52 protein-coding genes, 2 pseudogenes and 1 CRISPR repeat array (2 of these 55 running past the window's edge) are annotated in these 55,384 nt (G+C 72.7%); of the genes and pseudogenes, 30 read left to right on the forward strand and 24 right to left on the reverse strand.

The features are described from left to right. The 3 genes in view from cas6e to cas2e are tightly spaced (at most 9 nt apart) and all read left to right on the forward strand, a layout consistent with a single transcriptional unit that may run on beyond the window. Window positions 1-723 carry the 3' portion of a type I-E CRISPR-associated protein Cas6/Cse3/CasE gene (gene cas6e, locus ACIP89_RS19755; RefSeq protein WP_401924618.1) on the forward strand. 69 nt of this gene lie to the left of the window's left edge, so only the last 723 of its 792 coding nucleotides appear in the window; the start codon falls outside the window, past its left edge; it ends in the stop codon at window positions 721-723. Window positions 724-732: 9 nt separating this feature from the next. Continuing rightward, complete coding sequence (gene cas1e, locus ACIP89_RS19760) at window positions 733-1,704, forward strand: type I-E CRISPR-associated endonuclease Cas1e (RefSeq protein ID WP_402115913.1); 972 nt, start codon at window positions 733-735, stop codon at window positions 1,702-1,704. Continuing rightward, window positions 1,701-2,051, forward strand: a complete 351-nt coding sequence (cas2e, locus tag ACIP89_RS19765) for a type I-E CRISPR-associated endoribonuclease Cas2e (protein ID WP_402115914.1) — start codon at window positions 1,701-1,703, stop codon at window positions 2,049-2,051. Before cas1e ends, cas2e begins: the two co-directional genes overlap by 4 nt. Window positions 2,052-2,237: 186 nt before the next feature. Further along, window positions 2,238-3,303: a CRISPR direct-repeat array (repeat unit 29 nt; unit sequence CTGCTCCCCGCGCGTGCGGGGATGAACCC). A gap of 152 nt (window positions 3,304-3,455) precedes the next feature. Here the strand turns inward: cas2e and ACIP89_RS19770 are convergent. The 3 genes from ACIP89_RS19770 to ACIP89_RS19780 form a co-directional block, all read right to left on the reverse strand. Beyond that, window positions 3,456-4,895 carry a flotillin family protein gene (locus tag ACIP89_RS19770; RefSeq protein ID WP_402115916.1) on the reverse strand — a complete coding sequence of 480 codons (1,440 nt, stop codon included), beginning with the start codon at window positions 4,893-4,895 and terminating at the stop codon, window positions 3,456-3,458. 75 nt (window positions 4,896-4,970) lie between these two features. Then, entirely contained in the window at window positions 4,971-5,480 is a 510-nt protein-coding gene (locus ACIP89_RS19775) for a hypothetical protein (protein WP_401924614.1), read from the reverse strand. 115 nt (window positions 5,481-5,595) lie between these two features. After that, complete coding sequence (locus ACIP89_RS19780) at window positions 5,596-6,081, reverse strand: peroxiredoxin (RefSeq protein ID WP_401926309.1); 486 nt, start codon at window positions 6,079-6,081, stop codon at window positions 5,596-5,598. A 199-nt stretch (window positions 6,082-6,280) separates the two neighbouring features. Here ACIP89_RS19780 and ACIP89_RS19785 point away from each other — a divergent pair, with 199 nt between their 5' ends. From ACIP89_RS19785 to ACIP89_RS19795, 3 genes are all read left to right on the forward strand, one after another. Next, the gene (locus ACIP89_RS19785) at window positions 6,281-7,012 is read left to right on the forward strand and encodes an alpha/beta hydrolase (RefSeq protein WP_402115918.1); all 732 of its coding nucleotides are present in this window, start codon (window positions 6,281-6,283) and stop codon (window positions 7,010-7,012) included. A gap of 91 nt (window positions 7,013-7,103) precedes the next feature. Further along, window positions 7,104-8,822 carry a SpoIIE family protein phosphatase gene (locus tag ACIP89_RS19790; RefSeq protein ID WP_402115920.1) on the forward strand — a complete coding sequence of 573 codons (1,719 nt, stop codon included), beginning with the start codon at window positions 7,104-7,106 and terminating at the stop codon, window positions 8,820-8,822. Between the two features lie 40 nt (window positions 8,823-8,862). Continuing rightward, window positions 8,863-9,258 carry a hypothetical protein gene (locus tag ACIP89_RS19795; protein ID WP_401924606.1) on the forward strand — a complete coding sequence of 132 codons (396 nt, stop codon included), beginning with the start codon at window positions 8,863-8,865 and terminating at the stop codon, window positions 9,256-9,258. Between the two features lie 223 nt (window positions 9,259-9,481). Here ACIP89_RS19795 and ACIP89_RS19800 read toward each other — a convergent pair whose 3' ends face one another. Both ACIP89_RS19800 and ACIP89_RS19805 read right to left on the reverse strand, forming a co-directional pair. Further along, complete coding sequence (locus tag ACIP89_RS19800; RefSeq protein ID WP_401924604.1) at window positions 9,482-10,330, reverse strand: GNAT family N-acetyltransferase; 849 nt, start codon at window positions 10,328-10,330, stop codon at window positions 9,482-9,484. A 119-nt stretch (window positions 10,331-10,449) separates the two neighbouring features. Next, window positions 10,450-11,844 (reverse strand): hypothetical protein, encoded by a 1,395-nt coding sequence (locus ACIP89_RS19805; RefSeq protein ID WP_401924601.1) that lies wholly within the window; start codon window positions 11,842-11,844, stop codon window positions 10,450-10,452. A 220-nt stretch (window positions 11,845-12,064) separates the two neighbouring features. Here ACIP89_RS19805 and ACIP89_RS19810 point away from each other — a divergent pair, with 220 nt between their 5' ends. Both ACIP89_RS19810 and ACIP89_RS19815 read left to right on the forward strand, forming a co-directional pair. Further along, window positions 12,065-13,357 carry a molybdopterin-dependent oxidoreductase gene (locus ACIP89_RS19810; protein ID WP_402115921.1) on the forward strand — a complete coding sequence of 431 codons (1,293 nt, stop codon included), beginning with the start codon at window positions 12,065-12,067 and terminating at the stop codon, window positions 13,355-13,357. Further along, window positions 13,324-13,863, forward strand: a complete 540-nt coding sequence (locus ACIP89_RS19815; protein ID WP_402115923.1) for a hypothetical protein — start codon at window positions 13,324-13,326, stop codon at window positions 13,861-13,863. Before ACIP89_RS19810 ends, ACIP89_RS19815 begins: the two co-directional genes overlap by 34 nt. A gap of 179 nt (window positions 13,864-14,042) precedes the next feature. Here the strand turns inward: ACIP89_RS19815 and ACIP89_RS19820 are convergent. The 3 genes and pseudogenes from ACIP89_RS19820 to ACIP89_RS19830 all read right to left on the reverse strand — a co-directional run. Continuing rightward, a pseudogene (locus ACIP89_RS19820) lies at window positions 14,043-14,564 on the reverse strand (methyltransferase domain-containing protein); the annotation flags it as partial. Next, entirely contained in the window at window positions 14,561-15,256 is a 696-nt protein-coding gene (locus tag ACIP89_RS19825) for a DUF2064 domain-containing protein (protein WP_402115924.1), read from the reverse strand. The pseudogene ACIP89_RS19820 and the gene ACIP89_RS19825, both read right to left, overlap by 4 nt. After that, window positions 15,253-15,966 (reverse strand): glycosyltransferase family 2 protein, encoded by a 714-nt coding sequence (locus ACIP89_RS19830; protein ID WP_401924594.1) that lies wholly within the window; start codon window positions 15,964-15,966, stop codon window positions 15,253-15,255. The genes ACIP89_RS19825 and ACIP89_RS19830 overlap by 4 nt, the downstream gene beginning before the upstream one ends. 114 nt (window positions 15,967-16,080) lie before the next feature. On the opposite strand from ACIP89_RS19830, the gene ACIP89_RS19835 reads away from it, so the two are divergent. Then, a complete protein-coding gene (locus ACIP89_RS19835) occupies window positions 16,081-17,025 on the forward strand; it encodes a response regulator transcription factor (protein WP_402115926.1) in 945 nt (314 codons plus the stop codon). Beyond that, window positions 17,022-18,128, forward strand: a complete 1,107-nt coding sequence (locus ACIP89_RS19840) for a sensor histidine kinase (RefSeq protein WP_402115927.1) — start codon at window positions 17,022-17,024, stop codon at window positions 18,126-18,128. The genes ACIP89_RS19835 and ACIP89_RS19840 overlap by 4 nt, the downstream gene beginning before the upstream one ends. Window positions 18,129-18,186: 58 nt before the next feature. Here the strand turns inward: ACIP89_RS19840 and ACIP89_RS19845 are convergent, their stop codons facing one another. From ACIP89_RS19845 to ACIP89_RS19865, 5 genes are all read right to left on the reverse strand, one after another. Further along, complete coding sequence (locus tag ACIP89_RS19845) at window positions 18,187-19,269, reverse strand: NAD-dependent epimerase/dehydratase family protein (protein ID WP_402115928.1); 1,083 nt, start codon at window positions 19,267-19,269, stop codon at window positions 18,187-18,189. A gap of 119 nt (window positions 19,270-19,388) precedes the next feature. Next, complete coding sequence (locus ACIP89_RS19850) at window positions 19,389-20,015, reverse strand: hypothetical protein (protein ID WP_401924585.1); 627 nt, start codon at window positions 20,013-20,015, stop codon at window positions 19,389-19,391. Beyond that, the gene (locus ACIP89_RS19855; protein WP_402115930.1) at window positions 20,012-21,376 is read right to left on the reverse strand and encodes an MAB_1171c family putative transporter; all 1,365 of its coding nucleotides are present in this window, start codon (window positions 21,374-21,376) and stop codon (window positions 20,012-20,014) included. The genes ACIP89_RS19850 and ACIP89_RS19855 overlap by 4 nt, the downstream gene beginning before the upstream one ends. A gap of 60 nt (window positions 21,377-21,436) precedes the next feature. Next, the gene (locus ACIP89_RS19860) at window positions 21,437-21,997 is read right to left on the reverse strand and encodes a toxin (RefSeq protein ID WP_401924580.1); all 561 of its coding nucleotides are present in this window, start codon (window positions 21,995-21,997) and stop codon (window positions 21,437-21,439) included. Between the two features lie 5 nt (window positions 21,998-22,002). After that, window positions 22,003-22,452, reverse strand: a complete 450-nt coding sequence (locus ACIP89_RS19865) for a hypothetical protein (protein WP_401924578.1) — start codon at window positions 22,450-22,452, stop codon at window positions 22,003-22,005. 626 nt (window positions 22,453-23,078) lie between these two features. Between ACIP89_RS19865 and ACIP89_RS19870 the strand changes: the two genes are divergently transcribed. Next, a complete protein-coding gene (locus tag ACIP89_RS19870) occupies window positions 23,079-23,402 on the forward strand; it encodes a MerR family transcriptional regulator (RefSeq protein ID WP_401924575.1) in 324 nt (107 codons plus the stop codon). Between the two features lie 38 nt (window positions 23,403-23,440). Here ACIP89_RS19870 and ACIP89_RS19875 read toward each other — a convergent pair whose 3' ends face one another. Further along, window positions 23,441-24,409: a LacI family DNA-binding transcriptional regulator gene (locus tag ACIP89_RS19875; RefSeq protein WP_402116157.1), complete on the reverse strand. Its 969-nt coding sequence runs from the start codon at window positions 24,407-24,409 to the stop codon at window positions 23,441-23,443. On the opposite strand from ACIP89_RS19875, the pseudogene ACIP89_RS19880 reads away from it, so the two are divergent. The 4 genes and pseudogenes from ACIP89_RS19880 to ACIP89_RS19895 all read left to right on the forward strand — a co-directional run. Continuing rightward, window positions 24,323-25,455: pseudogene (locus ACIP89_RS19880) on the forward strand (glycosyl hydrolase-related protein); the annotation flags it as partial. The gene ACIP89_RS19875 and the pseudogene ACIP89_RS19880 overlap by 87 nt on opposite strands. Before the next feature lie 359 nt (window positions 25,456-25,814). Beyond that, a complete protein-coding gene (locus tag ACIP89_RS19885) occupies window positions 25,815-26,018 on the forward strand; it encodes a cold-shock protein (RefSeq protein WP_015609674.1) in 204 nt (67 codons plus the stop codon). A gap of 429 nt (window positions 26,019-26,447) precedes the next feature. After that, window positions 26,448-28,022, forward strand: coding sequence for a DEAD/DEAH box helicase (locus ACIP89_RS19890; RefSeq protein WP_401924573.1), 1,575 nt, complete (start codon window positions 26,448-26,450; stop codon window positions 28,020-28,022). Between the two features lie 51 nt (window positions 28,023-28,073). Then, on the forward strand, window positions 28,074-28,385 hold the full coding sequence (locus ACIP89_RS19895) for an SCO5918 family protein (RefSeq protein WP_024492023.1): 312 nt from the start codon (window positions 28,074-28,076) through the stop codon (window positions 28,383-28,385). Window positions 28,386-28,462: 77 nt separating this feature from the next. Here the strand turns inward: ACIP89_RS19895 and crcB (ACIP89_RS19900) are convergent, their stop codons facing one another. Genes crcB (ACIP89_RS19900) through crcB (ACIP89_RS19910) form a run of 3 tightly spaced genes read right to left on the reverse strand, consistent with a single transcriptional unit; the run spans window position 28,463 to window position 29,597 of the window. Continuing rightward, window positions 28,463-28,837, reverse strand: a complete 375-nt coding sequence (crcB, locus tag ACIP89_RS19900; RefSeq protein WP_402115932.1) for a fluoride efflux transporter CrcB — start codon at window positions 28,835-28,837, stop codon at window positions 28,463-28,465. After that, window positions 28,834-29,184 (reverse strand): DUF190 domain-containing protein, encoded by a 351-nt coding sequence (locus tag ACIP89_RS19905; protein ID WP_402115934.1) that lies wholly within the window; start codon window positions 29,182-29,184, stop codon window positions 28,834-28,836. The genes crcB (ACIP89_RS19900) and ACIP89_RS19905 overlap by 4 nt, the downstream gene beginning before the upstream one ends. After that, entirely contained in the window at window positions 29,181-29,597 is a 417-nt protein-coding gene (gene crcB, locus ACIP89_RS19910; protein ID WP_401924567.1) for a fluoride efflux transporter CrcB, read from the reverse strand. The genes ACIP89_RS19905 and crcB (ACIP89_RS19910) overlap by 4 nt, the downstream gene beginning before the upstream one ends. Window positions 29,598-29,882: 285 nt before the next feature. Between crcB (ACIP89_RS19910) and ACIP89_RS19915 the strand changes: the two genes are divergently transcribed. The 6 genes from ACIP89_RS19915 to ACIP89_RS19940 all read left to right on the forward strand — a co-directional run bounded on the left by ACIP89_RS19915 (window position 29,883) and on the right by ACIP89_RS19940 (window position 35,805). Next, window positions 29,883-30,623, forward strand: a complete 741-nt coding sequence (locus ACIP89_RS19915; RefSeq protein ID WP_401924565.1) for a peptidoglycan recognition protein — start codon at window positions 29,883-29,885, stop codon at window positions 30,621-30,623. Between the two features lie 120 nt (window positions 30,624-30,743). Beyond that, window positions 30,744-32,957 carry an MMPL family transporter gene (locus ACIP89_RS19920; protein WP_402115936.1) on the forward strand — a complete coding sequence of 738 codons (2,214 nt, stop codon included), beginning with the start codon at window positions 30,744-30,746 and terminating at the stop codon, window positions 32,955-32,957. A gap of 5 nt (window positions 32,958-32,962) precedes the next feature. Beyond that, window positions 32,963-34,153: a sensor histidine kinase gene (locus ACIP89_RS19925; protein WP_402115937.1), complete on the forward strand. Its 1,191-nt coding sequence runs from the start codon at window positions 32,963-32,965 to the stop codon at window positions 34,151-34,153. Window positions 34,154-34,223: 70 nt separating this feature from the next. Next, window positions 34,224-34,880: a response regulator gene (locus tag ACIP89_RS19930; protein WP_401924558.1), complete on the forward strand. Its 657-nt coding sequence runs from the start codon at window positions 34,224-34,226 to the stop codon at window positions 34,878-34,880. A 107-nt stretch (window positions 34,881-34,987) separates the two neighbouring features. Next, window positions 34,988-35,572 (forward strand): DUF2975 domain-containing protein, encoded by a 585-nt coding sequence (locus ACIP89_RS19935; RefSeq protein ID WP_401924556.1) that lies wholly within the window; start codon window positions 34,988-34,990, stop codon window positions 35,570-35,572. Beyond that, a complete protein-coding gene (locus ACIP89_RS19940; protein WP_401924554.1) occupies window positions 35,572-35,805 on the forward strand; it encodes a helix-turn-helix domain-containing protein in 234 nt (77 codons plus the stop codon). The genes ACIP89_RS19935 and ACIP89_RS19940 overlap by 1 nt, the downstream gene beginning before the upstream one ends. Here ACIP89_RS19940 and ACIP89_RS19945 read toward each other — a convergent pair. The 3 genes from ACIP89_RS19945 to ACIP89_RS19955 all read right to left on the reverse strand — a co-directional run bounded on the left by ACIP89_RS19945 (window position 35,777) and on the right by ACIP89_RS19955 (window position 40,101). Then, window positions 35,777-37,105, reverse strand: coding sequence for an ammonium transporter (locus ACIP89_RS19945; RefSeq protein WP_401926351.1), 1,329 nt, complete (start codon window positions 37,103-37,105; stop codon window positions 35,777-35,779). The genes ACIP89_RS19940 and ACIP89_RS19945 overlap by 29 nt on opposite strands. Before the next feature lie 173 nt (window positions 37,106-37,278). Continuing rightward, window positions 37,279-38,829 carry a hypothetical protein gene (locus tag ACIP89_RS19950; RefSeq protein ID WP_401925176.1) on the reverse strand — a complete coding sequence of 517 codons (1,551 nt, stop codon included), beginning with the start codon at window positions 38,827-38,829 and terminating at the stop codon, window positions 37,279-37,281. Window positions 38,830-38,982: 153 nt separating this feature from the next. Continuing rightward, window positions 38,983-40,101, reverse strand: coding sequence for an NADH:flavin oxidoreductase (locus tag ACIP89_RS19955; protein WP_402115939.1), 1,119 nt, complete (start codon window positions 40,099-40,101; stop codon window positions 38,983-38,985). Between the two features lie 213 nt (window positions 40,102-40,314). On the opposite strand from ACIP89_RS19955, the gene ACIP89_RS19960 reads away from it, so the two are divergent. The 6 genes from ACIP89_RS19960 (at window position 40,315) to ACIP89_RS19985 (ending at window position 47,687) form a co-directional block, all read left to right on the forward strand. Continuing rightward, complete coding sequence (locus tag ACIP89_RS19960) at window positions 40,315-41,358, forward strand: NAD-dependent epimerase/dehydratase family protein (protein ID WP_402115940.1); 1,044 nt, start codon at window positions 40,315-40,317, stop codon at window positions 41,356-41,358. 587 nt (window positions 41,359-41,945) lie between these two features. Beyond that, complete coding sequence (locus ACIP89_RS19965; protein WP_402115942.1) at window positions 41,946-42,950, forward strand: aKG-HExxH-type peptide beta-hydroxylase; 1,005 nt, start codon at window positions 41,946-41,948, stop codon at window positions 42,948-42,950. Beyond that, on the forward strand, window positions 42,947-44,077 hold the full coding sequence (locus tag ACIP89_RS19970) for a YcaO-like family protein (protein ID WP_402115944.1): 1,131 nt from the start codon (window positions 42,947-42,949) through the stop codon (window positions 44,075-44,077). Before ACIP89_RS19965 ends, ACIP89_RS19970 begins: the two co-directional genes overlap by 4 nt. A gap of 13 nt (window positions 44,078-44,090) precedes the next feature. Continuing rightward, the gene (locus tag ACIP89_RS19975) at window positions 44,091-44,843 is read left to right on the forward strand and encodes a class I SAM-dependent DNA methyltransferase (RefSeq protein WP_401924541.1); all 753 of its coding nucleotides are present in this window, start codon (window positions 44,091-44,093) and stop codon (window positions 44,841-44,843) included. Between the two features lie 113 nt (window positions 44,844-44,956). After that, window positions 44,957-46,204 (forward strand): cytochrome P450, encoded by a 1,248-nt coding sequence (locus ACIP89_RS19980; RefSeq protein ID WP_402115946.1) that lies wholly within the window; start codon window positions 44,957-44,959, stop codon window positions 46,202-46,204. A 271-nt stretch (window positions 46,205-46,475) separates the two neighbouring features. After that, on the forward strand, window positions 46,476-47,687 hold the full coding sequence (locus ACIP89_RS19985; protein ID WP_401924536.1) for a S8 family peptidase: 1,212 nt from the start codon (window positions 46,476-46,478) through the stop codon (window positions 47,685-47,687). A 110-nt stretch (window positions 47,688-47,797) separates the two neighbouring features. Here the strand turns inward: ACIP89_RS19985 and ACIP89_RS19990 are convergent, their stop codons facing one another. From ACIP89_RS19990 to ACIP89_RS20005, 4 genes are read right to left on the reverse strand one after another with little or no spacing between them, the layout of a single operon-like run. Further along, window positions 47,798-49,063 carry a Gfo/Idh/MocA family protein gene (locus ACIP89_RS19990; RefSeq protein WP_401924534.1) on the reverse strand — a complete coding sequence of 422 codons (1,266 nt, stop codon included), beginning with the start codon at window positions 49,061-49,063 and terminating at the stop codon, window positions 47,798-47,800. Window positions 49,064-49,076: 13 nt separating this feature from the next. Next, entirely contained in the window at window positions 49,077-49,883 is an 807-nt protein-coding gene (locus ACIP89_RS19995; protein ID WP_401924531.1) for a carbohydrate ABC transporter permease, read from the reverse strand. A 1-nt stretch (window position 49,884) separates the two neighbouring features. Then, the gene (locus ACIP89_RS20000; RefSeq protein WP_401924529.1) at window positions 49,885-50,829 is read right to left on the reverse strand and encodes a carbohydrate ABC transporter permease; all 945 of its coding nucleotides are present in this window, start codon (window positions 50,827-50,829) and stop codon (window positions 49,885-49,887) included. Next, window positions 50,822-52,123: an ABC transporter substrate-binding protein gene (locus ACIP89_RS20005; RefSeq protein ID WP_402115947.1), complete on the reverse strand. Its 1,302-nt coding sequence runs from the start codon at window positions 52,121-52,123 to the stop codon at window positions 50,822-50,824. Before ACIP89_RS20005 ends, ACIP89_RS20000 begins: the two co-directional genes overlap by 8 nt. A 159-nt stretch (window positions 52,124-52,282) precedes the next feature. Here ACIP89_RS20005 and ACIP89_RS20010 point away from each other — a divergent pair, with 159 nt between their 5' ends. From ACIP89_RS20010 to ACIP89_RS20020, 3 genes are all read left to right on the forward strand, one after another. Beyond that, the gene (locus ACIP89_RS20010; RefSeq protein ID WP_401924524.1) at window positions 52,283-53,431 is read left to right on the forward strand and encodes an ROK family protein; all 1,149 of its coding nucleotides are present in this window, start codon (window positions 52,283-52,285) and stop codon (window positions 53,429-53,431) included. Window positions 53,432-53,566: 135 nt separating this feature from the next. After that, window positions 53,567-54,847, forward strand: coding sequence for a family 16 glycosylhydrolase (locus tag ACIP89_RS20015; RefSeq protein WP_402115949.1), 1,281 nt, complete (start codon window positions 53,567-53,569; stop codon window positions 54,845-54,847). A gap of 100 nt (window positions 54,848-54,947) precedes the next feature. Then, window positions 54,948-55,384, forward strand: partial view of a hypothetical protein gene (locus tag ACIP89_RS20020; protein ID WP_401924520.1) — the 5' portion only. Its footprint extends 235 nt past the window's final position; the window shows 437 of its 672 coding nt (coding positions 1-437); the start codon lies at window positions 54,948-54,950; its stop codon lies beyond the right edge, outside the window.

The following is a 55,384-nucleotide window of genomic DNA, read 5'->3' on the forward strand; positions in this document are numbered from 1 at the left end:
ATGCTGCACGCGGCGGTTATGTCCTCCTTCCCCGAGGCACCCCCCACACCCGACGGGGGACCGCGGGTGCTCTGGCGGATCGACTACAACTCGGCGGCCGAGGTACTGCTGTACGTCACCAGTCCGGCCAAGCCGGACCTGACCCACCTGGTGGAGCAGGCGGGCTGGCCGACGGCGGAACCCCAGGGCTGGTCGACGTACGACTACGCCGCCTTCCTGTCCGGACTGTCCGCCGACAGTGTCTGGGAGTTCCGGCTCACGGCCAACCCGGTCCACAGCATCCGCCGCAAAGAGGGCGAGCCGACGAAACGCACTGCGCACCGGACGCCCCGCTACCAGATCGAGTGGCTGCTCAAGCAGCAGGACCGCGGCGGCTTCACCATCGTGGAGAAAGCGCCGGAGGACCGTCGCCTGGAGCGAGGGGACGAGTACGAACTGGTGGTAGGCGGGGCCCGGGGGCTGTCATTCAGCAAGAACAGTGCCTCGTCCGGTAGGAACAGTCCTTCGTCCAGCAAGAGCAGCGCCTCTTCCCGTAAAGACGGTTCCGCCAGTAGGGGCAGCTCCGCGACGGCGGGCGGCAACGCCGTACGGATCGCCGCCGTTACCTACCAGGGCCGGCTACGGGTGACCGACCCCGAGGCTTTCCGCTTGAGGCTGGCGTCCGGACTGGGCAAGGCGAAGGCCTACGGCTGCGGGCTGATGACCCTTGCTCCCGTGGTGTGAGGACGGACCATGACCTCTCCGTCGCTGGGAGCTCGCAAGCTCTCGTCACCGCGCGAACTGAGCAGGGTGGGGGACCGGCTGTCCTTCGTCTATCTGGAGCGGTGCGTCGTACACCGTGACGCGCACGCCATCACCGCAGAGGACGCGGAGGGTACGAGGCACATCCCGTCCGCGACCATCGGAACCCTCCTCCTCGGCCCCGGAACCCGCATCACCCACCAGGCCATGAGCGTCCTGGGCGAATGCGGAGCGGGGGTGGTCTGGGTCGGTGAACACGGAGTCCGCTTCTACGCGGGCGGGCGGGCCCTCACCCGCTCCTCCGCCCTGGTGCAGGCTCAAGCCACGGCGTGGGCGAACCAACGCCGACGCCTGGCGGTCGCCCGCGCCATGTACCGGCTGCGCTTCCCGGACGAGGACCCGGCCCGCCTGACCCGTCACGAGCTGCTCGGGCGCGAGGGGACGCGTGTCAAAGCCTGCTACCGCAAGGAGGCCGCCCGCACCGGCGTCCCCTGGCACGGCCGTCACTACACTCCGGGCGACTTCGCATCCGGCGACGCACCCAACCAGGCGATTACCGCGGCGGCCCAGTGCATGTACGGCATCGCCCACGCCGTCGTGGCCGCTCTCGGATGCGCTCCGGGCCTCGGGTTCGTCCACTCTGGCCACGAACTGTCCTTCGTGCTGGACATGGCCGACCTCTACAAGACAGAAATCGGCATCCCGGTCGCGTTCGACGCCGCTGCCGAGGGCCCTGAAGACATCGGCTCCCGAACCCGACGCGCCCTGCGGGACGCCGCGAACCGTACGGGCCTGATGGACCGCGTGGTCACCGACATCCAGGAACTCCTCGGAGCCGGGGGCGGGTCTCGATCCGGTGCAGATGCAGCCGACGAGGACGCGCGGGATCGGGTGATGCTCCAGTCGGACCACGGAACGGAGCTCAGTGCTGGGAGGAATTACGAGGAGGGCATTATCTGGTGACGGTCATTGTCCTCACCAACTGTCCGGCGGCCCTGCGCGGCTTTCTCACACGCTGGCTCCTGGAGATCTCCCCGGGCGTCTTCATCGGCGGCCCCTCCACGCGCGTGCGCCAGACACTGTGGGCGGAGGTCAGGCAGTACTCGGGCCAAGGGCGGGCCCTTCTCGCGTACAGCGACAACAGCGAGCAGGGGTACGCGTTCGAAACCCACGACCACAAGTGGCATCCGGTGGACCACGAGGGCCTGACACTGATCCTCCGCCCGAAGGACAGACCGCCGCCTGCTCTGTCACCACCCGCCAAGGGCTGGAGCAAGGCGGCGAAGCGGCGGCGGTTCGGGGGGCGCTGAGAGCGGCGAGCGTCTGCTTCGCTGAGGTTTCCCGAACCGCGTCACATCGACATCCCCGCTGTCCGTTGCCCGTCAATGACCGGAGCGGTGGCGGCCCCGGAGGATAACGAGAGAGGTGAAATGTCCGAGTTGCTGAAGCTGCTTGAATTCGGCCAGTCCGCCGGATAGACGCGCAGGTCAGGGAGTCTGCTCCCCGCGCGTGCGGGGATGAACCCAGCTTCATGCTCGCGTCGATCTTGTCGGACGACTGCTCCCCGCGCGTGCGGGGATGAACCCCGAGTCATGATGATCCGGAAGCGAGAAGCATTCTGCTCCCCGCGCGTGCGGGGATGAACCCGGTCTCGACGTACGACACCGTCATCGACGTGGCTGCTCCCCGCGCGTGCGGGGATGAACCCCTCACCAAGGCGGTTGCCGTCGCCCTTTCCGACTGCTCCCCGCGCGTGCGGGGATGAACCCTGTCATGTCTCAGGACCGCCCGGCCGTGTGTGCTGCTCCCCGCGCGTGCGGGGATGAACCCGGGGAGGCGTCCATGACCACCGCATTACCTCTCTGCTCCCCGCGCGTGCGGGGATGAACCCATCGTGATGGTGTGCTGGACCGGCGCGGGCAGCTGCTCCCCGCGCGTGCGGGGATGAACCCGCTTCCGGGGTCCAGTTCTTGTAGCCGTGACGCTGATCCCCGCGCGTGCGGGGATGAACCCTCCGATCATGACCAACGCGCTTGTCTGCTTCTCTGCTCCCCGCGCGTGCGGGGATGAACCCCCGTACATCCGGGCCGCATGGAATCAACCCGGCTGCTCCCCGCGCGTGCGGGGATGAACCCGCAAGTTCCGCTCGAAAGGAACAGCCGCCAGTCTGCTCCCCGCGCGTGCGGGGATGAACCCTTCCCGGCGGTCCCGACCACGCCGTTGCTGTGCTGCTCCCCGCGCGTGCGGGGATGAACCCGTGATGTTCGTGTTCCGTGACGCGTCCGGCTCCTGCTCGCCGCGCGTGCGGGGATGAACCCACGTCCCCGTCATCTTCTCCCCCGTTCTCAGGCTGCTCCCCGCGCGTGCGGGGATGAACCGGCCGAGGAGAAGCGCGCGACCGCCTCTGGTGACTGCTTCCCGCGCGTGCGGGGATGAACCCGAGCCGACGTCCTGGATGGCCCACTGGGCGTCCTGCTCCCCGCGCGTGCGGGGATGAACCCCTGTGCCTCTGCCCGGTTGATCGGCACGCGCTCTGCTCCCCGCGCGTGCGGGGATGAACCCGCTCCTGCGCCGTCGCCTCCGTACGAGCATGGCCCCACCGCCCCCAGTCGCCCCCGCGGCCCCCGGACCAACGCGCGTGCCCGGGCGGTTGGGGGGAACCGGCCGGGCACGCGAGGGTGTTGCTGTCGTGGGTGCTGCTGTCGGGGTGGACGTCAGTCCGTGACCTCGATCTTGTCGTTCTTCGGGGTGGACGGTTCCGGCTGGGCCGGGACCGCGGGCTTCGGGGTGGTGCCCTTGAGGTTCTGCAGGAGGGCGGCGAGGTCGACGCCCGTGGTGGAGCTGAGGAGTTCCATGCCCTGGGCGACGTTGTCCGTGACGGTGCGCGAGAGCTGGCTCGCGCCGTCCGTCGAGATCACGGTCAGCTTGTCGATGGCGCTCAGCGGCTCGGACGCCTTGGCGACGACCTGCGGGAGCACCTCGACGAGCATCTGGAGCACGGCCGCGTCGCCGTACTGGGCGAAGGCGTCCGCCTTCTTCCGCATGGCCTCGGCCTCGGCCGAACCCCGCGCGGCGATGGCGGCACCCTGGGCCTCGCCCTCGATGCGTACGGCGTCGGCGAGGGCCGAGCGGTGCAGCTTCTCGCCCTCACCGGTCAGGCGGGAGCGCTCGGCGTCCGCCTCGGCCTCCTTGACCTGGGCGATGCGGCGGGCCTCCGCCTCCTGCTCGGCCTGGTAGCGGGCGGCGTCGGCGGGCTTGCGGACCTTGGTGTCGAGCTCGCGGTCGGTCAGGGCGGCCTGGCGCTCGGCGACCTTCTCCTGCTCCTGGAGGATCTCCTGGCGGCGGGCGGCCTCCGCGAGGGGACCGGCGGCGTTGGCCTTCGCGGCGGCGGCCTCCGTCTCGACCTTGATCTCGGCCTGCTTGAGGTAGTACGTCCGCTCGGCGATGGCGATTTCCTCGGCGGCCTTCAGCCGGGCCTGCTCGGAGGCGCGGCGGGCGATCGCCTCCGCGATGTCCGCCTCCTGCTTGGCGCGGGCGGCCTCGGGGCGGCCGAGGTCCTCCAGGTAGGAGCCCTCCGTGGTGATGTCCTGGATCTGGAAGGCGTCCAGGATCAGGCCCTGGCCGGAGAGGCTGGCCTCGGCCTCCTCCGCCACCTGGCCGGCGAACGCGGCCCGGTCGCGGATGATGTCCTCGACCGACATCCGGCCGACGATGGCGCGCAGCGCGCCGGAGAGCACTTCCTGGGTGAAGCCGACGATGCCGTTCTGCTGCTGCAGGAAGCGCTGGGCGGCGGCCCGGATGGCGTCCTCGCTGCCGCCGACCTTGACGATCGCGACGCCTTCCAGGTGGGACTTCACACCGCGCAGCGTGACGGCTCCGCGCACGGCGACGGGGATGTGCCGGCTGGAGAGGTCCAGGGTGAACTTCTGCTGGACGAACGGGACGACGAAGACGCCGCCGCCGACGACGACCTTCTGGCCGCTGTTGTCGATGCTGGCCCGCCCGGTCACCGGGTCGACGGACTTCTTGCCGCGGCGGCCGGTGATGATGAACGCCTCACTGGGCCCGGCGACCTTGTAGCGGGTGATGACCACGAGGGCCAGCAGGACGAGGAGTACGACGACTCCGACGATGGCGATCAGTACTGGACTCATGAGGTGTCCCCCTCTGCCTCCCGACGGGGACGGCAGTTCTGTTGCGAGCGGTGATGGATCGGCCGGCTTGCCGGCTCAGCGTTCGACGGGGCGGACCGAGACCGAGGTGGTCGAGAGCGTGGCCTCGACCCAGATCTCGGTGCCGCGTTCGACCGGCGCCGTGCTCTTCGCCGACAGCTTCACGACGTGCCCTCCCAGCCGCAGCAGCACCTCGCCGTAGCCGTTGGCCGGAATGGCCGTGACCACGGACCCGGACGAGCCGATGAGATCGTCGTCGCGCGGTGTGGCGTTGGTCTGGTCCCGCATCAGGGCCTGGCTGAACTTCCAGGTGAGCCAGGCGGCGATCAGACCGGCCACCGCACCGGCCCCCACGGCGGCGAACGTGCCGGCGCCGGTCGTGCCGAGCACGATGGCGCCGCCGAAGCCGAGCATCGAGACGAAACCGGCGATCACCGGAAGGGAGAGCAGCCCGTCGAAGAGGCCGTCCAGCACACCCCCGAAGAGGCCTTCGAGGATTCCGTCGAAGATCAGGGACAGCGCGAGCAGCACGACTCCCGCAATGCCGAGACCGAGAAACAAGGTCACGTGATCACCCCTCCCGGTCTGTGGAATCCGCGGAATCCCCCGAACATTTCCGTCGAACTGGCTGGATGGTCCCATACATACCGGATCGGGGACACTGCCGGGTTCCGGCAGTCTTCTACGGGGTCTGGATGCCGGAGAGGTGGCCCGCCAGGGTGTCCATCGACTGGAACGTGGCACCGAGGAGCGCTACGTGCTTCCAGCGCAGCACCCCCTCCGCGTCGATGAGGAACACCGCCCGGCGTACGCCGATGCCGGGGGCCGCCACCCCGAAGGTCCGGGCGAGTTCACGGCCGGTGTCCGCCAGCAGCGGCATCCGCAGGCCGTGGGCGCGGGCGAAGGACTCGTGGCTGTCCACATCCTGTGGACTGATTCCCCAGACCTGCGCGTCGAGCCCCTCGAAGGTCTCCATCCCGGAGGAGTACGAGCACAGCTGCTTCGTGCACACTGCCGTGTTGTCGCCGGGGTAGAAGGCGAGGACCACGGCCCGGCCGCGGGCGGCGGAGAGTGTGTAGTCGCGGCGTTCGAACGTATCGCCGTCGAGTGCGCCTCCCGGGAGGGTGAAGTCCGGGACGGTACTACCGAGTTGTGGTGACGAGCCCATGGTGTGTGTCCTTTGTTCCGCGCCGCTGTTCCGCGCCGTTGATTCCGTGTCGCTGTTCCGCGCCGCTGGTTCCGCATGCTGTTCCGCGCCGCTGGTTCCGCGTTGCTGTTCCGCGCCGCTTGCTTCCCGTTGCGACGGTGCCGTCCGTGCTCGTACAGCATGCTCGTTACGGCTCCACCCATCCGCACCGGAGGTACGCATGACACGACGACAACCGCCGACCGCGGCGGTACTCCTGCTGCACGGCGGACGGGAGGACGGCCTCGGGGCGCCGCCGCCCGGACCGTTCAACCTGCCCGCGCTGCGGATGCGCCCCTTCGCGCACGCACTGCGGCGGGCGCTGCCGGGGGACGTCCTGGTGCGCGCCGTCCGGTACGGGCACCGGGGGTGGAACGGGGCGCGGGCCGATCCGCTGCACGATGCCGTGCGCGCCCTGGACGAGCTGCGGCGTGCGGCGGGGGACGTTCCGGTGGTGCTGGTGGGGCACTCGATGGGCGGCCGCGCCGCGCTGCACGCCGCCGGGCATCCACTCGTACGGGGCGTGGTCGGGCTCGCCCCGTGGTGCCCGGACGGCGATCCGGTCGAGCAGCTCGCCGGGCGGGACATCGTCCTCGTGCACAGCCCCCCGGACCGGGTCACCAGTGCGGCGGCCTCCCGCACGCTCACCGGGCGGGCCCGCCGGGCCGGGGCCCGGAGCTGTCTGGTCACCGTGCCCGGCAGCGATCACCCGATGCTCCGCCGGGCCCCCGTCTGGCACCGGCTGACCACCGCCCTGGTCACCGGGCTGCTGGACCGGGCCCCGCTTCCGGAGCCGGTCGCACGGGCCCTGCGGCTGCCGCCGGGGTCATCGGCCGAGGACGGGACGGTGGAGCTCGACCGGCTGCTCCCCGGCTCTTCACGGTCGGCCGCGCGCTCGGGGACCGCCCGCTGATCAGCCGTCTGCGGATGCGGGGCCGGGGCGGGCGGCCGACCATGGAGGGCCGGGCAGTCGGGCGGCCCGCGCCCTGTCCCAGGAGGTTGCCTTGCAGGCCGATGAGTACGCCGGCGGTCCGCCGCCGCTCGACACCATGGCGCTCGCGGCCCTGATCGGTGGAACCACGGCCGGGGTGGGGGTGCTCGACACCGAGCTGCGCTACCTCTACGTGAACCCGGCCCTCGAACGGCTCAACGGCATCCCGGCCGCCGAGCACCTGGGCCGTACGGTCGCCGAGGTGCTGCCCGAGGTCGATGCCCGGGAGGACCTGATGCTGGCGGTGCTCTCCGACGGGCGGTCCCGCGAGATCACCTCCAGCGGCCGGACCCCCGCCGGACCGGGCGGCGCCCGGCGCTACTGGCACGGCGCGTACCACCGGCTGGAGGTGGACGGCCGGGTGGTGGGCGTCGCGGGCATCCTGATGGAGGTCCTGGCCTCCGACGAGGAGCGGCGCCAGCTGGCCCAGGCCCAGCGCCATCTGCGTCTCCTGGACACCGCGAACACCCGCATCGGCACCACGCTCGACATGGACACCACCTGCGCCGAGCTGGTCGACCTGGTGGTGCCGGGGCTCGCGGATCTCGCCACGGTCGAGGTGTTCCCGCGGGACGTCGCCCCGCCGGTGCGCCCCGCGCCGCCCGGGGTGACCCGGTTGCGGCGGGCGGCGATGACGGCGGTGCCGGGGCTGCGCGAGCGGGTCGCGCCGTTCGGGGTGGCCGGGGACTACATCGACTACCAGGAGGACGCGGCGGTGACGCGCTGCCTGGCCGCCAACCAGCCGGTCGTCGAGAACCTCACCGGAGACGAGCAGCTGGGCCGCCTGGCGCCCTCCCCCGAACGGGTCGCCGTCTACCGGGCCCTCGGGATGCACTCGGCGGTCATCGTGCCGGTCTCCGTGCGCGGCGGGCCCATCGGCGTCCTCGGCCTGGTCAGGGCGGGGGACTCACCGCCCTTCACGGAGCAGGACGTGGTGGTGGCCCGGGAGCTCGCCGGACGGGCCGCCGTCGACCTGGACCACGCGCGCCGGTTCACCCACGAGCACACCATCGCCCTGGAGCTCCAGCGCTCCCTGCTCTCCGAACCTCGCCAGCCGCATCCGCACATCGAGGTCGCCACCCGTTATCTGCCGGCCGACCGGAGCGTGCTGGTCGGCGGCGACTGGTTCGACATCATCCCGCTGCGCGACGGCCGCCACCTCAAGGCGATGGGCGATGTGATGGGCCACGGCGTGGAGGCGGCCGTCGCGATGAGCCACTACCGCTCGCTGCTGCGGCTGCTCGCGGACGAGGAGCTGCCGCCGCACCGCATCCTGCGGCAGCTGGACCGGATGGTGGAGCGGTCGGGGCTCGACCGGGCGGCGACCTGTCTGCTCGCGGTCGTCGACCGGTCCGGCGGGAAGTGCCTGGTGTCGAGTGCGGGCCATCTGCCGCCGGTCTTCATCGACCCCGGGACCGCGGGCACCCAGCTGGGCGACGTACCGGCGGGGCCCCCGCTCGGCACCGGGTTCGGCGGCTACCGGACGACGGAGGTGCGGTGCGCGCCGGGAACGGTGCTGTTCATGTACACCGACGGCCTGGTGGAGCGGCGCGGGGAGGACATCGACGTGTCCGTCGGCCGGCTCAAGGATCTGCGGCTGCCGGCGAGCGGCGGCCTGGAGGAGCTGCTGGACGAGGTGCTCGACCGCTTCGGTCCGGGCGCGGAGGACGACATCGCGGTGATGGCCTCGCGGGCCCGCTTCGCCCCCGGCGGCGGGGGCGAAGCCGGCTGATCAGGCGGCACTGTCAGTGGCGGCTGCGAGGATCGGTGGCATGAAGCCGCTCCTCCTCGCCGACATCGAGGCCGCCGTCCGCAGCAGCTGGGGCGCCGACACCACCACTCCCGCGCACCGGCCGCACTGGACCTCCGGCAACCCCGCCCGGGACCAGTGCGGGGTGACCGCCCTGGTCCTGCACGACCTGCTGGGCGGTGACCTGATACGCGGTGAGGTCCGGGTCGACGGGGTGCGCACGGACTACCACTGGTGGAACCGGCTGGGCCCGGGGACGGAGATCGACCTGACCCGTGAGCAGTTCGCGCCGGAGGAGGTCGTCACCGGCGGCACGGTGGTGCCCAGGCCACCGGAGATCGGCCGGCTGCGCGAGGAGTACGAGCTGCTCCGGGACCGGGTCCTGGAGCTGCTGCACGGGCGCGGGCAGCGGATCTGACGCAAGACGTGGTCGCGGTAGTGGATCTGACGCACGCGTGGTCGCGGTAGTGGACCTGACGCACGCGTGGTCGCGGTAGTGGACCTGACGCACGTACGGTCGCCGGTTGCGGATCTGACGCCCGCACGCACGGGCGCGGGCAGTGGACCAAGATCCGTTCGGTCCGCTCGACGATCTGACGCCCGCACCGCACGGGCGCGGGCGGCGGATCCGACGCGGCGGGTCAGCCCAGTTCGAGGCTGGTGATGCCGAACAGGCCGGAGTGGTCGACCTCGGGCGACGCGCCGGTGTACATGCGGGCCGTCTCGAACGACGGGGTGAGCCCGAGCTGTTCCGCGAGCCGTACCGCAGCCGGATTGACGTCGGGTACGTCCACGGCGACCGGGGCGGACGGGTCGGTCGCCGCCAGCGCGCTCACCAGGGCGGCGGCCGTCTCCGGCGTGGCCGCGTACAGCGGGCCGATGCGGGAGGACGTACGGCAGGCACGCATCACCGCGAGCCCCCGCACCTCTCCCTCGTGCAGCGCGACCAGCGCGGTGCGGCCGGGGGCGGTGGTCCAGGCCGCCAGGAAGCCGTCGCGCTCCGCCGGGAAGAACCGGCGGTCGTACGCGGTGACCTGGCCGAAGGGCAGGGTGCGGGCGTCGGCCAGGGTGACGCCGGGCGGCGGCGCGATGCCGACCGGCGCCAGCCCCTCGTACCGCATGTTCGTCCAGACGGGGCGGAAGCCGGACCTGCGGTAGTTGGCCTGCTGCTCCACCACCCCGTCGAGGCCGGTGTTCCGCCCGTCCAGCCGGGCGGTCCCGGTGGCCCAGAGCCGGCTGCCGTAGCCCTGGCCGCGCAGCTCGGGGCGGGTGAGGTAGAAGCCGAGGAAGCCGTGGTCGCCGCCGTAGCGGATCACGGAGACACAGGAGACGGGCGCACCGTCGAGCCTGCCGATCAGGAATCCGCAGGGATCGGCGGCGAAGAAGGCCTGACCGTCGGTCAGGCCCGGGTTCCAGCCCTCTGCATGGGCCCAGTCCGCCATCATCCTGATGTCGTCCGCGCTTGCTGTGGTGATCTCGAATGTCGGCACGGGACAAGCCATACCCGGGCGCCGGCGGTTCAACGACCGACCGCCCCCTTCACCACCCGTCGTTCCTCCTGCCCCAGCCGTTCGCGCCCGCCGATTACACGTTTTCCCTCTCCCCCCGTTCACCATCCCGTCCAGAGCAGGTGGTTGACGAGCAGGGCGACGGCCGCCTGGGCGGTCAGCCAGCCGCGGCGGCCGCGTGCGGGCAGCAGCGCGGCCGCGGGCAGCAGCCAGAGCATGAAGGGCTGCCAGATCCGCTCGGTCTCCGCCTTGCTCATCCCGGACAGGTCGGCGGCCAGCAGCATGAGGAACGCCGCGAGCACGACGAGGACCAGCCGCTGCGGCGCGGCCGTGGTCCCCGTCCGCAGCGTGTTCAGGGCCCCGGGCGCGGCCGTCGCGGTCCGGCGCAGTCCGGCGACCGTCGCGGGTCCGACGGCGATCGCGGTGCAGGCGAGGTTGGCCCAGACCCAGTACCAGTACGGGCGGAACCCGCCCGCCGCCTGGTAGTAGCGCTCGACCAGCAGGTGGTACGCCTCCCACCAGTTGAAGCCCGCCAGGGTGAAGGCGGCCGGCACGACCAGCGCCCCCAGGACGAAGAGCGGAACCGGCCGGGCCGTCCGGGCGAGCAGGAGCACGGTGAGCAGCGGCAGCGCGATGAGCGCCAGGCCGTAACTGAGGTAGCAGGTCAGTCCGTACAGCAGCCCCGAACCGAGTGCGGCGGTCGCGGGGCTGCGGGCCTTCCCGGTCGCGGCCAGGGCCAGCAGGGCGACGGACCAGGCGGCGACTGCGGCGAAGTAGCCGTCCGCGGAGGTGCCCGCCCAGACCGCGACGGGCGCCAGGACGAGGAAGGGCGCGGCGCGGCGGGCGGTGCGCTCGTCGGCCAGGGCCCGGACGGCGACCAGCGCGGCGACGGCGGCGGTGGTGCCGGTGACGATGCACCAGACCCCGGCCCAGCCGCCCCCGCCGAGCCCCACACGGTCCAGCAGGACGAAGGTGAGGGTGGCGCCCGGCGGGTGTCCGGCGACATGGGCGGGCCAGTTGCCGGGCGGGCCGATCAGGATGTGGTCGTTGAAGCCGCGCAGGGCCGCGCCGATGTCGTCGAAACGGCCGATGACCCTGAGGTACTCGTGCTTGGTGGTGAGGCGTTCCGCGATGCCGCGCCCCCAGCCGTCGATCAGCGCCAGCGAGAACACCCAGGCGAGCGAGGCGCCCCAGCAGCTCAGCAGCAGGTTCCGCCAGCGCAGCCGGGCGGCGAGGACGGGACCGTACGCCACCACGGCCACGGCGACGGCGGGGGCGGCCGCGGTGCCGGGGCCGGTGTGCGGGTACCAGGACGCGAGCAGCGGTGGCCAGTGGACGTACAGGACGCGGGCGTAGTCCTCGATGTTCCGGCCGACGAGCGCGGCGGCGGCGACCAGCAGCACGGCCGCGCCCACGGCGGCCAGGTCGGCGCGGCCGCCGCTGCGGCGGCCGCTCTCCGGTTCGGTGCGCTGTTCCGCGCGTTCCTCGGTCTTCACCCAGGCACGGTATGCACGCCGGGACGGCGCGGCCGGCTGCTGACGGGGCGCGTCACCGAACCGTCAGATTCCCGCACCCGGCCGGACCCGCAGACCCGCGGACCCGGCCCCCGGACCCCGCCGGACTCGCGGGGAGGGGGCGACTGGTCCGGACGACGTCAGCGTTTCGTCAGGAGTCGCACGGGCCATGCCGCCGCACCCCGGGCATAGCGTCGGGGCCATGGGCGACCGACGTCGGCTCCGACGCTTCAGACTTCCTTCCGGGGGCGCCTCCGGACTTCTCGAACGGACCCCCTCCGCTCCCGGGTTCTGGCGCAGTCCGGTGCGCGGGGTCCGGTTCACCGCGGTGCTCGGGCTGGTGCTGCTCGGTGGGATCACGCTGCTGTTCGTGACCGGACTGCTGTCGTACGCCGCGTACAACCCGGACCTGAACCCGGTCAACGACAAGACCCCGGACAAGGGACTGCTCGGCTTCTACCTGTTCGACTGGCCGACTGATCCGCACTGGCTGTACCGGCTGACGCAGGGGCTCCACGTCACGGCCGGCATCGTGCTCGTCCCGGTACTGCTGGCCAAGCTGTGGTCGGTCGTCCCGAAGCTCTTCGCACTGCCGCCGGCCCGCTCGGCGGGGCAGGCGCTGGAGCGGCTCTCGCTGCTGCTCCTGGTGGGCGGGGCGCTGTTCGAGTTCGTCACCGGACTGCTCAACATCCAGCTGGAGTACCTGTTCCCCGGCTCGTTCTACCCGCTGCACTTCTACGGGGCGTGGGTGTTCTTCGCCGCGTTCCTCGCCCATGCCGGACTGCGGACGCCGCGGGCCGTACGGGTGCTGAGGTCGGGCGCGCTCAGCGGGAACGTGCCGGGGGACGCGCTCGCCGCCCCGGCTCCGGACGCGCCGACACTGTCCCGGCGCGGGGCGCTGGCGATGGTGGGCGCCGGTTCGCTGGTCCTGCTGATCACCTCGGCCGGGCGGAGCTTCGACGGGCCGCTGCGGCGCATCGCGCTGCTCACCCCGCACGGCGCCGCCGAACCCGGCCCGGGGCCCGGCAGCTTCCAGATCAACAAGACCGCCGCCGCTGTCGGGATCACCGCGGCCGATACGGGGGAGGGCTGGTGGCTGACCGTCAGCGGTCCGGCCGGTGACCTCCGGTTCACCCGGGAACAGCTGCTGGCCATGAACCAGTACGGTGCGGCGCTCCCGATCGCCTGCGTGGAGGGCTGGTCCACCTCGGACCAGTGGTGGCGGGGGGTGCGGCTGAGAGACCTCGCGGAGCTCGCCGGGTACCCGCACAACCCGCCGGGGGCGCTGGTGGAGTCGGTGCAGCGCAGCGGGGCGTTCCGCCGGGCGGCGCTCCGCGACAACCAGGTGCGCGACCCCCGCTCCTTGCTGGCTCTCCAGGTCAACGGCGAGGACCTGTCGCCCGACCACGGATATCCGGCACGGATCATCGTCCCGGCCGCGCCCGGAGTGCTCAACACCAAATGGGTGTCCCGGCTGACCTTCGGAGAGCTGTGAGGAGAGCTGTGAAGAGAGTCGTGAACGGGCTGGAGCTGCTCGGCCACGTGCGGCGGCGGTACGGGGAGGGCCCGCTGCACCTCCTGCTGACGGCCGCCTCCTTCGCACTGACGGGATACGCGGGGGTGCGGCTGCTGGCCGGGGACGCGTGGGGCGTCGTCGTCTGGTTCGCGGGCGCGGCCCTCGTGCACGATCTGGTGCTGGTCCCGCTGTACGCGGCGGCGGACCGGTTGCTGCTGCGCGCGCTCGGCCCGCGCCCCGGCCTGGTCAACTTCGTCCGGGTGCCGGTCTTCCTGTCCGGCCTGCTCCTGCTGATGTGGTGGCCGCTGATCACCCGGCACACGAGGCGCTACGAACCGGCGACCGGGCTCTCCCCCGGTGTGTTCCTGGGGAACTGGCTGCTGATCACGGCCGCGCTCTGTGCGCTGTCGGCGCTGTGGCTGGCCGTCAGGACCTTCCGGCTGCGGCGCAGCGCGACGAAGGTGCGGCCGTCCGCCTCCCACTGATCGGCCGTGTGCCAGCTGAGGAGCCCGGCGTACCGCAGCAGCGCTGGTGTGCCGAGCCGGGCCCACGGGAAGGGCGCGGCGGGCCCGTCCCGGCCGGTCCGCCCGTCGTCCAGCTGGACCCGGACCCGCTCGTCGATGTCCTGCGGCGCGGTCTCCGCGATGAGCAGCCCGCCCGGGGCCAGCACGGCCGCCGTCCGGTGCAGGAGCCTGCGCGGGTCGCCGCCGATACCGATGTTGCCGTCGACGAGCAGGACGGTGCCCCAGCGGCCCTCGCCCGGCAGCGGTTCGAAGACCGAGCGGTGGAGCGCGGACCCGCCGAGCCGCAGGGTACGGGCCACCGCCGCCTCGCTCACGTCGATGCCGAGGGCGCGGTGGCCGCGCGCCGCGAGCGCCGCGACCAGCCGGCCGGGCCCGCACCCGATGTCCAGGACGGGGCCCTCGCAGCGGTGCAGCGCCGACAGGTCCGCGGCGTCCGCGCCCGCGCACCAGCGCTCCACGTCCAGCGGCAGCAGCCAGCCGTCCGTACGGCGCAGGAAGAGCGGACCGTGGCCGTTGCGCAGGGCGTTGGCGTACGGGTCGGTACTCCAGGAGGTGGCGTCCGGGCGCGGCGGGCGGGCTGTCTCGTGCTGCGGGACCGTTCCGTGCCGGAGGGCCGTTTCGTGCTGGGCGGCCGTTTCGTGCCGGGGGACCGTCTGGCTCATCGGGCCACCGCCCCGCTCAGTGCGGCGAGTACAGCGGCGAACCGGCCGTGCGGAGCCCGTGCGGCGACGGACACGGCGTCGGCCGCCGTGTCCACGTCCCGCAGCCGGGGCAGATCGCGCACCGTCAGTCCGGCGTCGACCAGCCGGCGGCGCTGCACCGCGCCGGTCTCCGGCACGGACATCGGCACCCCGCGCAGCAGCTCCGGGTCCGGCTCGGCCAGCCCCAGCGCCCAGAAGCCGCCGTCCTCCGCCGGGCCGAACCAGGCGTCGCAGCCGTCCCAGGAACCGGGGGCGAGCGCGGGCGCCAGGTCGGCGGGGGTGAGCTGCGGGGTGTCCATGCCGATGAGGAGGGTGGGCCCGGTGCGGCCCGCGAACGCGGCGGCGAGCCGGGCGTCGAGACCGCCCGCGCACTGGCTCACCACCTCGATGCCCGGGGGCAGCCAGGGCCCCGGCGCCCCGTCCAGGACGAGCACCCGCCGCGCCGCGGGCAGCGCGAGGACGGTGTGCAGGGTGTCCGTGAGCGAGGCCTCGGCCAGCCGGGCGGCCTCCTGCGGGGTGAAGGGCGGCGTGAGCCGGGTCTTGACCCGGCCGGGCAGCGGCTCCTTGGCGATGACCAGCAGGGTCACCGCACCGGCGGTCGCGGTGCCGCGCTCGGCTCCCGTCCCCGCGCCGGTACACGCGGCCGGGGTCACCGGGACGCCCCCACCGGGACGGGGGCCTCGCCCAGTACGGCGCGCATGTCGCGTACCGCGTGCCAGGTGCCCCGCCAGGTGCCGGTGACCTTCGATTTCCCGGTGCGCGAGAGGTACGGGACATCCGTCTCCGCGACCCGGAGCCCGGCGTCCGCCGCCCGCACCACCATCTGCAACGGGTACCCGCTGCGCCGGTCGGTGAGGCCGAGCGCCAGCAGGTCCGTCCGGCGCGCCGCCCGCATCGGGCCCAGGTCGTGCAGCCGGAGTCCGGTACGTCTGCGCAGCAGCCGGGAGAGCGCCAGGTTGCCCGCACGGGCGTGCAGCGGCCAGGCGCCGAGCCGGTCCGGGCGGCGCCGGCCGAGCAGCAGATCGCTCTCGCCGTCCGCGATCCGGCGGACGAAGCCGGGGAGCAGTCCCGGGTCCAGGGAGCCGTCGCAGTCGCAGAAGCAGACGTACTCCGCCTCGGCGGCGAGCAGCCCGGCGTGGCAGGCGGAGCCGAAGCCGCGGCGCGGTTCGTGCACCACCGTCGCGCCGAGCGAACTGGCCAGTTCGGCCGAGCCGTCGGTGGAGCCGTTGTCGACGACGATCGCGCGCCAGCCGCGCGGGATCGCACCGAGCACCGCGGGCAGGGCGGCGGCCTCGTCCAGACAGGGCAGCACGATGTCGGCGCGGGGGGCGGAGTTATCGGAGGAGTCGGTCACTCGGCTCACCCTACGGAGAGGAAACCGACAATTCGGGCCAGCGATTCTTACGAAACGTGGACATCGACCGTGTGGCGGTGTCCACGCGTCCGGCGCGCGTCGAGCGGGTGCCAGGGTGGAGCCATGCAGCCCGCCCCGCCGGCCCGCCCGGCGCCCGAGGGCCGGGGAACCACGAGCGAGGCCCTCGGCCCCGGTCCCGCGTCCGGTTTCGGTCCCGGTCCCGCGTCCGGCCCCGTACCCGCGTCCGCGCACCGTCCCGCCCCCGTCCCCGCACCCGTGCACGGTCCCGCCCCTGTCCCCGCACCCGACCCCGCCTCGGCCCCTGGTCCCGCCCCCGCACCCGCACCCGGCCATGTCCTCGTCGTGGACGACGATCCGACCGTCTCCGAGGTCGTCGCCGGATACCTGTCCGGCGCCGGCTACGAGGTGGCGCGTGCGGCGGACGGTCCGGCGGCGTTGGAGTGCTTCGCCCGCCGCCGCCCCGACCTGGTGGTGCTGGACCTGATGCTGCCCGGCATGGACGGCTTCGAGGTCTGCCGCCGGATGCGGGCGCACGGGCGGGTGCCCGTCATCATGCTGACCGCGCGCGGCGACGAGGACGACCGGATCCTCGGCCTGGAGACCGGGGCGGACGACTACGTCACCAAGCCGTTCAGCCCCCGCGAACTCGTCCTGCGCGTCGACTCCGTACTGCGCCGCGCCCATGCGGCCCCGGTACCCGCCGGGCGGTCCGCGCCGCTCCGGGGCGCGGGCCTGGTCCTCGACCCGGTGGCCAGGAGCGCCTCCCGGGAGGGCGGGGTGCTGGCGCTCACCCTGCGCGAGTTCGACCTGCTCGCCTTCCTGCTGCGCCACCCGGGCCGGGTCTTCACCCGGGAGGAGCTGATGAGCGAGGTGTGGGGCTGGGACTTCGGCGACCTGTCGACGGTGACGGTCCACGTACGCCGGCTGCGCGGCAAGATCGAGACGGACCCGGCCCGCCCAGGGCTGATCCGTACGGTCTGGGGTGTGGGCTACCGGCTGGACCTGCCGCCGGGGGAAGCCCTCGCCGGGCCGGGGGAGCCGGCATGACCGACATACTCCTCATCGCGCTGTTCGCGTTCCTGGGCGCCGCCGCGGCCGGGCTGCTCGGCGCGCTCGTCCTGCGGTTCTTCCGGCACCGCTCGCTCGTCGTCTCGCTGACCGTCGTCGCCGCCGTCGCCGTGACCGCGATGCTCGCCGGGACGCTGGCCGTCGCCTGGGCGATGTTCCTGTCGCCGCACGACCTGTCCGTGGTGACGACCGTCGTCGCGATGGCCGCCGTCGTCTCGCTCGCCACCGCGGTACTGCTCGGCCGCTGGGTGGCGGCGCGCAGCCGCGATCTGACCCTCGCCGCCCGGTCCTTCGGGGACGGCGGGACCTTCGCGGCCCCCGCGACCCCGGCCACCGCCGAACTCGCCTCCCTCACCCGGGAACTGGCCGCCACCTGCGCCAAGCTCGACAGTTCACGGGAGCGCGAGCGCGCCCTGGAGACCTCGCGGCGCGAGCTCGTCGCCTGGATCTCGCACGATCTGCGTACCCCGCTCGCCGGGCTGCGGGCCATGTCGGAGGCGCTGGAGGACGGCATGGCCGTCGACTCGCGGCGCTATCTGCGGCAGATACGCACCGAGGTGGAGCGGATGAACGACATGGTCGGCGACCTTTTCGAGCTCTCCCGCATCCACGCCGGCTCGCTCACCCTGAGCCCCACCCGGATCTCGGTGTACGACCTGGTGGGCGACGCGCTCGCCGGTGCGCACCCGCTGGCCCGCGAGCACGGCGTACGGCTGGTCGGAGACCGGATCGAGGCGGTGCCGGTGGAGGTCGACGGCAAGGAGATGAGCCGGGTCCTGGGCAACCTCCTGATCAACGCGATCCGCCGCACCCCCGCCGACGGCACCGTCGCGGTGGCCGCCCAGCGCACGGGCGGCGGCGTGGTCCTGTCGGTGACCGACGGCTGCGGCGGCATCCCGGAAGAGGACCTGGCCAGGGTCTTCGACACCGGATGGCGCGGCAGCCACGCCCGTACCCCTCCGGCGGGCGCGGGCCTCGGGCTCGCCATCGTGCGCGGCATCGTCGAGGCGCACGCAGGCCGGGCCGAGGTCCGCAACGTCACCGGCGGCTGCTGCTTCGAGGTCACCCTGCCGGTGGCGTGAGCGGGCGGGGGCAGGCCACCTCGCCGGCGGCGCGGCCGGACCCGTGCGGTGGGCCGGGTCAGCGGGCCGGGCTCGCGGCCATGTCCCGCTGCGGGGCCGCCGCGAACTCCGCCATCCCCTCCGCGAAGCCCATCGCGGGCTTCCAGCCCAGCTCCTCGCGGAGCCGCCGGGAGTCGGCGGTGACATGGCGTACGTCCCCGAGCCGGTACTCACCGGTGATCCGCGGGGCCGGACCGCCGTGGGCGGAGGCCAGGGCCGCGGCCATCTCACCGATGGTGTGCGGCTCCCCGCTCCCGGTGTTGTACGCGGCGAAGCTGCCCGCCCGCAGTCCGGCGACGGCCTCCAGGGCCACCGCGTTGGCGGCCGCCACGTCCCGCACATGGACGAAGTCCCGCCGCTGGGCGCCGTCCTCGAAGACCTGCGGCGACTCGCCCCGGGCCAGCGACGAGCGGAAGAACGAGGCGACTCCGGCGTACGGGGTGTCGCGCGGCATCCCCGGCCCGTACACGTTGTGGTAGCGCAGCGACACGGCCCGGCCGCCCGTGGCGCGTGCCCAGGAGGCGGCGAGGTGTTCCTGGGCGAGCTTGGTCGTCGCGTACACGTTGCGCGGGTCCACGGGCGCGTCCTCGCCGACGAGACCCGGGGTCAGTTCCGTACCGCAGGAGGGGCAGAGCGGTTCGAACCGGCCCTCGGCCAGATCGGCCTCCGCCCTCGGCCCCGGCCGCACCGGACCGTGGCGCGGGCACTCGTAGCGGCCCTCGCCGTAGACGACCATCGATCCCGCGAGCACCAGGTCCCGCACCCCGGCGGCGGCCGCGGCGGCGAGCAGTACGGCGGTGCCGAGGTCGTTGCAGCCGACGTACAGCGGGGCGTCCGCGAAGTCCTTGCCCAGGCCGACCATCGCCGCCTGGTGGCACACGGCGTCGATGCCGCGCAGCGCGCGGTCCACGGCCTCGCGGTCGCGCACGTCCGCCACGATGATCCCGCTGCCGCCCGGCCGGTCCGCCGCTGTGCCGTGTGCGGAGCCGTGTGCCGAGGGGAGCAGGGCGTCGAGCACCACCGCCTCGTGCCCGGCCGAGGTGAGGGTCCGGACGATCTCCGACCCGATGAACCCGGCTCCGCCGGTGACCAGTACGCGCATGACGGCCACGCTAGGGCGCCGCCGCCCGCGGCCGCGGTTTCGCGGTCGGCACGTCACCGGGACGTAAGAACCGGACCCGTTCGGCGGGACGTCATCCGGTCACCCGGCGGGCGCTCGGCTCAGCCGAAGAGGAACGCGCCCGCCGTGGCCGCGCCCAGCGCGGTTCCGGCGGTCACCTGGCCGACCGTGTGGTACCCGAGCGCGACCCGCGACCAGCAGACGGCGGCCGTCATCAGGTACCCGAACAGCCACCACGGCGAGTGGACCACGGCGAGCAGGGCGACGACGGCCGAGGCGACCGAGGCGTCCACCGAGATCTTCCAGACCGTGTTGACGGCCAGCAGGACGACCGTCATCGCCCAGAGCCCGAGCATCGCCGTCAGGATGCCGGAGGGGGCGCCGCCGAGCACCATGACCGCCGAACCGACGCCGATGGAGCCGAGGATGACGAAGAAGATCGGGGCCCGCTTGGTGCGGTCGACGACATGGCGGTCGCCCCAGGTGCCGCGTCCGCGCTCCCACTCGATGTAGCCGGCCGGGACGATCCCGGCGCACAGCGCGCCGAGCAGTCCCCACAGCAGTCCCGTCCACTCGCCCGCCGCCGCGAACCCGGTCGCGAGCATCCCGGCGAGCAGGAGGTTACGTGGCTGGAAGACATCGGTGACCGTACGCGCGGTGGAGGCCGTACGGGCGGCCTCCGGGCTGCCGGCCGCTCCCGACGGGCTGTCGGTGTCGGTGGTGCTCATGCTGTCTGCTCCTTGGCTGCTGCTGCTCCGGACGGCTGCGGTGCTCCCGAGGAATCCGCCGGGCCGGAGGAATCCGATGCCTCGGAGGAATCCGCCGGGCCGGAGGGCTCCGCTCCGGCGGACTCCAGGATCTGCCGGGCCTGTTCCGCCGTGACCGTGCGGTACGCGGCGGCGACCCGGACCAGCCAGGCGACCTCGCCGTCCTGGTCGGTCGCGTGCCGGTTGCCGACGGCCGCCGCGTCCCCGGGGGCCGCGCCGGCGCCGTGGGCCGCGAGCGCCGCCTTGATCCAGTACGCCTCGGTGAGCGGGCCCGTCCGCTCCGGGCCGGTGGTGGTGGCCTCCGCGGTCTCGCCCGCGGCCTCCCGGGCGGCATCGAGCAGGGTGCCGGGGGCGTAGTGGCGGAGCTTCTCCACCGCGTCGGCGATGTCCGCCGCCCAGCGGTCGATCCGCAGGTCCGCCGGGGTGCCGAACCGGGTCAGCTCGCGGACCAGGGACGCCGGGGGGTCGAAGGGCTGGTCGGGGAAGGCCGTCATCAGCTCGTACCAGAGCGCGTGCAGCCGCACCTGGGCGCGCCAGAGCTTCGCGCGGCGGCGGACGTTGCCCAGGGCGGGGACGGAGGCGCCCACCGCGAAGAACGCGAACAGCACCACCTGCGAGGCCTCGGTGATCTCGTCGAAGCGCAGCGCGAACGCCTCGCTCGGCTCGTCGATCACGCTCACCCAGAGGAACAGCGTCCGGCTGACGGTGTAGCCGACCCCGATGAACATCGCGAACGTCATCATGCCGAGGCCGATCCGCAGCAGCCTCAGCCCGGCGCCGGCGGTGGCGAGCGCCCACTGGTAGGCGCAGACGGCGGAGGCGGTGCCGAGGTAGAGGTAGAACACGCTCATGTAGAGCGTCGCGCCCCACTGCCCGGCGTGGTCGGCGACGAACCGGTCCGAGGGGACGGAACGGTCGACGACGGTGAAGAAGAGCACCGTCAGCAGCACCAGCGTGGCGACGGACGCCTTGGCGGCGACCTGCTGGATCAGCCGGGCGAACCGTACGTGCCGGGGGATGTCCCCCTCGTCGGCGTACTGCCCATAGATGGCGACGATGTAGCTGAGGATGGCCAGGATCGCGATGGTCGCCGTGTAGTGCTTGATCAGCACCGAGAGGTCGGTGACGGAGCTGTCGTTGAGCCCGATGCGCACGACCCGGGTCTTGGTCCACAGGGCGGCGGCGAATCCCGCGTAGCAGCCCCACAGGGCCCGGCGCCGTCTGTCCGCCTCGTCGCCCCGCAGGGCGGCCGGCATGCGCCACAGGGCGACGGCTGTCATCAGGCCGGCTATCAGGTAGCCGGCGAGGTCGAGCGGGGTCACGGCGGGAGTCCTCGGGGTGGGGGGAAGTGAGTCGGCTGCGGAACGGACCTCGCTCCGGTGCTACGTGCGGCGGAACAGTCCCCGGCGGCGGTGGGCGACCGGGAGGGAGAGCGAGTCGGCGAGCCGCCCCACCATGTCATCGCTCGTCACGTCCCTGGCCAGTCGGGGGATGAGCGAGGCACCGAATTCGGCCATGCGTTCGTCGTGGGTGTCGTACGCCGCGCGTGCCTGTACGGCGTCCGGGGACCGCAGCGCTTCGGCGCCGACGACCCGGGAGATCAGCGAGGTGTCGAAGACGGGCAGCAGCCGCTGGAGCTGCTCGGCGTCCAGCGAGGTGCCGTGGTCGAACCACTCGTGGCACAGCTCGTGCAGGATGACGTGCTGGGTCTGGTACGCGGTGGGGCGCCGCCGGTAGAGCACGAAGCTGGTCCCGCCGGACTTGAGCCGCAGCCCGCAGACGCCGTTGACGCGCGCCAGCCGGTCGGGCATCTCGTGCAGCACGATGCTGCGGCCGCCGGCCGCCTCCATGTTCGCGACCAGCCCCTCGACCGTGAAGGGGGCGGGCAGGGGAAGCCCGGCGAGGCCGGCCTCGCACTCCTTCCGCAGTTCGCGCAGGGACATGGCGGCTAGGACCCTTCGGGTCCGCCGTCGGCCGGGCGCTGCCGGTTCTTCGCGTCCTCCAGCAGGGACAGCGCGAACCGCAGCAGTTCCGGGGGCAGTCCGTCCTCGTCCAGGCCCCGGCCGGCCACCCCGCTGATGTCGCCGGTGCGCCGCTTGGCCAGGAACTGGAGACCGTCCACGACGTCGTCGACGACCTCGGACTCCTCCTTGAAGAAGCGCCAGTCCACGCCGAAGCCGAGGCCGAGGGCCTTGAGGATGTCCTCAGAGGGCTGGGTGACCTTGCCGGCCAGGATGTTGGAGAAGTAGCTGTGCGAGAGCGACCCGCCGCGCTCCCTGACCAGGTCCGCGAAGAACCGTCCCGAGATCTTCCGGCCGGGGAAGGTCTTCTCGACCATGTACTCGACCTTCTGCCGCAACGTCCGCAGCTCCGGCGCGCGTTCTTCTCCGCTGTCCATCCGGCCCCCCACGTGTCCGGGCCCCGCCCGGTTTCTGTCCGGTGCCGCGCGGTGTCCGATTCGGTCAACGGGCTCGTACTGTAACCAACCCCGGTCCGCCGTCCCCAGTGCGGGGAGCCGTGAGCGCGTTCCGAACGTGGACGTAGTGGCACATCCCGTGCCGGGGTACAGGAGCAGGGTTGCGCAAATACTCTACGTCACTGTTAACTCGAAAAAACACGGGCAGGGGACCACGAGGGGAGCCCCTTGCCCGTGAAGTTCGGTGACGGCGCGTGCGGTGGGCCGGTGTCTTCCGCGGTGATCCGGTGCCTTCCGTGACGGGTGGGGCACACAGGGTCTCGGCCACCGCTCTCGCGCACAGGGGTGTAGCCCTTCACGACGGGGGATGCGTGAAGGGCTACACGTGCATTATGGCCCGACGGCAGGCAGTCATCAACTGACCGGCCGGTCAGTGTTCTTGACGGACCCGGCGGCCGGGCCCCGCGGAGGCCGTCCCGGGGCGGCCCGCTCAGATAACTTCCCCCGTCCGGCCAGGGAAATCTGTCGCGGCTATGATAGAGACGATGGCTCGCACAACGAGAGTTTCCCCTCCGGTCAACGAAGTCGGCGACACGCGGCAGGTGCCCATGCCCCCCGAAACCCCTGCGCATCCCGCCGACCGTCTCGACGACGACGACTACCCCGCCTACACCATGGGCCGTGCCGCGGAGATGATCGGCGCCACCCCCGGATTCCTCCGCGCCATCGGTGAGGCCAGGCTGATCACCCCCCTGCGCTCCGAGGGCGGCCACCGCCGCTACTCCCGCTACCAGCTCCGCATCGCCGCCCGCGCCCGGGAGCTCGTCGACGGGGGCACACCGGTCGAGGCCGCCTGCCGCATCGTGATCCTGGAGGACCAGCTCGAAGAGGCGCTCCGGCTCAACGAGGAACTGCGCCGGCCAACGCCGTAGGCCGCCCGGCCCCTGCCCTCCCCTCCCGGCCCCTCCCCTCAGCCGCCGTTCACCGCCGCCGTGCTGCCCCGTTCGATGAGCCGGGGCAGCGGCACCCGGATGGTGTGCGCCGTGCCGCCGTCGAGCAGCGCGGTCAGCTCTCGCGCCGCGAGCCGGCCGAACGCGACCGTGTCCCTGGACAGCGCGGTCAGCCACGGTGCCGTCAGCCGGCACAGCGCGGAGTCCTCCCACGACACCACGGAGACATCGGCCGGGACCCGGAAGCCCAGACCCGCCGTGACCGCCACCCCGGCCGCGGCCATCACGTCGTTGTCGTAGACGATCGCGGTCGGCGGGGTGCCGACCTCCAGCACCCGGCGGGTCACGGCCGCGCCCTCGGTGTCGGAGTAGTCCGTGGTCACCGAGTGGGCCTCGGTCCGTCCGCGCCGGTCGGCCTCGATGCGCAGGGACCGGATGCGCCGGTCGGTGTGCGCCAGTGAGGGCAGTCCGGCGATCTGCACGATGCGCCGGTGGCCCAGCTCGTGCAGCCGCCCGACCACGGCCGCCATCGCCCCCGCGTCGTCGGCGCGGATCTGCGAGAGGCCCGGGTCGGGGCCGGTGTCGCTGCCGGGGAGGGCGCCGATGACGTCGCCGGGCAGGCCCAGTTCGTCCAGCAGGCCGACGCGCGGGTCGTCGGTGCGCGGGTCCACGACGAGCACCCCGTCGACCCGCTGCTCCGCCCACCAGCGCCGGTAGACCGCGCACTCGGCCGCCACGTCCTCCACCACCTGGAAGAGCAGCCCGAGCCGGCGCTCCGCCAGCACCTCCTGGATGCCGGAGATCAGCTGGAGGAAGAAGGAGTCCACGCCCAGGTTCGCCGCCGGACGGGCCACCACGAGGCCCACGGTGGCCGAGCCCTCGCCGGACAGCGCGCGGGCGGCGGTGCTCGGGTGCCAGCCCAACTGCTCGGCCACGCGCCGGATCCGGTCCCGGGTGACGGCCGAGCGATGGCCCGTCAGTTCGTGCACGGCAAGCGGTTCTTCCTCGACGAGTCCGGCATCGAGAACGACGAGGCGTGGCTGCCCGACACCTTCGGCTTCGCGGCCGGACTGCCGCAGATCATCAAGGCCGCGGGCTCCAAGTGGCTGCTCACCCAGAAGATCTCCTGGAGCCAGACCAACACGTTCCCGCACCACACCTTCCGGTGGGAGGGCATCGACGGCACCCGGATCTTCACGCACTTCCCGCCCGTCGACACCTACAACTGCTCCATGAAGGGCAGCGAGATCGCCCACGCCGCGAAGAACTTCAAGGACAAGGGCGTGGCGCGGCACTCGCTCGCGCCGACCGGCTGGGGCGACGGGGGCGGCACCACCACCCGCGAGATGATCGCCAAGGCGGCCCGGCTGTCCAGCCTCGAAGGGTCCGCGACGGTCACCTGGGAGACCCCCGCCGACTTCTTCACCAAGGCCGAGGCGGAGTACCCCGACGCACCGGCGTGGGTCGGCGAGCTCTACCTGGAGCTGCACCGCGCCACCCTGACCAGCCAGGCGAAGACGAAGCAGGGCAACCGCCGCAGCGAGCACCTGCTGTCCGCGACGCGGACGCGGGCACGACCACCACCGTGCGGGTGTCGCTGCTGCGCGCCCCGCGCTTCCCCGCCCCGGAGACCGACCAGGGCGTGCACCGCTTCCGGCACGCGCTCGCGCCGGGCGCGGCGATCGGTGACGCGGTCCGGGAGGGCTTCCGGATCAACCTGCCGGAGCGCCGGATCGCCGGGGACCGCGAGGTGGCCCCGCTGGTGGCCGTCGACAACGACGCGGTGGTGGTCAGCGCGGTCAAGCTGGCGGACGACGCGAGCGGCGACCTGGTCGTCCGGCTCTACGAGTCGACGGGCGGCCGCGCCAGGGTCCGTCTCACCACCGGATTCGACGCCGTGGGCCTCGCGGTGACCGACCTGCTGGAGCGGCGGCTGGACACCGCCGGCGCGGCGCGGCCCGAGCTCCGTGACGGGGGTGTCCAGCTGTCCTTGCGCCCGTTCGAGCTGATCACGCTGAGGCTCGCCCGCGGCTGATTTCCGGACCGGTACGGCGGCGGACCTGTCCGTCGCCGTACCGGGCGGTGAAGCACTGACCCGTTCGGCGGCGAATATCTACAGCGGCAAGCACAGAATTTTACGCAATGCGCGATGAGGGTTTATGACACGCCGGGTGGAGTGTAATTACTTGCCGCGCCCGGTCGCATTCATTGTGCTACTGTAGATCTCAGTTGCAGTTGTGGTTCCCAAAGACTCCAAGTGCTCTCCTCAGCTAAATGGGCTGGGTGGGTGCACTTTTGTATTTCCGGTTCATTATCCGGATGGGGTAATCATCGCGGCGACGCGGGACTGGCACAGTGCGAGTCCCCGGGCTCTGCCCCAGAAGGAGATAAAACATGGCTACTGGCACCGTCAAGTGGTTCAACGCGGAAAAGGGCTTCGGCTTCATCGAGCAGGATGGTGGCGGCGCTGACGTCTTCGCCCACTACTCGAACATCGCCGCCTCCGGCTTCCGTGAGCTGCAGGAGGGCCAGAAGGTGAACTTCGACGTCACGCAGGGCCAGAAGGGCCCGCAGGCGGAGAACATCACCCCCGCGTGAACCTGATTGCTCCGGCGCTCACGCGCTGAGATGCTTTCGCGCAGCTGGGGCCCGCACCTTGGGGTGCGGGCCCCAGCTCGTTGCTTTCCCGGGTCCACCCCCGAGCGATGCCGTGCCGGTGTACGACCGCCACGAGCCGCCGGGCAGGCGCCCGGACCACGATCTTCACCGTGCGGCGGACGATCCGCCATGGCTCCCGGACCGGAACACCGGCCCGCCGGGGCCCCGTGACACGACCTGCGGGACCGCACAGCGGCCCGTTCGTTCCCGTCATTGCGAAGCACCGGACCCGGTTCGGCCGGGCCCGTATCGGCTCAAGACCGGCTGCCGGGCTTCGTCCACGTATGCCAACGGCCCGTTCTTGCGATTCTTGTGCCGCTCGTCGCGCAATGAATTCCTCGATACGCGCCATATCGAGGGAGGGTTCCTATGAACCGCGACCGCACATCTCGTTCCAATGACCGCTTTTCCCGCGCTTCCGGCGGTTCACGCTCGGGCGGCGGCTTCCGCTCGCAGGCCCCGAGCCGCCAGGGCGGCCAGGGCCGCTTCGGCGCCCCGGCCCAGCGCTCTGGTGGCGGCGGTGGCTACGGCCGCAGGCCCGCCGCCAAGCAAGGCGAGTTCGCCCTGCCGACGACCATCACCCCGGCGCTGCCGGCCGTGGAGGCCTTCGCCGATCTGGACATGCCCGCGCAGCTGCTGACGGCGCTCGGCGCCGAGGGCGTCACGGTGCCGTTCCCGATCCAGGCGGCCACGCTGCCGAACTCGCTGGCCGGCCGTGACGTACTGGGCCGGGGCCGTACCGGCTCCGGCAAGACGCTCGCCTTCGGTCTGGCCCTGCTGGCCCGTATCGAAGGGCGTCGCGCCGACGCCAAGCGCCCGCTGGCCCTGGTGCTCGTCCCCACCCGGGAACTGGCCCAGCAGGTCACCGACGCGCTCACCCCGTACGCCCGCTCGCTCAAGCTGCGGATGGCCACCGTCGTCGGCGGGATGTCGATCGGCCGGCAGTCCGCGGCGCTGCGCGGCGGCTCCGAGGTCGTCGTCGCCACTCCGGGCCGGCTGAAGGACCTGATCGAGCGCGGCGACTGCTCGCTGGACCGGGTCTCCATCACCGTCCTGGACGAGGCCGACCAGATGGCCGACATGGGCTTCATGCCGCAGGTCACCGAGTTGCTCGACCAGGTGCAGGCGGGGGGCCAGCGGATGCTGTTCTCGGCCACCCTGGACCGCAACGTGGACCTGCTGGTGCGCCGCTACCTGCACGACCCGGTCGTCCACTCGGTCGACCCGGCCGCCGGTGCCGTCACCACGATGGAGCACCACGTGCTCTACGTGCACGGCGCCGACAAGTACGCCACCACGACGGAGATCGCCGCCCGCGACGGCCGCGTGATCATGTTCCTGGACACCAAGCACGCGGTGGACAAGCTCACCGACCACCTGCTCAACAGCGGGGTCCGGGCGGCGGCGCTGCACGGCGGGAAGTCGCAGCCGCAGCGCACCCGCACGCTGACCCGGTTCAAGACCGGGCACGTCACGGTGCTGGTCGCCACCAACGTCGCGGCCCGCGGCATCCACGTGGACAACCTCGACCTGGTCGTCAACGTCGACCCGCCGAGCGACCACAAGGACTACCTGCACCGGGGCGGCCGCACCGCCCGCGCCGGGGAGTCCGGCAGTGTCGTCACGCTGGTGCTGCCCAACCAGCGCCGCGAGATGACGCGCCTGATGGCCGACGCCGGGATCACCCCGCAGATCGCCCAGGTCCGCTCCGGCGAGGCCGAGCTCAGCCGGATCACCGGTGCGCAGACGCCCTCCGGAGTGCCCGTCGTCATCACCTCGCCGGTCTCCGAGCGCCCCAAGGGCGGGTCCTCGTCCCGGGGCCGCCGCAGCCGTCCGGCCCAGGCCCGGCGCACCTCGTCGTCCTCGGCGTCGGGTTCCCCGTCGTCGTCCCAGCCGCGGAGCGGCGGTGCGCAGCGCCGGCCCTCCGGCAACCGTGCCGCCTGACCGATTCCCGCGTTCCCGTCCGGTTCCGCTCCCCGACCCCGTTGAGGCACTATGCGCTGCGTCATCGCCCGCTTCCCCTTCGACCTCTTCAAGCATGAGGTCGAGGCATCGATGAAGGGCATCAAGCCCGAACCCGTCACCGGGGATTCGGTGATCATCAGCCGTCGGGTCTATCCGGTCAAGCAGGTGGGTGAAGTGATCACCCGGCAGGACCGCCGTGACTTCTCGGCCGGAGAGGTGACCAGGGCGCTGGGGCGTCTCGGCTTCACCTGCCGGTCCGTGCCGGCGCCTTCCGCTCCGGTGGAGCTCAGCCCCATGGAGGCCGCTTCGGCCGCGCTGGGGACCCCTGGACAGGACGCCTGAACCCACACCCGTACCACTGCCTGGGCCCGGCCCCCGAGAGGGAGCCGGGCCCAGGTGCGTCGCGCGTGCGCCGGAGGTCAGCTCCAGAGCGCCTCGGAGAGGGTCACGCCGACGAACACCGCGCCGAGACCGGCCACCACGCTCGCGACCACGTTGACCGCCGCGTAGAACCGCGCGCCGTCCTCCGCCAGCCGCAGCGTCTCGTAGCTGAAGGTCGAGTACGTGGTCAGCGCCCCGCAGAGCCCGGTCCCGAGCAGCAGCTGGACGTGCGAGGACGCGGCGCCCGCCGTCACCGCGCCGGTCAGCAGCCCCAGCACCAGACAGCCCGTGACGTTCACCGTGAACGTCCCCCAGGGGAAGACGGTGTCGTGCCGGGACTGCACCGCCCGGTCGGTCAGATACCGCAGCGGGGCGCCGACCGCCGCGCCGGCGATCACCAGCAGCCAGTTCACCGGGGCTCCGCCGCCGCGCCGTGCCGCACCAGCTCGCAGGCGTCCAGGACGACCGGGCTGTCGCCGGTCAGCTCCTCGATCAGCGGCAGGAACGCGCGCACCTTCTCCTCCGCGTCCACGATCACCACCGCCACCGGCAGGTCCTCGCTCAGCGAGAGCAGCCGCTGGGTGTGGATCATCGAGGAGGCGCCGAACCCCTCGATGCCCCGGAACACGCTGGCGCCCGCCAGTCCCGCCGCGTGCGCCCGGTGCACGATCTCGGCGTAGACCGGCCGGTGGTGCCAGCCGTCGGACTCCCCGACCAGGACGGTCAGCCGCAGGGCGCGCTCGGTCCTCGATGTCGTCATGTCTGCCTCCACGCCAGCACGCGGCGGGTCAGCCACACCGCGCTCCACACCGCCGCGAGGGCCGCGAGCAGTGTCAGTCCCAGATACGCCAGTCCGCTGCGGGCCCGGCCGCCGTCGACGAGGCGCTGGATGTCCACGGCGTAGGTGGAGAAGGTGGTGAACCCGCCCAGCACCCCCGTACCGAAGAACGGCCGCACCAGCCGGTGCGCCGCCCAGACCTCGCTGATCACCACCATGAACACGCCGATCACCGCGCAGCCGATGACGTTGACCACGAGGGTCGTCCAGGGGAACCCGTCCGCCCCGGTGGGCCAGAGCAGCGACGCCCCGTAACGGGCGCAGGCGCCGGCCGCGCCGCCGAGCGCGACCACGGCGACGACCGGGAGCTGCGGGTTCAGGGTTCTGGTGGGCACACGTCTCCTACCTGCCGGGGCGCCCGCCGGACGCGGGCGCGCTCGTCGCCAAGTAGGGACCGTTGGCGGCGCGCTCACGGGCGCGGCGCGGTTCGGGTACGGCGGGCCCCACCGCCGCGCGGCGGCCGTTCCCGGCGCCGCTTTCCCCCAGAATATCGCGCGGTCCGGGCGGCGGCGTGCCGGGCGGTTCACCCGATCGGCCCGTACCGGCGGGGGCGTGCCGGGCGGTTCACCCGATCGGCCACCGCATCTGCGGGCGGCGCCGGAAGACCGCAGGGTGGTCCCATGTGGCCCAATCGAGTCGCGCTGGGCGCCGCGGTCCTCCCGCTCACCCTGCTGGTGCTGCGGGACGCCCCGGTGCGGATCGCGCTGCCCACGTCGGCCGCCGCCCACGAGCGGCCGCGCCCGGTGCCGTACCGGGTGCCGCAGCCGGCGATCGTCAGCCGGACGGCCTGGCACGCGGACGAGCACATCGTCAGGGAGCCCGCGGTCTACACGGGCCCGGTGCGGGCGGTCTTCGTCCACCACACCGGGGAGTCCAACGACTACGACTGCGCGGATGTGCCCCGGATGCTGCGGGCGGTGGAGGAGTCCCACATCAAGGGCAACGGCTGGGACGACATCGGCTACAACTTCCTCGTCGACCGGTGCGGCACGATCTACGAGGGCCGGGCGGGCGGCATCCGGCGCTCGGTGCGCGGCGCGCACACCACGGGCTTCAACGCCGACAGCGTGGGCATAGCGGTGCTGGGCAACTACGGCAGGGGGGCCACGGTGCCGCCGGTCCTGGTGCGGGCGCTGGCGAAGGTGGCCGCGTGGAAGCTGGCGCCGGGCGTCGATCCGCGCGGCAGGGTGCGGCTGGTCTCGACGAACGACGCGAGCAGGTTCCCGAAGGGCACGGCCGCCGTCCTGAACGTCATATCCGGCCACCGCGACGTGTACCAGACGACCTGTCCGGGCGAGGCGCTGTACGGCGAACTGCCCGCGATCCGGGCGGCGGCCGCGGCCCTGCGCAAGGGGCGGTGAGGGGCGGGCCCCGGTACCGGCGCGGGGGCGGCCAGGGGGCGTTGTCCACCGACCGGTGGACAACGGGTTCCACCGGCCGGGGCTGCCGGGCGAAGGGCCTCGCGGACGAGCATCTACCGCATGAGAATACGACCCGTACGCATGGCCCGCTGGAGTGCGCGGCACCCGTGGAAAGCGATCGTCGGCTGGTTCGTCTTCGTGGTGCTGTGCCTCGGCGCGGGCATCGCCGCGGGCAGTAACCCGGCCACCACCAAGGACTTCTGGGTCGGTGAGGCCGGCCACGCCGAGTCGATGGCCACCGGCGCCGGACTCCAGCGCCGGCCCACCGAGCACGTCCTGATCCGGTCCGGTTCCGGCCCCCTGGACAGCGCTGAGGCCACCGCCGCCGCCCGCGACGTCACCGCCCGGATGACCGCGCTCCCCGAGGTGGCCGAGGTCGCTCCGCCGGTCCGCTCGAAGGACGGCACGGCACTCCGGGTGACCGTGGTGATGAAGGGCGCCGAACTCGACGCCAAGAACAACGTCGCCCCGCTCCTCGACGCGACCGGGAAGGCGGCCGCCGCCCACCCGGGGCTGATCGTGGAGGAGTCCGGTTCCCCCGCCATCTCCCAGGGCGTCAACGACCAGCGCGGCAAGGACCTCTCGCTCTCCGAACGCCTCACCCTGCCGGTCACGCTCGTCATCCTGCTGATCGTGTTCGGCTCGGTCGTCATGGCGGGCGTGCCGCTGCTGCTGGCGCTCTCCTCGATCGCCGCCACGATGGGCCTCGCCATGCTGGCCTCGCACCTGATGCCCGACCCCGGCGTCGGCACCAACATGATCCTGCTCATCGGACTCGCGGTCGGCGTCGACTACACGCTCTTCTACCTCAAGCGCGAACGCGAGGAACGGGCCCGCGCGCAGGGCCGGCTGAGCCCCGAGGCGCTGGTGGAGCTCGCGGCGGCGACGGCGGGCCGCGCCATCGTGGTCTCCGGCCTGGCCGTGATCGTCTCCACCGCCACCCTCTACCTCGCCACCGACGTCATCTTCTCCTCGCTGGCGACCGGCACCATCCTGGTCGTCGCCGTCGCCGTGCTCAGCTCCCTCACCGTGCTGCCCGCCCTGCTGGTGAAGCTCGGCCACCGCGCCGAACGGCGTGCGGCCAGGAAGGCCGCCCGGCGCGCCGAGCGCGGCACACCCGCCGTGCCGAAGCGGGCGAAGCCCGAGAACGGCCGGTTGTTCGGCGCCCTCCTGCGCCCCGCCCGGCGGCACCCGGCGATCACCCTGTGTGTGTCCGTGCTGGTCATGCTCGCCGTCGCGGCGCCCGCGCTGGGGCTCAAGCTCATCGACCCGGGCAAGGACACCTTCTCCCGCGACATCCCCGCCATGCGGGTCTACGACCGGATCACCGCCGAGTTCCCCGAACTCCTGGTCAAGCACGAGGTGGTGACCCGCTCGGCCGCCGACAGGGCGCCCGAGGCCAGGAAGGCGCTGCTGGAGCTGGGGCGGCGGGCCCAGGCGGACCCGCTCTTCGCGCGCGACGCCGAGCCCGTACTGCGGACCTCGGGCGACGGCCGGGTCAGCGTGCTGGAGCTCCAGGTTCCCCACCCGGCGCCCTCCGACGGGGCGATCGCGTCACTGCACCACCTCCGCGACCAGTACATCCCGTCCACCGTAGGCGAGTTGGCGGGCGTGGACACGGCCGTGAGCGGTGATGTGTCGCGCGGCCAGGACTATGTGCACCACGAGCGGAACAAGCTGCCGCTCGTCCTCGGCTTCCTGCTGCTGCTGACCTTCGCGATGACGGCGGTGGCCTTCCGCTCCGCGGTCATCGGCCTGATCGGCGTCGTACTGAACCTGCTCTCCGCGGCGGCCGCGCTCGGCGCGCTCGTGCTGGTCTTCCAGGGCACCTGGGCGGAGAACCTGCTGGACTTCGACTCCCTCGGCGCGATCGCCTCCCGGGTGCCGCTCTTCCTCTTCGTGATCCTCTTCGGCCTGTCGATGGACTACCAGGTCTTCGTCGTCAGCCGGATCAAGGAGGCCATGGAGCACGGGATGACGGCCCGCGAGGCGGTGCTCGACGGCATCGAGCGGTCCGCGAAGGTGGTCACGAGCGCGGCCCTGGTCATGGTCACGGTGTTCGCCGCCTTCGTCTTCCTGCACCTCACCGAGATGAAGCAGATGGGCTTCTGCCTCGCGGTGGCGGTCCTGCTGGACGCCGTCGTCATCCGGCTGATGATCCTGCCCTCCGCACTGCTGCTCCTGGGCGACCGCGCCTGGCGCCCGCTGCGCCCTTCACGGCGGCGTACGCGGAACATCGAACCTGCCGCTCCTTCCGTCCCGCACGTAATCTGACCGCCATGCTTCAACGGCCGCGGCGCGGCGATCCGGTCTGGATCTGGGTGCTCCACGGGTGGGAGGCGCTGTCCTGGGCGCTGGCCGCCCTGGTCATCCTGATCACCCTGCTGGGCGGCACGCCCCCGGGACGGAAGCTCGGGCTGCTCGCGCTGATGGCCGGACTCGCCCTCTGCTACGCGCTGGTGCGGCTGCGCCCCGGCAACCCGGTGCTCGGCCCGCACGGATATCTGGGTGTGCTGATCGTGGTGCTGGGCGGCGTCTCGTACCTCGGGGACGGCTTCGGGGTGTTCTACACCGTGATGCTCACGCAGTTCATCGTCTTCGCGGACGGCCCGAGGGGCGCGATCCTCCTCACGGGGCTCGGCGCCGGGGCGATCACGGTCGGCGGCAGTCTGCGGGAGGGCGGTGAGGGCGGGGTGTTCCTCACCAACACGGTCTCCTCCCTCGCTGTCTGGGCCGTCGCCGTCCTGATGGCGGTCCTGACTCCGCGGGCACTGGCGCAGCGCGACGAACGGGCGGCGCTGCGGGCGGAGTTGAAGAGCACCCAGGTCGAACTGGCCGAGGTGTACCAGCGCCAGGGCGCCGCGGAGGAACGGGAACGCCTCGCCCGGGAGATCCACGACACCCTCGCCCAGGGCTTCGCCTCCATCATCGTGCTGGCGGAGGCGGCCAGATCCCAGCTGGCGGTGGACACCGAGCGCAGCGCCCAGCAGCTCCAGTCCATCGAGCAGACGGCCCGGGAGAACCTGGCGGAGGCCCGGGTGCTGGTCGGTGCCGCCCCCAGCAGCGGGGTGGCGGCCGGCTCCGTCGCCACGACGCTCCGCCGCACCCTGGACCGCTTCACCGAGGACACCGGCCTCACGGTCACGGCGGAGCTGGCGGACATCGAGTGCGACCGGCCGACCCGGATCGCGCTGCTGCGGTGCACCCAGGAGTCGCTGGCCAACATACGCAAGCACGCCGCCGCCTCGACCGTGGGCGTCGTCCTGGCCCGGCAGCCCGAAGGCGCGGAGCTGGAGATCACCGACGACGGACGCGGGTTCGTCGTCGAGGACTCCCACGGCTTCGGTCTCGACGGCATGCGACGGCGCCTCGCGGAGTTCGGCGGCGGCCTCACCGTCACCAGCTCGGTCGGTGACGGCACCCGCATCCTCGTCACGATCCCGCTGAGCGACGACCCCGCTGAACCATGATCCCGCTGAACGACAGGCCCAGGTTCGACCTGGCACACGATCCCTCTGAACGACAGGCCCCAGGTGCGACATGACATCAGCTCCCTCGGCAGCCGCCGCCCCGCTGCGCATCATCCTTGCCGACGACCACACCGTGATGCGCGCCGGTCTGGTCGCCCTGCTGGGTTCCGAGCCCACCGTCGAGATCGTCGGTGAGGCGGGCGACGGCCGGGAGGCCGTCCGGCTCGTCGAGCGGCTCCGGCCGGACGTGGCCCTGCTCGACCTGCGCATGCCGGTCCTGGACGGGGTGGGCGCCACCACGGAGATCCTCGCGGGCCCCGCGTCCACCCGCGTCCTGATCCTGACCACGTACGAGACCGACGCGGACATCGAGCGCGGCGTGGAGGCGGGCGCGACCGGCTACCTGCTCAAGGACGCCACCCGGGAACAGCTCGTCGACGCCATCCACGCGGCCTCCCGCGGCGAGACGGTGCTGGCCCCCCGGGTCGCCCAGCGGCTGGTGGCCAAGATGCGCCGGCCGGTGCCCGTCACGCTGACCGCCCGCGAGGCCGAGGTGCTGGACGCGGTCGCGGACGGACTGTCCAACGGGGAGATCGGCCGGCGGCTGTTCATCGGGGAGGCCACGGTGAAGACCCACCTGCTGCGGATCTTCGCCAAGCTCGACGTCAACGACCGTACGCGTGCGGTGGTCGTCGCGATGAACGGCGGTCTGCTGCCCCGCCGTTAGCGGTTCCCGCAGAGGTCCGGCCGGGCTCGCGTCCGGCCGTGCACTTGTCGTTTATCGATATGCTGCCCTAGGGTGAGCATATCGATATTCGATGGATGGGGGACGTGATGAACAGTCGGCTCACGAGCGTGCTGGCCTCGGTGACCTTCGGGCTCTCCGTGCTCAGCGGGGTGGCCTTCCTCGGCACCGGCGCCACGCACATGCTCGACGACGGAGCGGTTTGCGTGGAGACGGGCTTCTGGGCCAATGCCCAGCTGGCGCCGGGGCTGCCGGTCGCGAAGGGCGTGGAGGTGACGAGCAGCCTCACGCGCCTCTGCCAGAACAGCCCCTCCGCGGGGCAGCGCGCGGCGGATCTCGGGAGCGAGCTGCCCTGGCTGCTGTTCGGCGCGATCGCGCTGCTGCTCTTCTCCCGGCTGCTGAAGAGCGTGCTGGAGCAGGGGCCGTTCACCGAGCCGGTGGCCCGGCGGCTGACCGCTCTCGGCTGGGTCGTCGCCGTGGGCACTCCGGTCGCCGGGCTCGTCGTCGGGTGGTCGCAGTCCTGGCTCGCGGGGTCCATGGCGCCGGTGGCGGGTTCCGGTCCCGAGGTCTCCGGACCGATGGTCCTCGTGCTCGCCGGTCTCACGGGTGTGATCCTTGGGAAGATCATGCGCGAAGGTGTGCGCATGCGGGAGGACCTCGAAGGGACCGTCTGATGCCCGAGGACGAAATCCACTCGATCCGCGTCCATCTCGACCGGCTGCTGGCCGAGCGGGGTATGACGCTGACCGAACTGTCCGCGCAGGTGGGGATCACCGTCGTCAACCTGTCCGTGCTCAAGAACGGCCGGGCCAAGGCCATCCGCTTCTCCACCCTGTCGAGGATCTGCGAGGTCCTCGGCTGCCAGCCGGGGGACCTGATCACTCACGAGCCCGCCGAGCGGGCCTAGTACCGGTCGCCGGGCGGACCTCGGTGGCGAGCGCCGTGCCCTGGCCGAGGGCGCCGTGGTCGTAGGCGCTCTCGGCGTGCAGCGTCTGGTCGAGACCGGTGAGCTCCTCCTCGGCGGAGGCCCGCAGACCCATCAGCCGGTCGACCGCGCTGCCGATCCCGTACGTCATGAGGAAGGTGTACGCCGCCACGGCGAGGACGGCGACGGACTGCCGGCCGAGCTGGGCCGCGCCGCCCCCGTAGAACAGCCCCTCCGGGCCGCCGGTCATCGTGGTGGTCGCGAACAGGCCGATGAGCAGGGTGCCGATGACGCCGCCGACGAAGTGCACGCCGACCACGTCCAGCGAGTCGTCGTAGTCCAGGCGGAACTTCCACCCGACGGCGTACGAGCAGACGACCCCCGCCGTGAGCCCGACCGCCGCGCCGCCCACGATGCCGACCGTGCCGCAGGCGGGGGTGATCGCCACCAGTCCGGCGACCGCGCCCGAGGCGGCGCCGAAGGTGGTGGGGTGGCCGTCGCGCTTCTGCTCGACGAAGAGCCAGCCGAGCAGTCCGGTGCAGCCGGCGACGAGCGTGTTGAGCATCGAGGCCGCCGCCAGTCCGTTGGCGCCCAGGGCCGAGCCGCCGTTGAAGCCGAGCCAGCCGAACCAGAGCAGTCCGGCGCCCAGCATCACCATGGGCAGGTTGTGCGGGCGCATCGCGTCCTTCTTGAACCCGATGCGCGGACCGATCACCAGGGCCAGCGCCAGCCCGGACGCCCCGGACGCGATCTCCACCACCAGCCCGCCGGCGAAGTCCAGCGCGCCCAGCGAGTCCTTGATCCAGCCGCCGGGTCCCCACACCCAGTGGGCGACGGGTGCGTATACGAACAGCGTCCACACCGGTACGAGGACCAGCCAGGCGGCGAACCGCGTACGGTCCGCGATCGCGCCGCTGATCAGGGCGGCCGTGACGATCGCGAACGTCAGCTGGAAGGTGGTGAACAGCAGGGTGGGGACGCTGCCGGTGAGCGTGCCGGGGCCGATGCCGGCCATGCCCAGGTGGCCGAGCCCGCCGACGAGGCCGCCGAACGCGTCGCCGTCGAAGGCCAGCGAGTAGCCCGCGAGCAGCCAGACGACCGTGACCAGCGCGATCGACACGAAGCTCATCATCAGCATGTTCAGGACGCTCTTCGTGCGGACCATGCCGCCGTAGAACAGCGCCAGACCCGGAGTCATCAGCAGAACGAGCGCGGTGGCGGCCAGCAGCCAGGCGGTGTCGCCTGTGTCGAGGCCTGCCGCGGCCAGGGTCACGGGGGTCACTCGGGGTCCCTCCTCGGTACGGCGTGCGGTTCGGTCGACGGTCGGGCGACAGAGAGCTGTCGGAGAGCGTGACCGGCGCGCGTTTCGTAACGAGGACCCGGATGTTTCCGCGATATTTCATTGCGGGGTGGTTGCCGGAATCTCACCGCCCCGGATACGGCGGGGGACCCGGTTCAGCAGCCGCCGCGGGACCGCAGGCCGTAGCCGGAGTCCAGCCGGTAGGTGCCGGCCCTGGGCACGGTCAGCTCCGTCCAGTCGCCGTTCTGCCGCAGGCAGCCGCCGGCGCCGTGCCCGCCGACCTCGCGCGCCCGCAGCCACGGCGAGTACGCGAGCCGTACGGTCAACGAGCCCGGCTCCGGCACCCGGACCACCAGATCGGCCTCGCCGCCGCCCACCACGGAGGCCGGTGCCGGCACCAGGGGGACCGAGTCGCGCACCCGGTAGACGGTCCAGCCGTCGTCCCGCCACACCCGCCGCAGCCAGGGCAGCCCGCCGCGCACCAGGGCCGCCTCCGCCTCCGCGGGGCCGTCGGGCTTCCCGTGGTGCAGCACGACGTACCCCACGGCCCAGCGGTCCAGCCAGGCACGGTAGGTGGCCGGGGACAGCGTCCCGTCGTAGAAGAGGCGCCCCCGCTCCACGTCGAGCTGCCGGTTCCAGCCGCGCGCCATGTTCACGTGGCGGGCCAGCACGGTCGCCTCGCGGTGGTTGCGGGCGGGGACGACCTCGACCCGGGTCCGGTCGGCGCCGAGCCGGCGCAGCTCTTCGACGACGCCGTCCGTGCGGGCCGCCCAGGCGGGCACGTCGTTGGAGACCCGGAGATCGTCCAGGGTCTTCTGCGCCAGCCAGTTGGCGGACAGCCCGAGGGCCACGGCGATCACGACCGTGCGCGTCCAGTCCCGCTCCCGGACGAGCTCCAGGAGCGCCGCGAGGAGTACCGGGACGGCGGCGAGACCGAGGAGCCGCTCCACGTTCGTCCCGATCGGGGAGGCGATCAGGAAGACCAGGACGACGCCGACGGCGTACACCACCGCGCCGTAGCGCGGGACGCGCCACCGCCGGCCGAGCGGCGCCGCGAGGGCCAGCGCGGCGCAGACCACCAGCGGCATCCACAGCCGGCCCCGGCTCATGGGCTGCTCGCCCCCGCCGGGGAAGAGCAGCGCGACCGCGCCCACGACCACGAAGAACGGCACGATCAGGACGACGCCCTTGCGCCACTGCCGGTCCAGCAGGTACGCCGCCCCCGCCACCACGAGGAACAGCCCCGCCACCGGACTGGCCATCGCCGCCAGCGCCCCGGCCGCGAGCGGGATCACGGTCCGGTGCGCGTACAGGCAGGCGAGGAGCCCGAGCGCGACGCCGAGCGCGAACGTGGTACGCCCGGAGGCGACGTTGCACCACAGGGCCAGCGAGGCGAGCACCGCCGGGGCGAGCGGCCGGCGCACCCCGGTGCGGACGAACAGCAGGGCGACGATCCACGATCCGGCGATCCCCGCGGCCACCGAGACCGTGCGGACCCCGAGGAAGGCCATCAGGTAGGAGGAGAAGACGCTGTACCCGGCGGTGTGGATCCCGCCGTACCAGGAGAGGTTGTACGCGGAGCCCGGGTGCCGGGCGGTAAATCCCGACCAGGCGAGCTGCGCGGCCAGATCGCCGCCGCCGGTGGCCAGGACGGCCGCCCACCACGCGTACAGCGGCGCCACGACGGCGACCGCGACGAGCGGCACGAGATGGCGCCGCCACCAGGGCGGGGCGGCCGGTTCACCGCCCCGGTCCGCCCGCAGCCGCTCACCGACGACACGTGTACCCGCTCGCACTTCCCCGCTGACACCCACCCGGGCAACCCTAAGGGCTGTCCCGGGCGGGGGGCCGGCTGTCGGTCAGCGCAGGGTCCGCAGCATCGCCGCGTCGAACGGCGTGATGTCCGCGGTGCGGCCGGCGAGGGTCTTCGCGGCCCACTCGGGGTCCCCGATCAGCCCGCGGCCGACGGCGACCATGTCGAACTCGTCGCGCTCCATCCGGTCGAGCAGCTGCCCGATGCCGGTGACCGTGGGGCTGCTGCCCTGGAAGGCGCCGAAGAAGTCGCCGTCCAGGCCGACCGAGCCGACCGTGATCGTCGGCCTGCCGCTGATCTTCTTCACCCATCCGGCGAGGTTCAGGTCGGAGTCCTCGAACTCCGGCAGCCAGTAGCGGCGGGTGGAGGCGTGGAAGACGTCGACCCCGGCCTCGGTCAACGGCGCGAGCAGGGCGTCCAGTTCCGCGGGCGTCTGCGCGAGCTTCGCCTCGTAGGCGTCCGCCTTCCACTGGGACATGCGGAAGACGATCGGGAAGGCGTCGGACACGGCCGCGCGGCAGGCCGCCACGATCTCCGCCGCGAACCGGGTCCGCGCGACGAGGTCGCCGCCGTAGCCGTCGGTGCGGTGGTTGCTGCCGGACCAGAGGAACTGGTCGATCAAGTAGCCGTGCGCGCCGTGCAGTTCGATGCCGTCGAAGCCGAGCCGCTCGGCGTCGGCGGCCGCACGGGCGAACGCGGCGATGACGTCGTCGAGGTCCTGCTGCGTCATGGCGCGGCCCTTGGGCTCACCGGTCAGCGAGATCCCCGAGGGCCCGACCGGCTCGGCGTCCGCGACCGGCGGGGCGCCCTCGGTCCGGGTGACGCCCACGTGCCAGAGTTGCGGGATGACCGCGCCGCCCGCCCGGTGCACGGCGTCCGCGACCCGCGCCCAGCCCGCGAGGGCGTCGTCGCCGTGGAACCTGGGGACCTGGTCACTGGTGCCCGCCGAGCTGTGGTCGATGTACGTGCCCTCGGTGACGATCAGCCCGACGCCGCCGGCGGCCCGCCGCGCGTAGTAGTCCGCCACGTCCTCGCCCGGGACGCCGCCGGGGGAGAACTGCCTGGTCATCGGTGCCATGGCGATCCGGTTGCGGGAGGTGAGCCCGCGCACGGCGAACGGGCGGGAGAGGGTGTCTGCTGCACGGTCGGCGGTCACGTCTGTCACGGGGTGTCCTGTTCGTAAGCGGAGGGTGTCTCCCATTCGCCAACAGCCGGGCGCGGCCCCGGCATCCCCGCCGCCGGCCCGATGTGGCCAAAGTCTCCCGCGAGGTCCGGCGGGAGTACGATCAGCCGCCTCTTGGGGCGACGTGCCGGCGGAGCGCCCGGGGGGCCGGTACTGTCCGGGCGCTCCGGCCGGGGACACGGAGAGGGGCGGGGCATGGGGACGGCGAGGACCGCGGTGGTCCTGGGGGCCACCGGGCAGATCGGGACGGCGGCGGTCGAGCGGCTGGTGGCGGCGGGGTGGGACGTACGGGCCGTCAGCCGGGGCGGGGGCGGGACGTGGCCCCGGGAGTGGGGGGTACGGGCCCTGACCGCGGACCGGAACGACGACGGGGCGTTACGGCGGGTGGTGGGGACGGGATGCGATCTGCTCGTCGACTGCGTCGCGTACGGCTCCCGGCACGCGGAACAACTGGTCGGACTGGGCGGTGAGCTGGGCGCCGCCGTCGTCGTCTCGACGTTCATGGTCTACCGGGGTGACCCGGACGCGGGCGGTACGCGCTATCCCGTCCCGGTGACCGAGGAGCAGCCCACGGTCGTACCGGACGACACGACGTACGCCGGCGGCAAGGCGGCGCTGGAGCGGGCGCTGTGGGAGCGGGCGCCGTTCCCGGTGACGCTGTTGCGGGCCGGGATGGTGCACGGGCCGGGCTCCGCCATCCCTCGGGAATGGTACTTCGTCAAGCGCGCCCTCGACCGGCGTCCGGTCCGGCTGCTGGCGTACGAGGGGGCGGGTATCTGCCACCCCACGGGCACCCGCAACCTCGCCGAGCTGATCCTGCGAGCCGCCCTGCGCCCCGGCCGGCGGGTGCTCAACGCCGGTGACCCGAGGCCGCCGACGGTCCGGGAGATGGCCGCCGCCGTGGACGCGGTCCTCGGGTGCGAGAGCGAGCAGTACCTGATCCGGGGGCCGGGCGCGCCCGGACTCGGCCGGACGCCGTGGTCCCTGGAGCGCTCCTTCGTCATGGACGTGAGCAGCGCCGAGCGCGAACTCGGCTACCGGCCCGTCCACGACTACGCCGGCTCGCTGCCGGAGACCGTGGCCCGGCTGGTGGACGAGGTAGGGGGACGGGAGTGGCGCGAGGTGTTCCCCGCACTGTCCGCGCGCTGGGGACGGACGGCCTTCGCGTACGAGGCGGAGGACCGGGCCATCGCGGCGGGCAGGGCGGCCGGGCAGACGATCGTGGCGCCCGGTCCCTGACCACCACAGGCCGCTCGGCCACCACGGGCTACTTGATCACCACGGGATCACCACGGGCCGCTCCGGGTTCTGGACAACCTGCCGTGCCGTGCCGCCGCCGCGACCGGCGCGATCGGCGGGGTTGCGGAGCGCGCCCGGACCTGAGCGCGTGGCCCGTACCCGGCCGCACGCGCGTATACCGGCGGTACGGCGTGCGGCGTTCAGCGGGCGCGGTCCCGTCGCAAGCCGGATTCCGGCCCACGACACCTTGTCCGCCACGCACCGTCGCCGGCCGATCGCCATTGGCAACGCCGGGCCCGTCGCTCAACGATGAGCCCAGCCGGGTGGATTCCTTCCGAGAGCGGTGGGACCGGTGTGGTGAAGGGAGTCCGTCATGAACGAGGAGACCCAGCACATCGAAGAGGTCGCGGAAGAGGAGCTTCCCGAGTTCGCGCTGATGGTCGACCTCCCCGACTAGGACGTCGGGGGAGTCGGCACCACCGTGCGCGCCGTGCGGCGGGCTCCGGCCCGCCGCACGGCGTCATCCGTGCGGGGGTGCGTCACGGCGTGACCGGCCCAGGAGGAGTGGCGAGCGAAGGGAGGGCCTCATGCGGGTGGAGCCGAGTGCCCGAGGTGCCGTGGAGGACCGGACACTGCTGCGGGAGCGGATGCGCGCGGTGCTCGACCGGGCGGAGCTGCGGGTGCCGCAGGAGTCCCTGCACCATCCGGCGGCCGTCGAGACCGTTCATCTGGTGCAGCGCGCCCTGCGGACCGGCCCGCTCGGGCCCGACCGGCTCCGGTCGTTCTCGGAGCGGCTCGACCGGGTGCCGCCCGCCCCCGTCTGCGCGGCGGCCGCACCGCAGGGGCACTTGCGCCGCAGTGTGGCGCGTGCGCTGCGGTCGGTTCCGGCGCGGGGCGCGGACTCCCCGACGGTGACGGCGGACGTCGTCGAGTGGGAAGAGTCCGAACGGGACGTGCTGGAGGCGGCGTTGGGCCTGCTGCAGCGTGTCCTGCCGCGTAACGCCGCCGAGTTGCGGGCGACGGTGGTCGAGGTCGCGCTGCTGGGGGGCGCGGCGATCGACGGATTCACGGACTTCGCCGTCCATGGGGCGGTGCTCGTCAACCGGAGCCGTCTGCTGGACAGTCCGGACGGACTGCCCGGCGCCGTGCGGTGTGCGGAGGCGCTGGTCCACGAGGGGGCGCACACCCGGTGCAACGCGGCGGCGGTGGCCGAGCCCTTCCTGCTGCCGGACGGGGCGGGTCGGGCCGGGGCGGAGCAGCCCGGACAGCTGCTGGTCGCCACCCCGCTGCGGGCCGACCCGCGTCCGCTGGCCGGCCTCTTCCAGCAGACCGTCGTCCTCGCGCGCAGCGTGCTGCTCTACCGCGCACTGGCCCCGGAACCGTTCCCGGACCCCGGTCCGGCGGCGGTCGGTGCCCGGTACGCGAAGCTGCTGGACGGCGCCCGGCAGGCCGTCCGGACCCTGGCCGCCCACCCGGACAGCCTCACCCCGCACGGCCGGACCGTGCTGGCGGAGTGCGCGGCGGTGACCGGGGAACCCGTGCGCGACGGCGGATACGTACCCGAGGACTCCGGCCCCGGGGGGCCCGCGTGAGCGCGTGGACGCCACAGGTCTTCGTGCCCTACCCCGACCACCCCGGCGTCCTGATGGCGCGGGTGGCCGCCCGGTCCGCCGCGTTCGAGGGGGCGGTCGCCACCGCCGGGGCCCGGCTGATCGTCGGCAGCGCCACCGGACACGACAGGGACCAGCTCGTACGGGGTGCGCGCGGCGAACTCCTCGAACGGATGGGGAACATCGTGGCGGGCCGGGAGGCCGAGGCCGCCGCCGGGACCGTCGCCACCTGGAGCGAGCTGCGCCGCGAGGGCGTGCCCGCCCTGGAGCCCCACGAGCTGCCGGAGGAGCGCCGGCTGTGGGTGCGCGGCCGTACGGTGCGGGGCGCCGAGATCCGGGTACCGGCCGGGTCCGCGTACCTCCGGCACCGGCCCCCGCCCGGCTGCGGCGCCACGGAGTCGGCCGGCTCCACCGGTGTCGCCTCCCACCCGGACCCCGGGGCCGCCGCGCGCCACGCGGCGTGGGAGGTCCTGGAACGCGATCTGGTGCGCCGCAGCTGGTACGGGCCCGCCGAGTGGCCCCCGTACCGGCTGCCGGGGGAGCTGGGCGGAGCGCTGGGCGCGCTCACGGAGGCGCGGGGGCTGGTCGTCACCGCGCTCGCGCTGCCCGCACCGGCCGGCGCCGCCTGCGTGGTGGCGTGCCTGCACCGGCCCGACGGCACGGGACAGGCCTTCGGCGCCCGGTGCGGACCTCAGGACACGCTCCCGGCGCTGGTCGAGAAGGCCGCGTACGAAGCGCTCATGGTGCGCTGGAGCATGGGCACGGAGACCGCCCGGCGGGCCTGGGCGCAGTGGCACGGCACGACCCCGCCCGGGACGGCCGTCCAGCACGCGCTGTGGGCGTACCACCGGCAGGACAGCCTGAGCCTGTGGGGACCGGCCCGCGCACCGCAGGCCGGTCCGGCGGGGGCCGGGACCCGTTCCGCGCGGGCCGGTTCGGCTGACCCCCTGCGCATCCTCGCCGAGCACACCGGCCAGGACGCGATCCTCGTCGACACCACCTCCCGGCCCGCCCGCGAAGCGGGCGTCCACGTCGTACGCGTCATCGCACCCGGCGCCCTGCCGCTGCCCACGGGCAGCGGCCCCGGGCGCCCCCACCCCTTCGGTTAGGAGCCGCATCCGCATGACGTCAGAGCCCACCACCCAGAACCGACGCCCGCACTACGCGCGTGAGTTCGCGGACGACTACGACCGCTGGTTCGGCAAGCCCGGCGTCAGCGCCGCGACCGTGGACGCCCTCGAAGCGCTGGCCGGCCAGGGACCGGTGCTCGAACTCGGCATCGGCACCGGCCGCGTCGCCCTGCCGCTGCGGGCCCGCGGCCTCGACGTGCACGGCATCGACGCGTCGGAGGCCATGGTCGGCCGCCTCCGGGCCAAGCCCGGCGGCGTCGACCTGCCCGTCACCATCGGCGACTTCTCCCGGGTACCGGTGCCGGAGGGGGACGTCTTCTCCCTCGTCTACCTCGCGGCCGGCACCTTCTTCGAACTCCGCGAACAGGCCGACCAGGCACGGTGTTTCGCCCGGGTGGCGCAGCACCTCGCGCCCGGCGGTGTCTTCGTCTTCGACTCCCACGTGCCGGAGGCCCTCGCGGTGGCCGCGACCGGCTCCCAGGTCGTCTCCGAGGGGGAGGACCACCTGATCCTCTGCTACCGGCGGATCGACCCGTCGGTCCAGCGCTACAGCTCGCACTACGTCATCCACGAGAACGACCGGACCCGGCGGATGCGCGTCGAGTTCCGGTACGCGAGCACGGGGGAACTCGACCTGATGGCACACCAGGCGGGGCTGCGGCTCAAGGAGCGCTGGGGGAGCTGGGCGGGCGCCCCCTTCAACCGGGACAGCACCTACCACGTGTCCGTGTACGAATCCCGCTGAGCACGACGTCCCGCACCCCTCGAATCCGGCTGACTACGACGTCCCGCCCCCCCCCCCCGAATCCCGCTGATTACGAAGTCCCCCACCCCCCGAGAGCTCCGACGGAGGACCGCATGAGCCAGCCCGATCAGCTACGGCAGCCCGGTGCAGGGGAACGGCCCGGTCCGCCGGCCGGACAGCCCCGGTCGTTCCCGCTCGGCCACGCGGACGGGCTCGACCCGCTGCCGGAGCTGGCCGAGCTGCGCCGGCACGAACCCGTCGTCCGGGTACGGATGCCCGGCGGCGGCACCGCCTGGCTCGTCACCCGCCATGCCGACGTGCGCCGGGTGCTGGCCGACCCCCGGTTCAGCCGCAGCCGCGCGACCCGGGGGAAGGGGCCGGGGGGCCGGACGACCGCCCTGCCCGACTCGATCCTGGCCACCGACCCGCCCGACCACTCCCGGCTGCGCAGGCTCGTCGCGCCCGCGCTGACGGTCCGCAGGTCGGAGGCGATGCGCCGGGACATCGCGCGCCTGGCGGACGAGCTGCTGACGAGGATGACGGCGGCGGCGGAGGAGGACGGGAAGGGGCCGGGGGCCGATCTCGTCCCCCACTTCTGCCGGCCGCTCCCCCTCACCGTCATCTGCGATCTGCTCGGCACCCCGCGGGTGGACGCCGATCTGCTCGACGCCTGGGACGGCATCCTGCGCAGCACCACCGCGAAGAACGCCGAAGTGACCGCCGCCGTGGAGGAGATGACCGGCTACCTCACCCGGCTCGTCGCGGCCAAGCGGGACCGCCCCGCCGACGACATGCTCAGCACGCTCATCGCGGCGCGCGACGACGGCGACCGGCTGAGCGAGGGCGAGCTGGTCTCGTTCTGCCTCGTGCTGCTCACGGGCGGCTACGGCACCACGGCCAACCGGCTGGCCGGCTTCGTCCACCTCCTGCTCGAACAGCCGGAGCGCTACGCGCTGTTGTGCCGCGAGGAACACCGGGTCCCGGGCGCCGTCGAGGAACTCCTGCGGTACACCCAGGCCGCCATGGGCGCCAATGTGCGGGTGGCCACCGAGAGCGTCCGGCTGGGGGGCGTGAGCGTCGGGGAGGGGGAGTCCGTCATCGCGCTCATGGCGTCCGCCAACCACGACGAGGACGTCTATGGAGACCCGGGCCTGCTCGACCTCACCCGGGCCGCCCCCTCCCACCTGGCCTTCGGTCACGGCGCGCACTTCTGTGTCGGCGCGCAGCTCGCCCGCGTACAGCTCCAGGAAGCCCTGACCGCACTGACCCGCAGGCTGCCCGGCCTCCGCGCCGCCGGCCCGCCCCGCTGGCGGACCGGGCAGACCACCAGGGCCCCGCGGACCCTGCCGGTGACGTGGTGACGTGGTGACGTGGTGACGTGGTGACGTGGTGACGTGGTGACGTGGTGACGTGGTGACGGGCGGCCGTGCACGTTGCGCGAAGGCCATGTTGCCCAACGTTGCGGCAAGTTGACGCACAGTCAACGCTGTGACGAGGTCATGACAGCAACCCGGGATCGCTTGCCCGGCCCGAACCCGCCGCGCCATCGTCGGTTGTGGCGTACGGACCCCGTACACCGCAACCCATGGGCGCGTGGACCCCCGCGCGCCACCGTTCGAGGAGGACCTCCCGATGGCAGCACTGCGCAACACCCGCCGGCGGATCGCCGCGTTGATCGCCACCACGACGACCGTGGCACTGGCAGCCGCGGTCGGTGCGGCCTTACCCGCCCAGGCGGCCGCGCCCGAAGGCAGAGTCCTGCACGCCGGGACAGCGGAGGCCGTACCCGGAAGCTACATCGTCACGCTGAAGCAGTCGGCCGGGCTCAAGGCGTCCGCGACCGCCGGCAAGCAGCTCATAGCCGGCTACGGCGGCCGGATCGAGCGCACCTACTCATCGGCGCTGAACGGCTACGCCGCGGCTCTCAGCAGCACCGAGGCCCGGCGGCTGGCCGCCGACCCGGCCGTCGCCTCGGTCGAGCAGGACCAGAAGGTCCACGCGACCGCCACCCAGAGCAACGCCCCCTGGGGCCTCGACCGCATCGACCAGCCGAACCTGCCGTTGAGCGGCACGTACACCTACCCGGACTCCGCGGGCGGCGGCACGACCGTCTACGTACTGGACACCGGGGTGCGCATCACCCACCAGGAGATCAGCGGCCGGGCCTCGTACGGCTACGACTTCGTCGACAACGACACCACCGCCCAGGACGGTTACGGCCACGGCACCCATGTGGCCACGACCGTCGCGGGAACCACCTACGGGGTGGCGAAGAAGGCGAAGATCGTCGCCGTGCGCGTCCTCGGCAACGACGGCTCCGGCACCACCGCCGGGGTCATCGCCGGGGTCGACTGGATCACCGCCCACCACGTCGCCTCGTCCGTCGCGAACGTGTCGCTCGGCGGCGGCGCCAGCACCACGCTGGACGACGCGGTGCGCAAGTCGATCGCGTCCGGGGTGACGTACTCCATCGCGGCCGGCAATTCGGGGGCGCTCGCGTCCAACTACTCCCCGGCCCGGGTCGCCACCGCGATCACCGTCGGCGCCACGACCCGGACCGACGCCCGCGCGAGCTACTCGAACTACGGTCCTGCGGTGGACATCTTCGCGCCGGGCTCCGGCATCACGGCCGGCTGGAACAGCTCGGACACCGCCACCTACACCGGTGACGGCACCTCCTTCGCCGCGCCGCACGTCTCCGGTGCGGCAGCGGTCTACCTGACCAACCACCCGGGCGCCTCCCCGGCGGCCGTGGCCTCGGCACTCGTGAACGGCGCGACCTCCGGCGTCCTGACGGGCGTCGGAACCGGCTCCCCCAACAAGCTCCTCAAGCTCGTCCCGTAACGGCCTGACGGCCGGGGGCGCGTGCGGGGTGTTTCCCCGCACGCGCCCTCGCGCACGTTCTCCGGTCCGAGCCGCCCCGGCCGGAAGGCCCGGCTCGGTGGCCCGGCCGGTCAGGACCCGGACGCGACCGGTTCCATCGTGACGACCGTGCGGCCCCGGCGGGCCCGCTCCGCGGCCCAGACGACCAGGTGGGACTCCAGCGTCTCGTACGGTCCCGAGCCCACCAGCGAACGGTCCCCGCCGGCGACCGCCGCGAGGAAGGCCCTCAGGAGTTCGGTGTCGGCGCCGCCGTGCCCGTCGGCCGCCGACGCCCCGCCGTCCGGGTCCAGGTCGAAGGTCTCCTGGGTGTCGGTGAGGAAGTCGTGCAGCGTGATCCGGCGCCCGTCGCCCTCCAGCGAGCCCCGGGTGCCGAAGACCCGGGTCTTGCGGAAGTCGAGGGCGGTGAACGCGGTCATGGTGAAAGAGGCGGTGGCGCCGCCCTCGTACTCCAGGTTCACCACCTGGTGGTCGACCACGTCGTTGTGGCCCGCGTAGACGCAGGTGCCGTAGGGCCCCTCCGCGAGGGCGGTGCGCAGCCCGGCCGGGGAGACGTCGTCGGTGAGCACGCCGAGCGGCCACTGCTCGTACACCGGGTCACCGAGGAACCGCTCGTAGATGCGGACCGCGGAGTACACGCAGCTGCGCTCGACGGGGCAGCTGACGCAGCGGTCGCCCGCGCCGTCGGGCTTGTTCTCTGGCCGGAAGTGGTGGAGGCCGCCGAAGGAGGAGACCCGCTCGACGGGGCGGCCCACCAGGTGGCCGAGCCAGTCGATGTCGTGGCTCGACTTGGCCAGCAGCATGGGGGAGGACCGCGCCTCGACCGCCCACTGGCCGCGTACGTAGGAGTGCGCCTGGTGCCACCAGCCGACCGGCTCCAGGTGCTCGACGCTGACGATGTCCCCGATCCGGCCGTCGGTGATCAGCTGCTTCAGCTTCACCGAGTAGGCGGTGTAGCGCAGCACGTGGCAGACGCCGAGCAGGATGTCGTTGCGCACGGACGCCTCGACGATGCGGCGCGCGTCCGCCTCCGTCGGTGCCATCGGCTTTTCGAGCAGCAGGGCGTAGCCGAGATCGGCCAGCGCCACGGCCGGTTCGGCGTGCAGCCGGTCGGGGGTGGCGACGACGGCGGCGTCCGCGAGCCTGGGCCGGGCGGCGAGCGCGGCCCAGTCCTCGAAGACGTTGGCCTCGGGCAGGCCGAACTCCTCGGCCAGGGCCAGGCGGCGGGCGGGGTCGGGGTCTGCCACGGCGGTGACGGTCGCCAGGCCCTCGGAGACTGCGATGCGCGCGTACGAGGCCCCCCGGGCCCCGGCGCCGACGATCGCCAGAGTGACGGTCACGGAAAAGTCCTCATTACTTGACGGCACCCTGGAGGATGCCCTTGATGAAGTGGCGCTGGAAGAAGAGGTAGAGCAGCACGATCGGCGTGATCACGATGATCGTCCCGGCGGAGAGCAGCGGGATGTTCTGGCCGAACTGCTGGACGAACTTGCCGAGTCCGGACGGCGCGGTGCGCATCGCCGGGTCCTGGATCAGGACCAGCGCGAGCAGGAACTGGTTCCAGGACCACATGAAGTACAGCAGCCCCAGCGTGGTGAGCGCGGGTCCCGCGGTCGGCAGCAGCACCCTGGTCAGCGTCCGCCAGCTGCCCGCGCCGTCGACGGAGGCGGCCTCGGTGAGCTCCTTGGGCAGGGACTCGAAGTGGGTGCGCATCCAGTAGACGCCGAAGGGCATGAACAGACCGATGAGCGGCAGGATCACCGCCCAGTAGCTGTTCAGCAGGCCGACCGAGCGCAGGTCGTAGTAGAGCGGGATGACGATCGCCTCGTACGGCAGCGCCATGCCCAGCATCAGGACCGCGAACAGGGGGCCCTTGACCCGCAGCCGCATGGCCGACAGCCCGTACCCGGCGAGCGTCGCGAGGACCAGGGCGAGCGGCACGACACCGAGCGCGATCACGGCGCTCGACTTCAGCAGCGAGCCGAAGCCCGCGGTGGTCCAGGCGGTGGCGAAGTTCCCCCACTGGGGATCGGACGGCCATTCCAGGCCCGGGGACAGCTCGGTCTGGGGCTGGAGGGCGGCGCTGAGGAGCGCGAGGAAGGGGAAGAGAACCGACGCGGCGGCCAGGATCAGGACGAGCCGGGGCAGGTGCTTGGACATTTCATCGCTCCCGGGTGAGCCTGTTCAGGACGTACATGACCGCGCAGGTGAGTACGGACAGCACGGTGGCGAGCGCGCAGGCGGTGCCCACGCGGCCCGCGGTGAAGACGAGTTGGTAGACCTGGACACCGGGGACCATGGTCGAGTAGCCGGGCCCGCCGCCCGTCATGACGTACACCACGTCGAAGCCCGCGAGGGCGGCGATGACGGTGACGGTGCAGGCGACGCCGATCTCCTTGCGCAGGCCCGGCACCGTGATGTGCCGGAACTGGCTCAGCCGGCCGGCGCCGTCGAGGGAGGCCGCCTCGTAGAGCGACGGGTCGATCTTGCCGATGCCGGAGAGCAGCAGCAGGAAGCACAGGCCGGTGGAGACCCAGGTGCCGATGAGGCCCACGGTCGGCAGCGCCCAGGAGAAGTCCCCGAGCCAGGCCCGGGTGAAGTCACCGAGGCCGACGGCGCGCAGGAGCTGGTTGAGCGGGCCGTCCTCGCTGTAGATCCACTTCCAGACGACGCCGACGGCGACGAGCGGGAGGACCTGGGGGAGGAAGATGACGGTACGGATCAGCGGCATCGCCCGCCAGGGCACCGAGGCCACCAGAGCGGCCAGCACGAGCCCGAGGCCCACCGGGATCACGGTGTAGAAGAGGATGAAGACGAAGGCGTGGAGCAGGGCGCTGCGCAGGGCGGGCTCGCTGAAGACCGCCGTGTAGTTGCCGAACCCCGCCCAGGTGGCGACGCCGACGCCGTTCCAGTTCCAGAACGAGAGCCACACGCTGTGCACCCAGGGTGCGATGACGAACGCGCCGTAGAAGAGGAAGGCCGGCAGGACGTACAGGAGCGGACCGAGACGGTCGCGTCCGGCGCGGTTCGATGACGGCTTCGCCGCGCGCACCGGGCGGGCGGCGTCCTCGGCCACCCGCCCGCCGCCGGGGAGTACATCAGCCATGGGTGGCGGCCCACTCGTTCTGGACGGCCTTGATGAAGCCGGAGGTGTCGGTCTTTCCGGCGAGGAGCTCCTGGGTGGCGGCGGTGAGCTTGTCGTTCATGGTGGCGGTGGCGTTGTTGTTGAAGCCCACGAGGCCGTTCTCGGCGTTGACCTTCGCCCAGGCGGCGACGATGTCCGCCATCACGGTGCCCTTCTCGGGCTTGGCGGCCTTGATGTCCGCGGGCATGAACCCGGCCTTGAACTGCGCGGCGGACGCCTCGGGCGAGTGCAGGAAGTCCAGGAAGGCGGCGGCCGCGTCGGGGTGTTCGGAACGGGTGGAGACGGCGTACGCGACGGACGTGCCGATGGCGGTGGCGTGCTCACCGGGGAAGGCGAAGAACCCGGCGTCCTTGCCCAGCTTCGAGCCGATCTTCGCGGCGTCCCAGTTCCCGTCGACGAAGAACAGGCCCTCGCCCTTGCTGAACTTGTCGGTCGCGCTCTGCAGGTCGGTGCCGTTGGCGCTCTTGGGCAGGTAGCCCTTCTTCGCCCACTCCCCGACCTTGGTGACGGCGGCCCGGTTGCCCGCGGTGTCGAAGGTGGCGCCCTTCTGCCCGAAGGTCCACTTCGCGGCGGCCTCGGCCCCGTCGGCGGACTGGCCGGCGAGCTGGATCGGGAAGGAGGCGTGGCCCTCGGCGTTGCCGAGCTGGAGCGGGGTCTCGCCGGCCTTCCTGGCCTTGGCGAGCGCGGCCTCGAACTCCTCCATCGTGGACGGGGGCTCGTCGATGCCGAGCTGCGCGGCCTTCGCCTTGTTGTAGTAGACGCCGACGAGCGAGAACCCGGCGGGCGCCGCGTAGAGCTTGCCCTCGCCGAGCGTCGAGCCGTCGGCGGCCACCCGCCACTGGTCGAGCTGGGTGCTCGCGTACGTCTTGTCCCAGCCGTACGCCTTCCCGTAGGGCGAGAGGTCGCGGACGAGGTTGTCCTTGACGGTGGTGCCCACGGAGTTCAGCAGCGCGATGTCCGGCGACTGGGGCGAGGAGAGCGAGAGGTTGAGGCTCTTGTTGTAGTCGTCGTAGTTGGTGTCCTGGTAATCGATCCGCACATTGGGATGGATCGCCTCGAACGCCTCGATGATGGTCTTGACGGCCGCACCCGATTCCGGGGTGGAGACCAGACTCAGGGTGACGTTGTCCTCGGGCACACCGGTCTTGACCGGGCCGGTGGACGCGGCCGGAGCCTCGCTGCCGGCGCCCGGCGCGCAGGAAGCCGCGGAGAGCACCACGAACACGGTCCCGGCCAGCGTTGTTCTGAGCTTCATCGGGTTGATCGCTTTCGGGAAAGGCGCAGGCGCCATGTGGCAGGATGACGAGTCGGGACACTAGCCGTGTATCCGAGGTTTAGTAAGAAAGTTTTCTATCAAAGTGGCCCATGTCACACCGGTTCCGTCCCGGTGCGCGGGGACCGTCGAGGGGATTCGATGAGCGACGCGGAGGTCCCGCCCGGCGGTGACCAGAGCTCTCTCCGGCATCTGAACACCAGCCGGGTACTGCATCTCCTGTACGACGGCGTGCCGTTGACGATCAACGCGCTCTCCCGGGTGACGGGCCTCTCCCGGCCGACCGTGCGCGGCATCGTCACGGCCCTGCTGGAGGCCGGGCTGCTCAGGCCGGACGGCCAGGACACGGTCCGCACCGGCGGCCGGCCCGCCCAGCGCTACGCCTTCGACCGGAGCGCAGGCCGTCTCGCGGGGCTCCGCTTCGACGTGGACGGCGTCTGGGCGCGGGTGACGGACCTGGCCGGTGAATCGGCCGTGACCGCGCACGCGCCGCTGCTCGCGGAGGACACGCCGGAGCGGCGCATCGACGCGGCGGTGGCGCTGGTGCGCGGCCAGCTCCCCGCACCGGAGACCCCGTTGTGGGCGGTGGGTGCCGGTACGCCCGGCATCGTCGACAGCGCCGGGACGGTGCGGCTGAGCGTCGTCATCCCCGGCTGGACGGGCGTCGAGCTCACCCGTGAGCTGGGCGACCGGCTGGGCTGCCCCGCGGTGACGGCCAAGGACACCAACCTGGCCGCGCTCGCAGAGCACCGGATCGGCGCCGCCCAGGGCACGCCCGACATCCTGTACGTGCAGATGGGCGGCAGGCTCGGGGTGGGCGTGCTGGTCGACGGACTCCCGTTCACCGGCCGGACCGGGGCGGCCGGCGAGATCGGGCGCCACCCCGGGCTGGGCTGGCAGGACGCCCCGGCGAAGCTGTTCGCGGCCTCCGGCTCCGCGCGCGACAGCGAGGATGAGGCGGGGGCGCTCGCCTTCGCCCGCGCGGCGCACGGGGACCCGGCGGCGCGGGCCGCGGTCGACGCGTACGCCCGCACCCTCGCGGACGGCATCGGCGCGATGGTGCTGGCCGTCGACCCCCGACTGATCGTGCTGGGCGGGGGGCTGGCCAAGTCCGGTGCCGTGGTGCTCGATCCGATCCGGAGCCGGCTGGCGGAGATCTGTTACGAGGCGCCCCCGCTCGCCCTGACGGCGCTGGTGGACGACGTGGTGAGCGTCGGAGCGGTGGAGGCGGCGCGCGATCTGGTGCGGGCCGGCATGCGGGTGACCGTCGACCGGGTCCTCAACTCCTGACCGGAGCCGTCTCCGACCCGGAGCATTGTGCGAGGCATTGACAGAGCCTGGGGCTCACCGGCAGATTGCGGGCACGCTTTCGAAGGAAAGTTACCTACGAAAGAGCTACGCAAGAGCCCTCCCTAAGGAGCTACTGTGAGACGTCGTCCCCTGCGGACCCTGCTCACCGGCGTGCTGACTTCCGCTCTCTGCCTCATGGGTACCGCGCTGAGCGGACAGAGCGCCCGAGCCGCCGACTTCCCGTCCACTCCGGTCTCGAAGCCGGGCTACACGATGGACTTCCAGGAGGAGTTCGACGGCACCTCGCTCGACGAGGACAAGTGGCTGCCGTACTACCTGCCCCACTGGACGCCCCAGCGAGAGAACGCCAAGGCGCGCTACACCGTCGCCGACGGCGTGCTCACCGAGCGACTGGACCCGGACACCCCGGCCTGGAACCCCCAGTACGACGGCACGGTGAAGATCTCCAGCATCCAGACCTTCAACCAGGACTGGTGGCACCGCTTCAACTACGACATGCCGAACGACCACCACGAGCCGAAGTTCGACGGATACTCCACCCGGTACGGCTACTTCGAGACGCGGGCGAAGTTCTCGGACGCCGGCGGCGGCGGCCATCAGGCACTCTGGCTGGTCGGCACGGACGACACCTCCAGCGCCTCGGCCAACTCCGAGATCGACTTCATCGAGACGTTCTTCAGCAAGCCCGACACCTGGCGCGTCGCCGCCTACGGCTGGGGCGACCCCGACTTCCTCGGCTCCTGGGACGCCTCGGAGAACCCGGTGCCGAGCGGTAAGCCGACGAAGGAATACCACGTCTATGGCATGGAGTGGACGCCGACCGAGCTGAAGTTCTACTACGACAACCAGCTCTTCAAGACCATCAACGACGCCCCCAACATGCCCATGGGCATGATCCTCGGCCTGTACACCGACGCCGGCTCCGGTCAGCACAACAACGTCTGGCCCAAGTCGTGGAACGTCGACTACCTGCGGGTCTGGAAGAAGGACGGCGGCTACCCGCAGACGTACGACCGGTACAAGAACCGTGAGACCGGCCAGTACATGCACATCAAGGACAGCACCGGCCGCCTCCAGTACGGCGAGGTGCCGGCCACGGACCTGACCTCGCAGTGGACCCGGGAGACCACCGACGGGCACTACCGCTACAAGAACCGGGCCACCGGGGAGTACCTGAACACGGAGGACGGCAGCGGCACCGTCCGGTACGGGACGTTCCCGGCCACCTGGTGGAGCGGCCAGTGGACCGAGGAGAGCGTCGACGGCCGCATCCGCTTCAGGAACCGCCAGACCGGTGAGTACATGCACACCGAGGGTGCGACCGGCTCCGTCCAGTACGGCCCCGTGCCCGCGACGTACTGGTCCGGCCAGTGGACGCGCGAACCCGCCCTCTGACCACGGTCTGATCACCGCCCGACTTCGGGGATCACCGTCCCGCCCCCCGGGCGCGCCCCGCGGAGGGGCGCGCCCGACTCCCCCTCTCTGGAGCGACCCGATGCGCCACTCCGCACCCACCTCCCCCGCGGCCGCCCTGCCGGTCGCCCTCGCCGCCGCCCTGGTCCTCGCGCTGACCGGCTGCGAACCGGCCCCGGCGCCCGCCGCCGCGCCCGCCCCGGCCGCCGCCACCCCGCAGGGAGGGCCGCCCACGGGTGCGGCGGGCCGCTCCCTCTGGGCGCTCATCGACGACAGGGGCGACACCGTCGGCTCCCTGCCGGACGACGACCCGGACGTCACCGCCGTACGCAGGACCGTCGCGCTGCACTCGGCGGCCACCGACAACCGCGACCACCGGACCGTCACGGACGGCGCTGACAGCGAATTCGCCTTCTACGCACCGGGGTTCACCAAGCAGCTCAAAGCCCAGGGCTACGGCCGGAAGCTGGCGGCCCTCTACCGGGCCAACGGGCTGACCACCCACCAGGTGAAGACCGC

The organism is Streptomyces sp. NPDC088730 (assembly GCF_044751215.1).
Taxonomy (GTDB): domain Bacteria; phylum Actinomycetota; class Actinomycetes; order Streptomycetales; family Streptomycetaceae; genus Streptomyces.

Bases quoted from the DNA above. Each gene is read 5' to 3' on its own strand.
- ACIP89_RS19865 (WP_401924578.1), bottom strand. From the start codon at position 22,452: ATGGACAGCGGAGAAGAACGCGCGCCGGAGCTGCGGACGTTGCGGCAG.
- ACIP89_RS19920 (WP_402115936.1), top strand. From the start codon at position 30,744: ATGAGAATACGACCCGTACGCATGGCCCGCTGGAGTGCGCGGCACCCG.
- ACIP89_RS19835 (WP_402115926.1), top strand. From the start codon at position 16,081: ATGCAGCCCGCCCCGCCGGCCCGCCCGGCGCCCGAGGGCCGGGGAACC.
- cas1e (WP_402115913.1), top strand. From the start codon at position 733: ATGACCTCTCCGTCGCTGGGAGCTCGCAAGCTCTCGTCACCGCGCGAA.
- ACIP89_RS19890 (WP_401924573.1), top strand. From the start codon at position 26,448: ATGAACCGCGACCGCACATCTCGTTCCAATGACCGCTTTTCCCGCGCT.
- ACIP89_RS19845 (WP_402115928.1), bottom strand. From the start codon at position 19,269: ATGCGCGTACTGGTCACCGGCGGAGCCGGGTTCATCGGGTCGGAGATC.
- ACIP89_RS19860 (WP_401924580.1), bottom strand. From the start codon at position 21,997: ATGTCCCTGCGCGAACTGCGGAAGGAGTGCGAGGCCGGCCTCGCCGGG.
- ACIP89_RS19785 (WP_402115918.1), top strand. From the start codon at position 6,281: ATGACACGACGACAACCGCCGACCGCGGCGGTACTCCTGCTGCACGGC.
- ACIP89_RS19985 (WP_401924536.1), top strand. From the start codon at position 46,476: ATGGCAGCACTGCGCAACACCCGCCGGCGGATCGCCGCGTTGATCGCC.
- ACIP89_RS19980 (WP_402115946.1), top strand. From the start codon at position 44,957: ATGAGCCAGCCCGATCAGCTACGGCAGCCCGGTGCAGGGGAACGGCCC.
- ACIP89_RS19965 (WP_402115942.1), top strand. From the start codon at position 41,946: ATGCGGGTGGAGCCGAGTGCCCGAGGTGCCGTGGAGGACCGGACACTG.
- ACIP89_RS19885 (WP_015609674.1), top strand. From the start codon at position 25,815: ATGGCTACTGGCACCGTCAAGTGGTTCAACGCGGAAAAGGGCTTCGGC.
- ACIP89_RS19940 (WP_401924554.1), top strand. From the start codon at position 35,572: ATGCCCGAGGACGAAATCCACTCGATCCGCGTCCATCTCGACCGGCTG.
- ACIP89_RS19915 (WP_401924565.1), top strand. From the start codon at position 29,883: ATGTGGCCCAATCGAGTCGCGCTGGGCGCCGCGGTCCTCCCGCTCACC.
- ACIP89_RS19770 (WP_402115916.1), bottom strand. From the start codon at position 4,895: ATGAGTCCAGTACTGATCGCCATCGTCGGAGTCGTCGTACTCCTCGTC.
- ACIP89_RS19960 (WP_402115940.1), top strand. From the start codon at position 40,315: ATGGGGACGGCGAGGACCGCGGTGGTCCTGGGGGCCACCGGGCAGATC.
- ACIP89_RS19995 (WP_401924531.1), bottom strand. From the start codon at position 49,883: ATGTCCAAGCACCTGCCCCGGCTCGTCCTGATCCTGGCCGCCGCGTCG.
- ACIP89_RS19815 (WP_402115923.1), top strand. From the start codon at position 13,324: ATGGGTGTCCCGGCTGACCTTCGGAGAGCTGTGAGGAGAGCTGTGAAG.
- ACIP89_RS19850 (WP_401924585.1), bottom strand. From the start codon at position 20,015: ATGAGCACCACCGACACCGACAGCCCGTCGGGAGCGGCCGGCAGCCCG.
- ACIP89_RS19925 (WP_402115937.1), top strand. From the start codon at position 32,963: ATGCTTCAACGGCCGCGGCGCGGCGATCCGGTCTGGATCTGGGTGCTC.
- ACIP89_RS20000 (WP_401924529.1), bottom strand. From the start codon at position 50,829: ATGGCTGATGTACTCCCCGGCGGCGGGCGGGTGGCCGAGGACGCCGCC.
- ACIP89_RS19870 (WP_401924575.1), top strand. From the start codon at position 23,079: ATGCCCCCCGAAACCCCTGCGCATCCCGCCGACCGTCTCGACGACGAC.
- ACIP89_RS19930 (WP_401924558.1), top strand. From the start codon at position 34,224: ATGACATCAGCTCCCTCGGCAGCCGCCGCCCCGCTGCGCATCATCCTT.
- ACIP89_RS19905 (WP_402115934.1), bottom strand. From the start codon at position 29,184: ATGACGACATCGAGGACCGAGCGCGCCCTGCGGCTGACCGTCCTGGTC.
- ACIP89_RS19975 (WP_401924541.1), top strand. From the start codon at position 44,091: ATGACGTCAGAGCCCACCACCCAGAACCGACGCCCGCACTACGCGCGT.
- ACIP89_RS20010 (WP_401924524.1), top strand. From the start codon at position 52,283: ATGAGCGACGCGGAGGTCCCGCCCGGCGGTGACCAGAGCTCTCTCCGG.
- ACIP89_RS20005 (WP_402115947.1), bottom strand. From the start codon at position 52,123: ATGAAGCTCAGAACAACGCTGGCCGGGACCGTGTTCGTGGTGCTCTCC.
- ACIP89_RS19895 (WP_024492023.1), top strand. From the start codon at position 28,074: ATGCGCTGCGTCATCGCCCGCTTCCCCTTCGACCTCTTCAAGCATGAG.
- ACIP89_RS19780 (WP_401926309.1), bottom strand. From the start codon at position 6,081: ATGGGCTCGTCACCACAACTCGGTAGTACCGTCCCGGACTTCACCCTC.
- ACIP89_RS19935 (WP_401924556.1), top strand. From the start codon at position 34,988: ATGAACAGTCGGCTCACGAGCGTGCTGGCCTCGGTGACCTTCGGGCTC.
- ACIP89_RS19840 (WP_402115927.1), top strand. From the start codon at position 17,022: ATGACCGACATACTCCTCATCGCGCTGTTCGCGTTCCTGGGCGCCGCC.
- ACIP89_RS19810 (WP_402115921.1), top strand. From the start codon at position 12,065: ATGGGCGACCGACGTCGGCTCCGACGCTTCAGACTTCCTTCCGGGGGC.
- ACIP89_RS19795 (WP_401924606.1), top strand. From the start codon at position 8,863: ATGAAGCCGCTCCTCCTCGCCGACATCGAGGCCGCCGTCCGCAGCAGC.